Source organism: Nocardia sp. NPDC051787, from assembly GCF_040681325.1.
Taxonomy (GTDB): domain Bacteria; phylum Actinomycetota; class Actinomycetes; order Mycobacteriales; family Mycobacteriaceae; genus Nocardia.
On the sequence record NZ_JBFAYO010000012.1, the window covers coordinates 55,955 to 112,866 of the forward strand.

The 56,912-nt window shown below is 68.1% G+C and carries 53 protein-coding genes and 2 tRNA genes (2 of these 55 running past the window's edge); 29 read left to right on the forward strand and 26 right to left on the reverse strand.

Annotation, left to right across the window (positions count from 1 at the left end):
• Together AB0M45_RS15100 and AB0M45_RS15105 are read right to left on the reverse strand one after the other, a co-directional pair.
• On the reverse strand, positions 1-316 hold the start of the coding sequence (locus AB0M45_RS15100) for a fatty acyl-AMP ligase (protein ID WP_364328154.1). Its footprint begins 1,337 nt before the window's first position; only the first 316 of its 1,653 coding nucleotides appear in the window; it begins with the start codon at positions 314-316; the stop codon falls past the left edge of the window.
• Positions 317-438: 122 nt separating this feature from the next.
• Entirely contained in the window at positions 439-1,623 is a 1,185-nt protein-coding gene (locus AB0M45_RS15105; protein WP_364328157.1) for an aminotransferase class V-fold PLP-dependent enzyme, read from the reverse strand.
• Positions 1,624-1,801: 178 nt separating this feature from the next.
• On the opposite strand from AB0M45_RS15105, the gene egtA reads away from it, so the two are divergent.
• From egtA to egtD, 4 genes are all read left to right on the forward strand, one after another.
• Positions 1,802-3,148: an ergothioneine biosynthesis glutamate--cysteine ligase EgtA gene (gene egtA, locus AB0M45_RS15110; protein WP_364328160.1), complete on the forward strand. Its 1,347-nt coding sequence runs from the start codon at positions 1,802-1,804 to the stop codon at positions 3,146-3,148.
• A 240-nt stretch (positions 3,149-3,388) separates the two neighbouring features.
• Positions 3,389-4,735, forward strand: a complete 1,347-nt coding sequence (gene egtB / locus AB0M45_RS15115) for an ergothioneine biosynthesis protein EgtB (RefSeq protein ID WP_364328163.1) — start codon at positions 3,389-3,391, stop codon at positions 4,733-4,735.
• A gap of 93 nt (positions 4,736-4,828) precedes the next feature.
• Positions 4,829-5,635, forward strand: coding sequence for an ergothioneine biosynthesis protein EgtC (egtC, locus tag AB0M45_RS15120; protein WP_364328166.1), 807 nt, complete (start codon positions 4,829-4,831; stop codon positions 5,633-5,635).
• Positions 5,636-5,652: 17 nt separating this feature from the next.
• On the forward strand, positions 5,653-6,624 hold the full coding sequence (gene egtD / locus AB0M45_RS15125; protein WP_364328169.1) for an L-histidine N(alpha)-methyltransferase: 972 nt from the start codon (positions 5,653-5,655) through the stop codon (positions 6,622-6,624).
• A 50-nt stretch (positions 6,625-6,674) separates the two neighbouring features.
• On the opposite strand, the gene AB0M45_RS15130 is transcribed toward egtD, so the two are convergent.
• The 6 genes from AB0M45_RS15130 to AB0M45_RS15155 all read right to left on the reverse strand — a co-directional run bounded on the left by AB0M45_RS15130 (position 6,675) and on the right by AB0M45_RS15155 (position 11,567).
• On the reverse strand, positions 6,675-7,319 hold the full coding sequence (locus tag AB0M45_RS15130; protein ID WP_364328172.1) for a DUF2461 domain-containing protein: 645 nt from the start codon (positions 7,317-7,319) through the stop codon (positions 6,675-6,677).
• A 78-nt stretch (positions 7,320-7,397) separates the two neighbouring features.
• Complete coding sequence (locus AB0M45_RS15135; protein ID WP_364328175.1) at positions 7,398-8,375, reverse strand: hypothetical protein; 978 nt, start codon at positions 8,373-8,375, stop codon at positions 7,398-7,400.
• A gap of 102 nt (positions 8,376-8,477) precedes the next feature.
• Positions 8,478-8,738, reverse strand: coding sequence for a hypothetical protein (locus AB0M45_RS15140; RefSeq protein WP_364328177.1), 261 nt, complete (start codon positions 8,736-8,738; stop codon positions 8,478-8,480).
• Between the two features lie 199 nt (positions 8,739-8,937).
• Positions 8,938-9,918 (reverse strand): ribose-phosphate diphosphokinase, encoded by a 981-nt coding sequence (locus tag AB0M45_RS15145; RefSeq protein WP_364328180.1) that lies wholly within the window; start codon positions 9,916-9,918, stop codon positions 8,938-8,940.
• Positions 9,919-9,920: 2 nt separating this feature from the next.
• Positions 9,921-11,405, reverse strand: a complete 1,485-nt coding sequence (gene glmU / locus AB0M45_RS15150; protein ID WP_364328183.1) for a bifunctional UDP-N-acetylglucosamine diphosphorylase/glucosamine-1-phosphate N-acetyltransferase GlmU — start codon at positions 11,403-11,405, stop codon at positions 9,921-9,923.
• Positions 11,406-11,496: 91 nt separating this feature from the next.
• Positions 11,497-11,567, reverse strand: a tRNA-Gln gene (locus tag AB0M45_RS15155).
• A gap of 439 nt (positions 11,568-12,006) precedes the next feature.
• Here AB0M45_RS15155 and AB0M45_RS15160 point away from each other — a divergent pair.
• The 8 genes from AB0M45_RS15160 to AB0M45_RS15195 all read left to right on the forward strand — a co-directional run bounded on the left by AB0M45_RS15160 (position 12,007) and on the right by AB0M45_RS15195 (position 21,951).
• Positions 12,007-12,621 (forward strand): TetR/AcrR family transcriptional regulator, encoded by a 615-nt coding sequence (locus AB0M45_RS15160; RefSeq protein ID WP_364328186.1) that lies wholly within the window; start codon positions 12,007-12,009, stop codon positions 12,619-12,621.
• Between the two features lie 181 nt (positions 12,622-12,802).
• Positions 12,803-13,450: a TetR/AcrR family transcriptional regulator gene (locus tag AB0M45_RS15165; protein WP_364328189.1), complete on the forward strand. Its 648-nt coding sequence runs from the start codon at positions 12,803-12,805 to the stop codon at positions 13,448-13,450.
• Positions 13,451-13,723: 273 nt separating this feature from the next.
• A complete protein-coding gene (gene mfd, locus AB0M45_RS15170; RefSeq protein WP_364328192.1) occupies positions 13,724-17,335 on the forward strand; it encodes a transcription-repair coupling factor in 3,612 nt (1,203 codons plus the stop codon).
• Positions 17,336-17,469: 134 nt separating this feature from the next.
• Entirely contained in the window at positions 17,470-18,102 is a 633-nt protein-coding gene (locus tag AB0M45_RS15175) for a MazG family protein (RefSeq protein WP_364328496.1), read from the forward strand.
• Positions 18,103-18,989: 887 nt separating this feature from the next.
• The gene (locus AB0M45_RS15180) at positions 18,990-20,777 is read left to right on the forward strand and encodes a hypothetical protein (RefSeq protein ID WP_364328194.1); all 1,788 of its coding nucleotides are present in this window, start codon (positions 18,990-18,992) and stop codon (positions 20,775-20,777) included.
• 88 nt (positions 20,778-20,865) lie between these two features.
• Entirely contained in the window at positions 20,866-21,090 is a 225-nt protein-coding gene (locus AB0M45_RS15185) for a DUF397 domain-containing protein (RefSeq protein ID WP_364328499.1), read from the forward strand.
• Positions 21,091-21,298: 208 nt separating this feature from the next.
• Positions 21,299-21,547, forward strand: coding sequence for a type II toxin-antitoxin system VapB family antitoxin (locus tag AB0M45_RS15190; protein WP_364328197.1), 249 nt, complete (start codon positions 21,299-21,301; stop codon positions 21,545-21,547).
• A complete protein-coding gene (locus tag AB0M45_RS15195) occupies positions 21,544-21,951 on the forward strand; it encodes a PIN domain-containing protein (protein WP_364328200.1) in 408 nt (135 codons plus the stop codon). The genes AB0M45_RS15190 and AB0M45_RS15195 overlap by 4 nt, the downstream gene beginning before the upstream one ends.
• A gap of 209 nt (positions 21,952-22,160) precedes the next feature.
• On the opposite strand, the gene AB0M45_RS15200 is transcribed toward AB0M45_RS15195, so the two are convergent.
• The 4 genes from AB0M45_RS15200 to AB0M45_RS15215 all read right to left on the reverse strand — a co-directional run bounded on the left by AB0M45_RS15200 (position 22,161) and on the right by AB0M45_RS15215 (position 25,008).
• Positions 22,161-22,736 carry a TerD family protein gene (locus AB0M45_RS15200; RefSeq protein WP_364328203.1) on the reverse strand — a complete coding sequence of 192 codons (576 nt, stop codon included), beginning with the start codon at positions 22,734-22,736 and terminating at the stop codon, positions 22,161-22,163.
• A 72-nt stretch (positions 22,737-22,808) separates the two neighbouring features.
• On the reverse strand, positions 22,809-23,294 hold the full coding sequence (locus AB0M45_RS15205; protein WP_364328502.1) for a hypothetical protein: 486 nt from the start codon (positions 23,292-23,294) through the stop codon (positions 22,809-22,811).
• Between the two features lie 141 nt (positions 23,295-23,435).
• Positions 23,436-24,404: a DUF389 domain-containing protein gene (locus AB0M45_RS15210; RefSeq protein ID WP_364328206.1), complete on the reverse strand. Its 969-nt coding sequence runs from the start codon at positions 24,402-24,404 to the stop codon at positions 23,436-23,438.
• A 148-nt stretch (positions 24,405-24,552) separates the two neighbouring features.
• Positions 24,553-25,008 (reverse strand): flavodoxin domain-containing protein, encoded by a 456-nt coding sequence (locus AB0M45_RS15215; protein WP_364328505.1) that lies wholly within the window; start codon positions 25,006-25,008, stop codon positions 24,553-24,555.
• Positions 25,009-25,589: 581 nt separating this feature from the next.
• Between AB0M45_RS15215 and AB0M45_RS15220 the strand changes: the two genes are divergently transcribed.
• Positions 25,590-26,981 carry a stealth family protein gene (locus tag AB0M45_RS15220; RefSeq protein ID WP_364328508.1) on the forward strand — a complete coding sequence of 464 codons (1,392 nt, stop codon included), beginning with the start codon at positions 25,590-25,592 and terminating at the stop codon, positions 26,979-26,981.
• Here AB0M45_RS15220 and AB0M45_RS15225 read toward each other — a convergent pair.
• From AB0M45_RS15225 to AB0M45_RS15255, 7 genes are all read right to left on the reverse strand, one after another.
• Complete coding sequence (locus tag AB0M45_RS15225; RefSeq protein WP_364328209.1) at positions 26,929-27,882, reverse strand: phosphodiesterase; 954 nt, start codon at positions 27,880-27,882, stop codon at positions 26,929-26,931. The two genes, AB0M45_RS15220 and AB0M45_RS15225, sit on opposite strands and share 53 nt — an antisense overlap.
• A 165-nt stretch (positions 27,883-28,047) precedes the next feature.
• Entirely contained in the window at positions 28,048-29,139 is a 1,092-nt protein-coding gene (locus AB0M45_RS15230; RefSeq protein WP_364328212.1) for a glycerol dehydrogenase, read from the reverse strand.
• A gap of 249 nt (positions 29,140-29,388) precedes the next feature.
• On the reverse strand, positions 29,389-30,780 hold the full coding sequence (locus tag AB0M45_RS15235; protein ID WP_364328215.1) for an MATE family efflux transporter: 1,392 nt from the start codon (positions 30,778-30,780) through the stop codon (positions 29,389-29,391).
• A complete protein-coding gene (locus AB0M45_RS15240) occupies positions 30,777-31,808 on the reverse strand; it encodes a cysteine synthase family protein (RefSeq protein WP_364328218.1) in 1,032 nt (343 codons plus the stop codon). The genes AB0M45_RS15235 and AB0M45_RS15240 overlap by 4 nt, the downstream gene beginning before the upstream one ends.
• Before the next feature lie 34 nt (positions 31,809-31,842).
• Complete coding sequence (locus AB0M45_RS15245) at positions 31,843-33,147, reverse strand: alanine racemase (RefSeq protein ID WP_364328511.1); 1,305 nt, start codon at positions 33,145-33,147, stop codon at positions 31,843-31,845.
• Positions 33,148-33,377: 230 nt separating this feature from the next.
• On the reverse strand, positions 33,378-34,388 hold the full coding sequence (locus tag AB0M45_RS15250; RefSeq protein WP_364328220.1) for an ornithine cyclodeaminase family protein: 1,011 nt from the start codon (positions 34,386-34,388) through the stop codon (positions 33,378-33,380).
• Positions 34,360-35,514, reverse strand: a complete 1,155-nt coding sequence (locus AB0M45_RS15255; RefSeq protein ID WP_364328223.1) for a TauD/TfdA family dioxygenase — start codon at positions 35,512-35,514, stop codon at positions 34,360-34,362. The genes AB0M45_RS15250 and AB0M45_RS15255 overlap by 29 nt, the downstream gene beginning before the upstream one ends.
• A 319-nt stretch (positions 35,515-35,833) precedes the next feature.
• Here AB0M45_RS15255 and AB0M45_RS15260 point away from each other — a divergent pair, with 319 nt between their 5' ends.
• The 9 genes from AB0M45_RS15260 to AB0M45_RS15300 all read left to right on the forward strand — a co-directional run bounded on the left by AB0M45_RS15260 (position 35,834) and on the right by AB0M45_RS15300 (position 45,297).
• On the forward strand, positions 35,834-37,351 hold the full coding sequence (locus AB0M45_RS15260; RefSeq protein ID WP_364328226.1) for an ABC transporter substrate-binding protein: 1,518 nt from the start codon (positions 35,834-35,836) through the stop codon (positions 37,349-37,351).
• Positions 37,348-38,277 (forward strand): ABC transporter permease, encoded by a 930-nt coding sequence (locus AB0M45_RS15265; RefSeq protein ID WP_364328229.1) that lies wholly within the window; start codon positions 37,348-37,350, stop codon positions 38,275-38,277. Before AB0M45_RS15260 ends, AB0M45_RS15265 begins: the two co-directional genes overlap by 4 nt.
• Entirely contained in the window at positions 38,274-39,095 is an 822-nt protein-coding gene (locus AB0M45_RS15270) for an ABC transporter permease subunit (RefSeq protein WP_364328232.1), read from the forward strand. The genes AB0M45_RS15265 and AB0M45_RS15270 overlap by 4 nt, the downstream gene beginning before the upstream one ends.
• Positions 39,096-39,158: 63 nt before the next feature.
• Positions 39,159-40,817 carry an ATP-binding cassette domain-containing protein gene (locus tag AB0M45_RS15275; protein WP_364328235.1) on the forward strand — a complete coding sequence of 553 codons (1,659 nt, stop codon included), beginning with the start codon at positions 39,159-39,161 and terminating at the stop codon, positions 40,815-40,817.
• A 258-nt stretch (positions 40,818-41,075) separates the two neighbouring features.
• Positions 41,076-41,801 (forward strand): lytic murein transglycosylase, encoded by a 726-nt coding sequence (locus AB0M45_RS15280; RefSeq protein ID WP_364328238.1) that lies wholly within the window; start codon positions 41,076-41,078, stop codon positions 41,799-41,801.
• 113 nt (positions 41,802-41,914) lie between these two features.
• Positions 41,915-43,201 (forward strand): phosphopyruvate hydratase, encoded by a 1,287-nt coding sequence (gene eno / locus AB0M45_RS15285; RefSeq protein WP_364328241.1) that lies wholly within the window; start codon positions 41,915-41,917, stop codon positions 43,199-43,201.
• 17 nt (positions 43,202-43,218) lie between these two features.
• Positions 43,219-43,821 carry a septum formation initiator family protein gene (locus AB0M45_RS15290; protein ID WP_364328244.1) on the forward strand — a complete coding sequence of 201 codons (603 nt, stop codon included), beginning with the start codon at positions 43,219-43,221 and terminating at the stop codon, positions 43,819-43,821.
• Positions 43,818-44,357: a DUF501 domain-containing protein gene (locus AB0M45_RS15295; RefSeq protein WP_364328247.1), complete on the forward strand. Its 540-nt coding sequence runs from the start codon at positions 43,818-43,820 to the stop codon at positions 44,355-44,357. Before AB0M45_RS15290 ends, AB0M45_RS15295 begins: the two co-directional genes overlap by 4 nt.
• Entirely contained in the window at positions 44,350-45,297 is a 948-nt protein-coding gene (locus tag AB0M45_RS15300; protein WP_364328250.1) for a Ppx/GppA phosphatase family protein, read from the forward strand. The genes AB0M45_RS15295 and AB0M45_RS15300 overlap by 8 nt, the downstream gene beginning before the upstream one ends.
• An 18-nt stretch (positions 45,298-45,315) precedes the next feature.
• Here the strand turns inward: AB0M45_RS15300 and AB0M45_RS15305 are convergent, their stop codons facing one another.
• Positions 45,316-45,807: an SRPBCC family protein gene (locus AB0M45_RS15305; RefSeq protein ID WP_364328254.1), complete on the reverse strand. Its 492-nt coding sequence runs from the start codon at positions 45,805-45,807 to the stop codon at positions 45,316-45,318.
• Between the two features lie 173 nt (positions 45,808-45,980).
• Between AB0M45_RS15305 and AB0M45_RS15310 the strand changes: the two genes are divergently transcribed.
• From AB0M45_RS15310 to AB0M45_RS15325, 4 genes are all read left to right on the forward strand, one after another.
• Positions 45,981-47,444: an oligopeptide:H+ symporter gene (locus AB0M45_RS15310; protein WP_364328257.1), complete on the forward strand. Its 1,464-nt coding sequence runs from the start codon at positions 45,981-45,983 to the stop codon at positions 47,442-47,444.
• Between the two features lie 53 nt (positions 47,445-47,497).
• A complete protein-coding gene (locus AB0M45_RS15315) occupies positions 47,498-49,000 on the forward strand; it encodes an amino acid permease (protein WP_364328260.1) in 1,503 nt (500 codons plus the stop codon).
• A 44-nt stretch (positions 49,001-49,044) separates the two neighbouring features.
• Positions 49,045-49,962: a ribonuclease Z gene (locus AB0M45_RS15320; protein WP_364328262.1), complete on the forward strand. Its 918-nt coding sequence runs from the start codon at positions 49,045-49,047 to the stop codon at positions 49,960-49,962.
• A 246-nt stretch (positions 49,963-50,208) separates the two neighbouring features.
• Positions 50,209-50,282 (forward strand) — tRNA-Leu (locus AB0M45_RS15325).
• 108 nt (positions 50,283-50,390) lie between these two features.
• Here the strand turns inward: AB0M45_RS15325 and AB0M45_RS15330 are convergent.
• Together AB0M45_RS15330 and AB0M45_RS15335 are read right to left on the reverse strand one after the other, a co-directional pair.
• Entirely contained in the window at positions 50,391-50,594 is a 204-nt protein-coding gene (locus tag AB0M45_RS15330) for a hypothetical protein (protein ID WP_364328265.1), read from the reverse strand.
• A 404-nt stretch (positions 50,595-50,998) separates the two neighbouring features.
• Positions 50,999-51,802 (reverse strand): SDR family oxidoreductase, encoded by an 804-nt coding sequence (locus AB0M45_RS15335; RefSeq protein WP_364328268.1) that lies wholly within the window; start codon positions 51,800-51,802, stop codon positions 50,999-51,001.
• A gap of 194 nt (positions 51,803-51,996) precedes the next feature.
• Here AB0M45_RS15335 and AB0M45_RS15340 point away from each other — a divergent pair, with 194 nt between their 5' ends.
• From AB0M45_RS15340 to AB0M45_RS15350, 3 genes are all read left to right on the forward strand, one after another.
• A complete protein-coding gene (locus AB0M45_RS15340) occupies positions 51,997-52,578 on the forward strand; it encodes a TerD family protein (protein ID WP_330228540.1) in 582 nt (193 codons plus the stop codon).
• A 321-nt stretch (positions 52,579-52,899) separates the two neighbouring features.
• Positions 52,900-54,297, forward strand: a complete 1,398-nt coding sequence (locus tag AB0M45_RS15345; RefSeq protein WP_364328272.1) for a three-helix bundle dimerization domain-containing protein — start codon at positions 52,900-52,902, stop codon at positions 54,295-54,297.
• 81 nt (positions 54,298-54,378) lie between these two features.
• Positions 54,379-54,696, forward strand: a complete 318-nt coding sequence (locus AB0M45_RS15350; protein WP_364328275.1) for a UsfY protein — start codon at positions 54,379-54,381, stop codon at positions 54,694-54,696.
• A gap of 82 nt (positions 54,697-54,778) precedes the next feature.
• Here AB0M45_RS15350 and AB0M45_RS15355 read toward each other — a convergent pair whose 3' ends face one another.
• The 4 genes from AB0M45_RS15355 to AB0M45_RS15370 form a co-directional block, all read right to left on the reverse strand.
• Complete coding sequence (locus AB0M45_RS15355) at positions 54,779-54,907, reverse strand: TetR/AcrR family transcriptional regulator C-terminal domain-containing protein (protein WP_364328514.1); 129 nt, start codon at positions 54,905-54,907, stop codon at positions 54,779-54,781.
• A 208-nt stretch (positions 54,908-55,115) separates the two neighbouring features.
• Positions 55,116-55,667, reverse strand: coding sequence for a hypothetical protein (locus AB0M45_RS15360; RefSeq protein WP_364328278.1), 552 nt, complete (start codon positions 55,665-55,667; stop codon positions 55,116-55,118).
• 140 nt (positions 55,668-55,807) lie between these two features.
• A complete protein-coding gene (locus AB0M45_RS15365; protein WP_364328280.1) occupies positions 55,808-56,449 on the reverse strand; it encodes a DUF305 domain-containing protein in 642 nt (213 codons plus the stop codon).
• Positions 56,450-56,536: 87 nt separating this feature from the next.
• Positions 56,537-56,912 carry the end of a hypothetical protein gene (locus AB0M45_RS15370; protein ID WP_364328283.1) on the reverse strand. It continues 401 nt past the right edge of the window, so only the last 376 of its 777 coding nucleotides appear in the window; its start codon lies off the right edge, out of view; the stop codon is at positions 56,537-56,539.

Genomic DNA, 56,912 nt, shown 5'->3' on the forward strand with positions numbered 1-56,912 from the left:
TGGTCAGTACGGTCTCGGTGTCGCGGGCCCAGATCACGAGATCGGTGCGTGGGGTGGGTTGATGCAGCATCGTGATGGACGCGCCGCGCATCCAGATGGCCTGGCAGGCCGGGGCGATGTCGACCGGCATGCCCGCGAGCACCCCGACGGCGTCGCCGTGCCCGATGCCCGCCTCGGCCAACCCGCCCGCCATACGGCGGGCGATTCGATGGATTTCCGCCCAGGTACGCCGCAGGGGAGCAGCCGGCTCGCCGGTCACCAAACCGCGTTCGGAGGTCTGCGCCGTGGCGTACATCTCGTCGGTGAACCTGCTCAACGTCCAACTCCTCACCGCCAACAATCGGCCGGCAACCGGCCTCCCCCAACTATCCCGCCATGGCGGCGCGACGTTAACCCCCTTTCTGGGCGGCCAGGTCAGGACAGGGTTGCGAGGTCGGGCTACAGCGCAGCCACCGCGGCGACGAATCGGTCGAGTTCGTCGAAGCCGACGAAGCAGTGCGGCGAGGCGCGCACGACCGACGGGAGGCCGCGGCCGGTCATGTCCAGCAGGGTCGAGCCGGCGTGGCTGACCGTGACCGTGATGTCCTGCGCCAGCAGCCGGTCGCGCACCTGCACGGGGTCGACGCCGTCGACGGTGAACGACACGATGCCGCTGTGCCGGATGCCCAGGTCGCGCACCGTCACGCCGGGAATCTCGGGCAGGGCTTTGCGCAGGTGTTCGGCGCGGGCGGCGATCGCGGCGTAGACGTCCTCCGGACCGAGGTCGAGCAGGTACCGCACGGCGGCGCCCAGACCGAGCCGCCCCGCGACGTCGCATTCCCAGAACTCGAAGCGGCTGGCGTCGGGCGCGAGCCGGTAGTCGCTCGGGCCGGTCCATTCGGCGCTGTGCAGGTCGAGCCGCTCGGGTTCCATGGAACGCGCGAGTTCTGGTCGCAGATACAGGAATCCGGTGCCGCGCGGGCCGCGCAGCCACTTGCGGCCGGTGGCCGACAGTGCGTCGACGCCGAGTTCGGCCACATCCAAGGGCAGCTGTCCAGCGGACTGACAGGCGTCCAGCAGCACCAGCGCGCCGACCGAGTGCGCGATCCGGGTGGCCTCGGCGGCCGGGTTCACCAGGCCGCCGTTGGTGGGCACGTGCAGCACCGAGACCAGCTTGACCCGTTCGTCGGCCAGCGCGGCCAGCGCGTCGAGATCGATCTGTCCGCTGCTGTCGCTGGGGATTTTCTCGACGGTTGCCCCGGTGGCACGAGCGCGCTGTAGCGCGGCGATGGCGTTGCTGGCGTAGTCGGCCTCGGAGACCAGGATGCGATCGCCGGGGGAAAGCGGGACCGAGTAGAAGAAATCCGTCCACGAGCGGGTGGCGCTGTCGCTGAGCGCGATGCTCGCGGGATCGGCGTTGATCAGTGCGCCGATCGCCGTCTTGACGTCGGCGAGGTCGTCGAGCCGCTCGTTCGCGGCGCGGTAGCCGCCGACCTCGGCTTCGCGCCGCAGATGCGCGATGACGGTCTCGGTGACGACCCGCGGCGGTAGCGACGACCCGGCGCTGTCGAGGAAAACGGGGCCCGGTCCGGGCCCGGACGGGCATCCGGGAGTGTCGGCTCGTACACGATCGTCATCCAGCATGCAGCCGACCTTAATGGGTGGAATGTTCGGCTTCATGTCGGTTTCTTGTCGGTCGTCGTGGCTACGCTGGATGGATCGTCGCGTGCGAAAGTCGGCCCCGGAGTGGAATAAGCCTTCAGGCGCGCGGCGATAACCGAAGAGCAGCGCAGTACACCCGGGACGCCCAGTGGAGGTTGGCATGGCGGTCACGCTAGAGAGTCCCCAAGCAGCCAGTAGTGCCCCCGAGCAGGGGGAATTGTCCTCGCGCGCGGCGGCCGAGGCGTATATCGGCGGCGTCTGCTTCAAGCTGGGACCACCCACCCTGATCGGCGCCGAACTCGAATGGCTCACGGTGCAGGGTGAGTGTTCGGCGTCCGGCCCTTCGGCCGCTCCGCGTCCGCAGCTGACAGCCCTTGCGGATGCACTCGGACCCTACGCACCACGGTCCATCGCCCCTGATTCACCGGCGCTCGCTCTGCCGGGGGGCAGCCGGGTCACGCTCGAGCCCGGTGGTCAGATCGAACTCTCCAGTGCCCCCTACGGCACCGCCGCGCAGCTGTGCGACCGGCTGCGCGAGGACGCCCGCATGTTGCGGGAACTTCTCCAATCCCGGTCCATCCGCCCCGTTTCGGTCGCCGCCGACGCGGACCGCCGTCCCAAACGCCTGCTCCAGCTGCCGCGCTACCGCGCGATGGAGCGATCCTTCGGCGGCATCGGACCGTTCGGCAAGCTGATGATGTGCAATACCGCCGCCACCCAGGTCAGCGTCGACGCAGGCGCCGACTGCGCGGAGGTCACCGTGCGCTGGACCGCGCTGTACGCGATCGGTCCCGCCCTGCTCGCCGCCTTCGCCTGTTCGCCCGCCCTGCGCGGCGCGCCGCCGGGAGCATGGGCATCCCAGCGCATGCGGGCCTGGCTCCGCCTGGACAATGCCCGAACCCGCCCACCGGTGCTGGACTGGACCGACCCGGTGGCCGCGTACGGCAAATGGGCGCTGGACGTACCGCTGCTGTGTGTGCGCCGGCCCGACGACGCCGACGTGCCCGGTAACGGCGACCAGCGCGGATGGTCCGCGCCGCCCGGCGCGACCTTCGCCGACTGGCTGGCGGGCGCGCTGGACGACGAAGTCGGCCGCCGCCCGCATATCCGCGACCTGGACTATCACCTGACCACGCTGTTCCCGCCGGTGCGCGCTTCGGGCCACCTGGAGGTCCGCTACATCGACGCCCAGCCGGGCGACGGGTGGACCATCCCGGTGCACGTCATCGACGCGCTCCTGTCCATCCCGGTGGTGGTCGCGGAGGCGACAGCGATCGCCGCGCCGCTCGCCGATCGCTGGGTCGACGCCGCCCGCTCCGGATTGGCCGACCCGGACATCCGGACGGCCGCGGTGGCGCTGCTGCGGCTCGCGGCCGAGCACGCCGCGACCGAGCAGGCGGCCCAAGCCATCGAGTCCGCCGCCGAGCGATGTCGTCGCGGTCGCACTCCGACCGAGGAAGACGCCGAGAACGGTGCCGGCGCACAGCCTCCGGAAGGCGCCCCGTGACGACGCACCTCTCGCGCATTGTCGACCGCGGACCGTTCGAGCAGGTCCACATGGGCCGACACGGTCACACCAGGGACGACACCGAGCAGGGTGTGGGCGCGGAACCTCCGGCGGCGGCATGCCCTTCGCCCGTGAGAGCCGTCCCGTGAGGACACACAGCAAGGGCCGAATCACCCGCGGCCGCAGCGAGTCCCGCGGCCGCGACGACGCAATTCAGCACGAATCCCGGAGATGCTTCCCGTGACCACTTCCCACCCAGCCCCGACCGATCATTCCGGCACCGAACAGCTCCGTGACCGGATCGCCGACGTCCTCACGCGCGCACGGCAGCGCACCCTCACCCTCACCGACTGTGTCGACGAAGCCGAACTGGTGGCCCAGCATTCACGCTTGATGAGCCCTCTCGTCTGGGATCTCGCGCACATCGGCAATCAGGAAGAACTCTGGCTCGTTCGCGACGTCGGTGGCCGCGAGCCGGTACGCGCCGACATCGACGAGTTCTACGACGCCTTCAAACACGCCCGCGCCAACCGCCCCGCGTTGCCGCTGCTCGACCCCACGCAGGCTCGCGGCTACGTCGGCACGGTGCGCGACAAGGTGTGGGATGTCCTGGAGCGGAGTGACTTACGGGGCAGGCCACTGGTCGACGGCGGTTTCGCGTTCGGCATGATCGCCCAGCATGAGCAGCAGCACGGCGAAACCATGCTCGCCACCCACCAGTTGCGCGCCGGAGCCGCCGTGCTCTCCGCGGCGGTCGCGCCGACCGCTTCGGCGGCCGTCAGCGGGGACATCGTCATCCCCGCGGGCGAGTTCACCATGGGCACCTCGACAGACGCTTGGGCGCTGGACAACGAGCGCCCGGCCCATCAGGTGTCGGTGCCCGGCTTCGCGATCGATGCCGCGCCGGTGACCAACGAGCAGTACCTCGCCTTCGTCGACGACGGCGGCTACGAGCGCCCCGAACTCTGGTCCGAGCGCGGCTGGGCGCACCGGATCGAGGCGGGGTTGGTCGCGCCGCAGTTCTGGGAGCGCGACCCGTCCGGACGCTGGTGGCGGCGGGTGTTCGGGGTGATGACCCCGCTGCGGCCGCGCCGGCCCGTCGTGCACGTGTGCTGGTTCGAGGCCGAGGCCTATGCGAACTGGGCGGGCAAGCGGCTGCCCACCGAAGCCGAATGGGAGAAGGCGGCCAGGTTCGACCTGGCGACCGGTGCGTCGCGCCGATTCCCTTGGGGCGACGCCGATCCCGACGTCACCACCGCGAACCTGGGGCAGCGTCATCTGGAACCCGCCGAGGTCGGTGCGTATCCGGCCGGTGCGTCTCCCGCGGGCGTGCACCAGCTGATCGGTGACGTGTGGGAATGGACCGCGTCCGGCTTCGAGGCATATCCCGGCTTCCGTGCGTTCCCGTACCGGGAGTACTCCGAGGTGTTCTTCGGCGGCGACTACCGCGTGCTGCGCGGCGGTTCTTTCGGTACCGATCCGGTCGCCTGCCGCGGCACCTTCCGTAATTGGGACCATCCCATTCGTCGCCAGATCTTCGCCGGTTTCCGCTTGGCACGTGATCTGCGACCGGGAGAAGGCGAGTGAACCACCACGCTCGCCCTGGTGCGTTGTGGTCCGGCTGCCCGCGCGAACCGGTGAACGACAGGCACCCCCGATTGATCGCTTCGGCTGGTGCCGATGTGTAGACATCTGGGCTATATCGGCCCGCCGGTGCGCGTCGGCGACATGCTGACGCTCGGATCGCATTCGCTGCGCACCCAGTCGTGGGCTCCGCGGGACATGCGCCGCGGCGGCACCATCAACGCCGACGGCTTCGGCGTCGCCTGGTGGCACACCGTGCAGGACGTGGTCACCGTCAGCCGGTACCGCAACGCCGCACCGATCTGGACCGATCCCGCGGTGGAGGAAGTGCTGCCGCAGCTGGAATCCTCCGCGATGCTCGGCGCGGTGCGGTCGGCGACGGTCGGCATGCCGGTGGAGCGCTCCGCATGCGCGCCGTTCACCCGAGACCGCTGGGCCTTCAGCCACAACGGCGTGGTTCCGGACTGGCGCCGGACCCTGACCGCGGTGGCCGCCGAGTTCGCACTCATCGCGGCCGAACTCGGCGCCGAGGAACTGTTCACCGCGGCGCGGCTGCTGGAGGCGGAGTCCGCCACCGATACCGCGACGCTGTGGGTACTGCTGTGCGATCTGCTGGCCACCAGCTCGCCGGACGGCGAGTGGTCCGCCGCCCCGGCGGCGTTGCGGCTGCTCGTTTCCGCGATTCTCGACCGAGCACCAGAGGCACGCCTGAACTTCCTGCTCTCCGACGGTGCGCAGCTGTGGGCCACCACCTGCCACCACTCGTTGTCGGCGCTGGTCACCGACGACTTCGCGATCCTGTCCTCCGAACCCTTCGACGACGACCCTCGCTGGCAGTCGATCCCGGACCGCAGCCTGGTGACGGCGAGGCCCGGTGCGCTGTCCGTCGACGCCCTCCTCTGACCCGAAAGGCCTCTGCCATGACCGCAGCGACCCTGGACATCCACCTCACCGACGACGACCTGACCGCGGCGTTGCGCGCGGACGCCCGGTTGGGACTGACCGCGGACCCCAAATGGCTGCCGCCCAAATGGTTCTACGACGCCAGGGGCAGCGAGCTGTTCGAGCGGATCACCGAGCTGCCCGAGTACTACCCGACCCGCACCGAGCGCGCGCTACTGGAGCGAGTGGTCGATGAGATCGCCCGTGCCGCGCAGGCCGAGGTGCTCGTCGAGCTCGGCGCGGGTTCGGCGGCTAAGACCCGGTTGCTGCTCACCGCGCTGAGCGCGCAAGGGCCGCTGAAGACGTATGTGCCGCAGGATGTTTCCTCGGCGGCGCTGCGCGCCACGGCGGACGAGGTCGCCGCCGAGTTCCCCGGGCTCGCCGTGCACGGCGTGGTCAGCGATTTCACCGACACGCTGCAGAACCTGCCGCGCGGTGGCCGCCGGATGATCGCCTTCCTCGGCGGCACCATCGGCAATCTGGTCCCCGAGGAACGTGCCGAGTTCCTGGGCAGGATCCACGATGTACTCGACCTCGGCGAACATGTGCTGCTCGGCGCCGGGCTGGTCATCGACCCGGCGGTGCTGGTGCCCGCCTACGACGACGCGGCGGGCGTCACCGCCGAGTTCAACCGGAACGTGTTGCATGTGCTGAACGCCCGCTTGCGCGCCGACTTCGCGCCGGAGAAATTCCGGCACGTCGCGGTATGGGACCCGGAGCGGGAGTGGATCGAGATGCGGCTGGAGGCGAGCGAGGACATGACCGTCACGGTCGCCGACCTCGACCTCACCGTCGGGTTCGCCCGCGGCGAGCAGCTGCGGACCGAGATCTCGGCGAAGTTCCGGGTCGAGCGCCTCGACGGTGAACTCGCCGCCGCCGGCTTCGCCACGCGGAACGTGTGGACCGATCCGGACGAGCGGTTCGCACTGGTGCTGGCCGAACGCCGCTGACCCCTGGGCGGGGCGGCGCGCTCGAACGCCGCGGTGGTCGGCGGCCCGCACTACGACGGCGCGCCGCCGACCACCGCCGCCAGCCACTCGATCAGCGGTCGCATCGTCTCCCAGGCGGAGCGAACCTCCTTCGCCGCACGCGGCGTCTCCAGCCAGGCGGGCGCTCCGAATTCCTTTCCGCAGGTGAGGGATTTGTGCCGGAGCAGATCGATGCGCGGGTGGTCGGCGTCGTAGCCCTTCGGCTTGGTCTTCAGCTGCTCGCCGCCGATGGTGAAGCCCGCCGCGGCCAGTTGCGCGAGAATCGCAACCAGCTCGGGTCCGCGCACGTCGTCATCGATGGTGGCGCGCAACTGCGCGAGCTGGGCGGGCGAACCCTGGTAGAAGCCGCCGCCGACGAACAAGCCACCGGCGTTGATCTGGACGTACCAACCGACACCCGGCGCGGCGCGCACCACGGCGCCCTGCGCGGTCTTGTACGGCGACTTGTCCTTGGCGAACCGCACGTCCCGATAGGGCCGGAAGATCTTGGCCGACCCGAACGCCGGTTCGAGTTCGGCGGCCAGCGCGGTCATCGGCTGCTTCACCGCGCGGTCGTAGATCTCCTTGTTCGCCGTCCAGAAGGCCTTGGAGTTGTCGGCCTCGAGGTCCTCGTAGAAGTCCAATCCGGCCAGCGGGAAGCCCGCGAATCCGGTCATGATCGTGGCTCTACCGCGGCTGGACGGTCTTCGTAGAAACCCAGCGGGTCCACACCGAATCGACGCATACCGGAAAATCTACGTGGTCAGGTCTCCGCCGAACACGACGAACCCGACGATGAAGCCGATCACCATCCCGACGCCCGACGCGATCGCGGCCCATTTACCGAGCGATTCGCCCTTGTTGTGCCCGATCACGCCGAGCACGATCCCGGCCGGGCCGAACAGGATCGGGCAGAACAGCACCGCCGTCACCGCGCAGACGAATCCGATGATCGAGTACACCTGGCTACCAGTCTGCCGGGGCGGGGTGGCATAGGGTTCGTACCCCTGCTGCGGGTAGGACGGATAGCCGTATTGCGGCGGCTGCGGTCCTCCAGGCGGATAGTTGTACGCTCCGCCCGCCGGGTACTGGGATGGACCGCCCGGCGGGTACGGCTGCTGAGCGTCGCTGGACGGCTGCCCCGCCGGAGGGTACGGCGGTTGCTCGTCTGAGGGATATTGTGGCTGCCCGCCCCAGGGGTACGGCGGCTGCTCGCGCGAGGGGTACGGCGGCTGGCCGCCGGGCGGGTACTGCGTTCCACCGCCCGGCCCGTACCGCGCGTGATCATCCGGCGTGAACCGCTTCGTCGATTCGTCGGCCGGGGGTTGCGGCGCGGAGCCGGACAACGGGGTTTCCGGCGGCTGGCCCGGCGAGGCGGGTTCGGCGCCCCACGATTGCCGACCGGTCTCGCCGTCCGCGCCCCATGGCTGCGGTTCGGCCGGCTGACCGCTGGGTTCCGCGCCCCACTGCCCACCCAACGGGCCTGCGGGCGGCGTGCCGGTGGGCTGCCACCATTCTCCAGGCGGCGGAGTTCCGGCCGGCCCCGGCTCGCCTTCAGGGTGCCGCTCGGCGGCCTTCGGCTCTCTTCCTGCGGATTCGTCGCTGGGTGCCGACGAGGTATCGCCGGTCGGCGGCTGCGCGGATTCGCCGCCGGTCGCGTCCCCGGTGGGCTTCGACGACGCCGACGGCCGCGGCGCGTCGTCCGTGGGTTCCGGATCCTTCGGCGTGCTCATCGCACCCTCCTCGTATCGTCCCGGTCACGCCACCTATGCCTACCACGGCGAACTCGTCGTCATACCCGATTGCCCCGGTGTGGCGCGCCGGACCGGCACGGCTCAGAGGTCCTCGTCGCTGACGATCTCGATCGCGGCCACCTCGGCGGATCGGTCGTCGGCCTCGTCCTCCTCGGCGCGGCCGTTGCTTTGCGTCCACTCCTGGTCGAGCTCGTCACCGATGCCGAGCCTGCCGTCGTCGTCGTTCTCGTGGTAGCGGATGGTCAGGTCCTCGGGCGGATCCTCGATGTTGCGCTGATACTCGCGGATCTCGTACTCCTGATCGTCGTCCCCCATCTCGGTTTCCAACGGGTCACGGTCCATACCTTTAGTATCCCCGCCGATCGAAGGAACTAACGGCTGCAGGACACAAACAATCGCAACAGTTCCAACGCAACAGCTGATCTCGTACGAACATGGGTAACTCGCCGGGTACGCCCAGAAGCCGCGCGGCACCCGACGCAGGACCTGAACGCAAATCCCGCGTCACCGACTGGTACGGCCTGAATACGCGGAGAGGCGGTCAAGCGTTGCCGTTGAAAAGGCCAGTGACGGAACCGTTTTCGAAGACCTCGCGAATGGTGCGGGCCAGCAGGGGCGCAATGGACAGCACGGTCAGCTGCGGGAATTTCTTCTCCTCGCTGATCGGCAGCGTGTTCGTCACCACGACCTCCTTGGCGCCGCAGCTGGCGAGGCGCTCGGCGGCGGGCGGGCTCAGCACGCCATGGGTCGCGGCGATCACCACGTCGCCGGCCCCGGCCGCCTTCAGCACGTTGACCGCGCCGGCGATGGTGCCACCGGTGTCGATCATGTCGTCGATCAGGATGCAGGTACGGCCCTCGACCTCGCCGACCACGCGGTTGGACTTCACCTGGTTGGGCACCAGCGGGTCGCGGGTCTTGTGGATGAACGCCAGCGGCGAGCCGCCCAGCGAGTCGGCCCACTTCTCGGCGACGCGCACGCGGCCGGAGTCGGGGGAGACCACGGTGATGTGCTCGAGGCTGTAGTTGTTCCGGATGTACTCCGCCAGCTGCAGCTGGGCGTGCATGTGGTCGACCGGGCCGTCGAAGAAGCCCTGGATCTGGTCGGTGTGCAGGTCGACGGTGATGATCCGGTCCGCGCCCGCGGTCTTCAGCAGATCGGCGACCAGCCGGGCCGAGATCGGCTCCCGGCCGCGGTGCTTCTTGTCCTGGCGGGCGTACGGGTAGAACGGCAGCACCGCGGTGATCCGCTTGGCCGAGCCGCGCTTGAGCGCGTCGATCATGATGAGCTGCTCCATCAGCCACTGGTTCAGCGGCGCGGGGAAGCTCTGCAGGACGAAGGCGTCGGATCCGCGGACCGACTCCTCGAACCGGACGAAGATCTCGCCATTGGCGAAGTCGCGCGCGACCTGCGGCGTGACGTGGACGTCGAGTTCCTTGGCGACCTGCTCGGCCAGCTCAGGATGAGCGCGTCCCGAGAAGAGCATCAGGTTCTTCTGGTTGTCGATCCATGACGCGGTCACTGCTACTTGCCATCCTTTTGCTCGATTGCCTGACCCGACATCTCTTTGGCCGCGATGGCTTCCGCCGCCGCGCGCGCCGCGTCCGTCCCTGGACGGTGTCGCTGCACCCAGCCCTCGATGTTCTTCTGCGGTCCACCGGACACCGCGAGAGCCCCGGGCGGAACGTTTCTGCGCAGTACAGTACCCGCCGCCGTATAGGCGCCGTCACCCACGGTCACGGGCGCGACGAACATCGTGTCGCTGCCGGTCCGCACGTGCGAGCCGACCACGGTGTGGTGCTTGCTCACCCCGTCGTAATTGACGAAAACGCTCGACGCGCCGATGTTGCTGTGCTCGCCGATGGTGGCGTCGCCGACGTAGGTCAGATGCGGCACCTTGGAGTGCGCGCCGATCGAGGCGTTCTTCGTCTCCACGAAGGCGCCCAGCTTGCCCGTGTCGCCGACCACCGTGCCGGGACGCAAGTAGCTGAACGGGCCGATCGTCGCGTCCGGCCCGATGGTCGCGCCGTCACCGTGCGTGCGGACGACCTTGGCGCCGTCGCCGACCACGACGTCGGTGAGCGTGCTGTCCGGGCCGACCTCGGCGTCCTCGCCGATGACCGTGTTGCCGAGCAGCTGCACGCCCGGGCGCAGCACCGCGTCCCTGCCGATCCGCACCCCGGCGTCCACCCAAGTGGAGGCGGGGTCCATGATCGTGACACCGGCACGCATGTGGCGCTCCAGGATGTACCGGTTGAGTGTGCGCGCCGCCGCGGCCAGCTGCACCCGGTCGTTCACCCCGGTGACCTTGGCCGCGTCCACCAGGCGAGCGCCGTGCACCGGATGACCGGCCTCGCGGGCCAGGCGCAGCACGTCGGTCAGATACAGCTCGTGCTGGGCGTTGGCGGTGGACAGCCTGCTGATCATGGTGCGCAGCACCGCGGCGTCGAACGCGTAGACGCCCGAGTTGACCTCGGTGATCGCGGTCTGCTCCGGGGTGGCGTCGGCGTGCTCGACGATCTCGGCCAGCTGGCCGTCGGCGTCGCGCACGATCCGGCCGTAACCGTTCGGGTCCTCGGGCACGAAGGTCAGCACCGTGACCGCGGGACGCTCGGCGTAGCTGCGGTGCTCGTCGAGCAGCGCGGCGAGCGTGTGCCCGTCCAGCAACGGCACGTCGGCGGAGGTGACCAGGACGTCGCCGGTGAAGCCGACCGGCAGGGCGGCCAGTGCGCACTGCACCGCGTGCCCGGTGCCGAGTTGCTGCTCCTGCACGGCGGGGGTGATCTCCCGGCCCAGATCGTCGGCCACCGCGGCCACCGCCGCGCCGACTTGTTCACGGTCGTGGCCCACCACGGTGATGAGGTATGCGGGGTCGATCTCGTTCGCCGCATGCAGCGCGTGCGCGAGCATGCTCCGACCGGCCAGCGGATGCAGTACCTTGGGGGTCTTCGACCGCATTCGCGTTCCGGCACCGGCTGCGAGAACGACGACGGCGGTCTGCTGTGGCATGGATCTCCCTCGGCTGCCTGTCCTCGTGCTGGGCTGTCGTCGTACTTGGTCAGCGATATGCGGGCCAACGATAGTCGTTCGTGCTCTCGAGCTCCGCCGCCAGGACTCGAACCTGAACTCTCTGAACCAAAATCAGATGTGCTGCCATTACACCACGGCGGATTGCCACACCGGCGGTTCGGTAAACCCCCGCCGCTGTGCCACGGCACGGGATGAATCCTCGCATACTCTCCCGCCTCCCCGCGAATTGTTCGCGCTGGCTCCCCCGCCTCTCCGGTCTTCAGGCCGTACAAGTCGGGTGGCGCAGGAGGTTCGCTCAGGTCCTGTCGGATGCTCGACGATCTGGGCGCACGCGGCGAGTCACTCGTGTCCGGGTGGGTCGAATGATGTGGGAGCCCTGATCGAGGGTCGATCGGGGGCGTTGCCGAGCGGTCTGGAAAAGTTGCATACGAACATCGGCTCGTTCGTCGGAGCTTCCCGACACCCGACGCAGGACCTGAACGAAACTCCTGCGCCACCCAACTTGTACGGCCTGAAGGCCCGGAGAGGCGGAACCGTGTCAGTGTCTTCGGGTGAACCGCATCGGGTACCCCGGCCGCGCATGACCGGCACCCAGCGGCGCCAGCAGTTGATCGAGATCGGTCGCGCGCTGTTCGCCGAACGCGGGTATGACGCGACCTCGATCGAGGAGATCGCGCAACGTGCCCAGGTCTCCAAACCCGTGGTGTACGAACACTTCGGCGGCAAAGAGGGTTTGTACGCGGTCGTCGTCGATCGCGAGATGTCGATGCTGCTGGACATGATCACGTCCTCGCTCACCCAGAACCGATCCCGGATCCGGCTGGAAAAGGTCGCGCTGGCGCTGCTGACCTACATCGAAGAACGGACCGACGGGTTTCGAATTCTGGTGCGCGATCAGCCTGCCGCCGCAGCGGAAGGCCGGTACTCCAGTTTGCTCAACGAGGCGACCAATCAGGTGGCGCACATCCTGGCGAACGATTTCGAGCGTCGCGGGCTCGACGCCAGCCTGTCCACCCTGTACGCGCAGGCGCTCGTCGGCCAGGTCGCCACCGCCGCGACCTGGTGGCTGGATGAACGCCAACCGTCGAAAGAGGTGGTGGCGGCGCATCTGGTGAACCTGTGCTGGAACGGGCTGAGCCATCTGGAGGCGGATCCGCGACTGAGCTCGGAATGGCGTGCGGAGGCCGGGGAGTGACCCGGATTGTTAACCAGCGAATTGCGCGGTAGGTCTGGCCGTATGCGCGAATTGGCTGCTGGGCGCGCTCCTGGTGGTACGGTTCACCCATCCTTTGGGTGCTGTTCGGGCGGTAAGTCGGTCAACTTCGGGATGTCGGTCTACTTCAGGATGGCTGGTTTTGGGATGACAGGCGGATCTGATGGCTAGGCAAGCGCGCGCGGAGATCACCCGCGATTCCGTCCTGGCAGGCGCTGCCGATGTCTTTCTGCGCTTGGGATATGCGAATGCGAGCCTGAGCGAGATCATCGCGCAGTCCAATGTGACCAAGGGCGCCTTGTACTTTCACTTCGGCTCGAAGGAAGAGCTGGCCCGCGCCGTGGTCGACCAGGGCAACGAGAGACTCATCAGCTCGTGTCAGGGCTTCTTCGATCCCCGGGTGCCCGCGCTGGAAGCGTGCATCGGGATCACCTACGTCGTCGCCGATCTATCGATGAACGATCCGATGGTCGGCGCCATGCTCAAGCTAACCCACCAGATCGGCGACTACCGGGGCGCTCAGGGCGACAACATCGCCAAGACCTGGGGCGACACCTACCGGCTGCTCGCCGAACGGGCGATCGCCCAGGGCGACCTGGTCCCCGATCTGGATGCCGAGGTCATCGGCCTGCTCTTGCAGGAGATGGCCGCCGGGGTGCACATCATCGCCGTCGGCACCGAATCGATCGATCAGATGGCGGTGCGGATGGAGCGGGCTTGGTACTTCCTGCTGCCCGCCCTCGTGCCACCCGAAAAGCTTTCGTATTTCAGGGAATTCGCGGCCAGGCGGTTGCGGCGCTACGTGCCGTGACTTCGGCGGCGGCGGCGCGGCTGCGGGTTCGCGGCCCCCTTGTGGCTCGCATTCGAGCGACCGCCGCTGGCGACTTCGTCGCGGACGCGACGGCCACTCGGATGATCTTCGCCGACGGCGTCCGAGGGTAGGTCCGCCGAGTCCGCGGCGCGCCTATGGCTCGAGCGGGAGTGGTCGCGAACGCCTAGCGCCGTAGGCGCTGCAAGTCGGACATAGACGCTTACTAGACTCGGTTGGCTGCTCGAACCGCCCGTCTGCGCTCAGGAGTCGACGATGTCCACCCACCGCCCGCCGTTGGCGGGACTGGCCGCCGCGGCCGGTGCCGATACCTCGCTACGGACCGTCGCGGAGCTGATCGGCACCTCGTCGGTCGAGTTGGTGGCGCCGTCGGCGGTGCGGCCGTTCGTCGCCGCGACCATCGCGGCGAGCAAACCGCTGGTAGTGGTCACCGCGACGGGGCGCGAGGCCGATGATCTGACCGTCGAGCTGGAGGAGATGCTCGGGCCGGCGGTCGCACAGTTCCCGTCCTGGGAGACGCTGCCGCACGAGCGGCTCTCGCCCGGCGCCGACACCGTGGGGCGCAGACTGGAGGTCTTGCGCCGGATCGCGCACCCGGACGATCCGCATTTCCCCGCGCCGCTGCGGGTGGTGGTGACCACCGTGCGGTCGTTGATGCAGCCCATGGCGGGCGGGCTCGGCGATATCGAGCCGATCGTGCTGGGCATCGGCGTGGAGCTGGACTTCGACGAATTGCTCACGCGGCTGGTGGAATTCGCCTACACGCGGGTCGACATGGTGGGCAAGCGCGGTGAGTTCGCGGTGCGCGGTGGCATCCTGGACGTCTTCCCGCCCACCGCGGACCACCCGGTGCGCGTCGAGTTCTGGGGCGACGAGATCACCGAACTGCGGTCGTTCGCCGTCGCCGACCAGCGCTCCCTGCCGGACGTCACGGTGGACGTGGTCGTCGCGCCGCCGTGCCGCGAACTGCTGCTCACCGACGCCGTGCGCGAGCGCGCCGCCGAGGTGGCCGTCGCCAACGCGGCCGACGCGGCGCTGGTCGAGATGCTGGAGAAACTGGCGCAGGGCATCCCGGTGGACGGCATGGAGGCGCTGTTGCCGGTGCTGCAACCCGGCGACCTTCGCCTGCTCACCGAAGTGCTGCCCGAGGGCACGCACGTGCTGCTGTGCGACCCGGAGAAGATCCGCACCCGCGCGGCCGACCTGGTGCGCACCGGCGAGGAATTCCTGGAGGCATCCTGGACGGCCGCCTCGTTCGGCGGTGCGGCCCCGCTCGGCGGGCACGGTCTCGACCTGGCGGCCTCGGCCTACCGCCCGCTGCCCGAGATCCATGCCAGCGCCGACCGGGAGGGCCTGTCCTGGTGGACGCTGAGCCCGCTCGCGTCCGGCGACTCGTCCGAGGTCGTGCTCCCGGTGCTGCCCGGCCCGGCCGCGCGCGGGTCCGACGAGCTGGTGGCTACCCTCTTCGCCTCGTTGCGCGCACACGTGTCCACCGGCGGCAAGGCGGTTGTGGTCGTCGCGGGTCACGGTACGGCGCAGCGCATTCTCGAACGGCTGGCCGACGCCGATGTCCCCGCCGCCGCGCTGGAGACGGGCGCCGAGCCGAACGAAGGCGTGGTCGGCGTGCTGTGCGGTTCGCTGCACGACGGCTTGGTGTTCGAGAACGCCGGGTTGGTGGTCGTCGCGGAGTCCGACCTCACCGGCAACCGGGTTACCGCGCCAACCGAGGGCAAGCGGATGCCCGCCAAGCGCCGCAACCAGGTCGACCCGCTCGCGCTGAGCGCGGGCGACATGGTGGTGCACGACCAGCACGGCATCGGCAAGTTCGTCGAGATGATCGAGCGCACGGTCGGCGGCGCCCGCCGCGAGTACCTGGTGATCGAGTACGCGCCGAGCAAGCGCGGCCAGCCCGGTGACCGGTTGTTCGTGCCGATGGAATCACTCGACCAGCTCTCCCGCTACGTCGGCGGCGAGATGCCGAGCCTGTCCAAGCTCGGCGGCTCGGACTGGGCCAACACCAAACGAAAGGCGCGCAAGGCCGTTCGCGAGATCGCGGGCGAGCTCGTGCAGCTGTACGCCGCCAGGCAGGCCGCGCCCGGTCACGCGTTCGGGCCGGACACGCCGTGGCAGCAGGAGATGGAGGACGCGTTCGCGTTCACCGAGACCGTCGACCAGATGACCGCCATCGCCGAGGTGAAGGCGGACATGGAGAAGGCGGTCCCGATGGACCGGGTGGTCTGCGGCGACGTCGGCTACGGCAAGACCGAGATCGCCGTGCGCGCGGCGTTCAAGGCCGTGCAGGACGGTAAGCAGGTCGTCGTGCTGGTGCCGACCACGCTGCTCGCGCAGCAGCATTTGCAGACCTTCTCCGAGCGGGTGGCGGGCTTCCCGATCACCGTGAAGGGCCTGTCCCGATTCACCGATCCCGCCGAGGCCCGCGCCGTGCTGGAGGGTATGGCCGACGGCAGTGTCGACATCGTGGTGGGCACGCACCGGCTGTTGCAGACCGGTGTGCGCTGGAAGGATCTCGGCCTCGTCGTGGTCGACGAGGAGCAGCGGTTCGGCGTTGAGCACAAGGAGCACATCAAGGCGTTGCGCACCCACGTCGACGTGCTCACCATGTCGGCGACTCCGATTCCGCGCACGCTGGAGATGAGCCTGGCCGGTATCCGCGAGATGTCGACCATCCTCACGCCGCCGGAGGAGCGCCACCCGGTGCTGACGTACGTCGGCGGCTACAACGACAAGCAGGTCACCGCGGCCATCCGCCGCGAGCTGCTGCGCGACGGCCAGGTGTTCTACGTGCACAACCGGGTGTCGTCGATCGACAAGGCGGCCAAGCGGATCCGCGATCTGGTGCCCGAGGCACGAGTGGTCGTCGCGCACGGCCAGATGAACGAGGACGCGCTGGAGTCCACCGTGCAGGGCTTCTGGCAGCGCGAATACGACGTGCTGGTGTGCACCACGATCATCGAGACCGGCCTGGACATCTCCAACGCCAACACGTTGATCGTGGAACGCGCCGATGCGCTGGGACTTTCGCAGCTGCACCAGCTGCGCGGCCGGGTCGGACGCAGCCGGGAGCGCGGGTACGCGTACTTCCTGTACCCGCCGGAGAAGCCGCTCACCGAGACCGCCTACGACCGCCTGGCCACCATCTCGCAGAACTCCGACTTGGGCGCCGGCATGGCGGTCGCGATGAAGGACCTGGAGATCCGCGGCGCGGGCAACGTGCTCGGCGCCGAACAGTCCGGCCATGTCGCCGGCGTCGGCTTCGATCTGTACGTCCGTCTGGTTGGCGAGGCGGTCGAGGCATACCGCGCCGCCGCCGACGGCAAGCCGATCACCACCGAGGAAGTCAAGGAGGTGCGTATCGACCTGCCCGTCGACGCGCACATCCCGCCCGACTACATCGCCAGCGATCGGCTTCGCCTGGAGGCGTACCGCAAACTGGCTTCGGCTCAGGACGATCCGGCCTTGGCACTGGTCGTGGAGGAGCTCGTCGACCGCTACGGCCCGCTGCCGGTGGAGGTCGGGCGCCTGGTCTCGGTGGCCAAGCTGCGGCTGCTGGCCCGCGAATACGAGGTCACCGAAATCGCGGTCACCGGGACGACGTTGAAGATCTCGCCGCTGCACCTGCCCGATTCCAAGCAGCTGCGTCTCAAGCGGCTCTACCCGAGCGCCGGGTACCGCGCCGCGTCCGGGGTGGTGCAGCTGCCGCTGCCGCGCGTGCAGGACAGCGTCGGCGCCGAACGGGTTCGCGACGTCGTGCTGCTCCAGCTCGTCGCGGACCTGCTCCTGGCCTTGGACGGAAAGGCGCAGGGCGCGGTCGACCTCACTGTGGCCGCCGAGCTGGCACCCCGATGAGCTCGGCGGATCGCGGCGAATCCGGGCACGGGGCGCCATCCAACGGTGTGGATCGTCCCGCGCCTGGAGGCGAGCTGACTTCGCGCACCGACACGGCGGTGGTCGCGGCAGGGCTGGCCGGTGCCGTCGAAGTCATGGATCGCCTCTGGCATTTCGGCGGCTGGGAGGTCACCCAGACCCACGACTCCCTGCGCCCGTACCTGCTCGAGGAGACCTACGAACTGCTCGACGCCATCCAGCACGACGACGCCGAGACGATCAAGGAAGAACTCGGCGACCTCCTGCTCCAGGTCCTCTTCCATTCCCGGATCGCCCAGGCCGCAGGCGAATTCACCGTCGACGACGTCGCCGCCGCCCTGGTCGCCAAACTGGTCAACCGCAGCCCGCACCTCGCCGACTCCGCGATCGATCCCGCCGCTTCGGTAGCGGAGAAGATCGCCGCCCAGGAACGCGCCTGGGAAGAACGCAAATCCGCCGAAAAATCCCGCCGCTCGTGCCTGGACGGCATAGCCATGGCCCAACCCGCCCTGGCGCTGGCCGAAAAGATCATCTCCCGCGCCACCAAGGCGGGTCTTCCCGCCGACCTCATACCCGAAGCCCTCCGCGTGGTCCGTCTCGGTGGCCCCGGCAGCGCCGAGGAACGCCTCCGCAAAGCAACGCTCACCTTCGCCGCCGCCATCCGCGCGGCCGAGGATGCCGCGGAGAAGACTCGGGGCCAACGCCTTTCGCTCGCGACCGAGGATTGGCGCAGACACTGGCCTGCCTGATCCGAACGCATAACATCAGACGGTCGTAAAAACGTGGCACGTTCGTTGCCAGGGTGGGCACGCGGCCCAATAATTCATTGGAACATGGAATATCGTATGGTCTCCAGCGGGGTTTGCGACGTGTGTGAGAATTCGCCGCAGCTCGGCTTCCTTGTGGCTCGGCGAGAGGACTTCATGAACTGATGAGGGGCAGACCGGTCGCGCTCACCGTGCTGCTCGTACTGCTATTGGCGGGGTGGACCTGCGGGTTGAATTATTGACCCACACACGGAATGGCTCATGTCAGACCCTCGGGATTCGGTGATCGGCGAGTGGCGTGATGAGGTGCCCCTATCGAATATCTGCCTCGGCTCAACGAGCGGCGAGTTGCGTGATATCCCGGATATCGGGATGTTTTCGCGGCGCAACTCGGCTTGTTTTATGTCGATGCGAATGCAGACCAGGTTCTTCCTGTTGCGGACGTTACGAAGGGCGCTGCAGAATGTTGGGCAGTATCGGCGACATCTTCGGCAAGGAGAATCTTGCCACGGCCGTCCTTTTCGTTGGCGCAGCAGGTCGCTGCGGTGACCCTGCGGGTGCACGACCTACTCGCCGACACTTCGCCAAACGGGCGGTGCGCTGGTCCCAGCGGCGGCTCGGCCGCGCGGATGCTCGCGGTCGGCGCATCCTCATCGGCAGGAGTAACGGTGATGGTCGATGCCGGAGTCTCAGTCAGCGACCAAGCGGGCCCACGGTGCGTTCGCCGCGGTTGGGGACCGAGGTTCGGTGGTCCTGGTGGGATTCGTTGTCGGCGGATCCTGGGTGGTGGCGGCCGAGTGTGCTCGCGCGACGGTTCCCGGGCTGGGTGGCGGCCTCGCGTGGGCGGGCCAGGGTGGTGTGGTTTCTGGTTGCTCGGTGAGGTCTTGTCCTCGCACGGGTTGTTGGCTCAGGGGCGTGATCTGGGTATCGCGGTGGCGGCGGGGTTGAACGGCGATAACAGCCCGGAACCTGGGCGGTTGGTGGTGACGATGCAGGGGGATCTGGCTGATAACTTCGCCCGCCGCCCGTTGCAGGTGTGGAACTTCGGGCACGTGATCGATCAGTCACCGCGCTGTGCGGCCGCGTGGTCGGCGGGTGTGCGATCCGGTGATTCGCAGGTGATCGACGGTATGCGTGCTTGTGGTGACATCGCCGCCCATGACGAGGCCGACAATCCGAGCATGGCGCAGATCGGATCCGGGTTGGTGCTGCTGTTGTGCGGGACGATTCTGCTGCTGTTCGGGGCGTATCTGGCGATCAAGATCATCTGGGCGGCGTTGGATTCGATCTATCACGGGTTCATGGCCATCCTCGGTTTCGCCGCGGGCGGATTCGTCTACGGGCCCACGCAAACCTTCCTGGTCCGCAACGTGGTCGACAGTGTTGTTGCGGCCGGGCGCATGGCGGCTTACACCATCTTCGTCGGTGTCTACGTGCTATTTCTGGGTAACCTGTTCGCCCAGGCCCAAGGCCAGGTCATGGTGGTGCTGGTGCTCGGCGCGGTGGTGGAGATCATCGCCATCCTGCAACTACGGCGGCTCAGTGCCGGGCTGTCCCGAGGCGACAACTGGATCGCCAACCGGTTCGCCCTCGCCATACAGAACGGCGGGTCGGGTTCGGGTTCGGGTGCCGGCGGTGGGCAGGCCCTGGGGATGGGGAACGCGGGCGCGAGCAACTCGATGTCCATGCTCGGAGTACTCGCCGCGGCCAGTACCATCAACGGTTCGCCGATCACGGCATGGGCCGCTGGGGGCCGTCTCAACCCGCTCAGCCCCTTCTCGTGGATGGAATACGTCGACAAGAAGACCAAGGCGAAAGGCCTGGCGACCAAGGACCTGAGAGATGCTTCGCACGGCGGCCTGTACGACCGCGTTGCCGCGGCCGAGTTCGCCAGGAGGGGAGTCCACGACTCTGGGTTCCGGCACAATAGCGTAGACGCTGCGGCTTTCGCCGCGGAGAATGTCGCGCATGAGTCGGGTTTGGTGGGTGCTGCCATGCCGCACGCCCTCAAGATGGCCAAGATCCCCTGGAAACGCGCGACCAAGGCCACCAAGGTAGAAGCGGACATCGTGCGGCACGCGGATCGTGAGTCGCTGGCATCGGGACACCTCGCACGCGTCGTTGCTGCTCACAAACATTTCGAGCGGTATCACCTGAATTCGGAATGGGTGAGCGAGAGTTTGGCCGGGTTGAAGGCCCATGTCGCGCGCTACCGGGGTGATTATGGCGGCGGCGTCAGGATTTCCCCTGAGCTGCAGGCGCTCGGCGCAGAATACCTGAACAACCCCACCAAGCAATGGATCGACGAGCTGCAGCAAATTGCGAACGGCGATACCAGCAATATCCGATCCGCGCTCGCCGGGCATAACTGGACCATGAACGAGACGGACCCGGATCGGTTGAGGGACTGGATCGCGAACGAGCACGCGCTCCGGGTCCAGGCGGCTACCGCGTGGGTCGCCGAAAATCCAACCGACTTCGAACGGATTCGGGTGCTTCGTTCGGAGATCGACAGGGCCGCACAGACGGACCAATGGCAATCAGGCCGGAATGTGACGGGTGCTAACTCGCTCGCGCAGCCGGACTACGTTGCGCGGCCACTCTCGCCCATTCCGGACAGGTTGCTGCGCCATTACAGAAACCCGGGCAAGCCTTGACCGGCAGCAAGATTCAGAGCGTCGGACAACGGGCCGGATTTCACACATCTTGCGGCAGCCAGCGAAGGAGTTTGCGGCGTGAGCATCGATCTATCCGCCGCCAAGTGGTTCAAGAGCACTAAACAGCGCAGGAGGTTCGGAATGCGTCGAGGTTGTATTCCTCGACAGCGGCGTTGTCGGCGTTCGCGACTCGAAGAACCCGGCCGGCCCGGCGCTGATCTTTGCTCCTGCCGAGTGGGATGCTTTACCGGCGGGGTGCTCGGGGCAAGTTCGATCGCTCATGATCGCGGTATCAGCTGGTGGTGCAGGTTAGGTTCGGCCTGCACTGAGCAGGCACCATGCGGCCCTTCCGGAACTCCATGCTCGAACCGACCGGAAGACCCGCGCGGTGTTGGGAAACTCGATCACGTCGGCGTCGTGGATGGAGACGGGAAGTGCGGTCGCCGCAGCACGTACAGCGGCTGCTATGATGGTCGCATACATGTCTGATGTATATGGCCAACATAGACAGGTGGCGAGTGATGGCGATCACGCAGATCGACTTGGACGATGAGGCGCTCGCGGAGGCGATGCGCCTAATGGGGACATCCACCAAAAAGGAAACCGTCAACGTCGCACTTCGGGAGTATGCGAAGCAGCTCAAACGGCTGGAAGCATTCGACAAACTGCTGGAAATGGGCCGACGGGGCGATTTTGATCAGGCCGCGGCGGCGCATGCCGCGGCGCGGGCAGCCCGCAAACAGGCGTGGTCGGAGGAGCCCGCCGAGTGATCGGGTACCTGCTGGACACTACGGCCATCTGGTATCTGCTCCGAAACCCCGACGCGGCGGATCACTGGCGCGAGCCGGCACGAGCCGGCGCTTTGCGCATCTGCGAGCCCACCCGTGCCGAATTCCTGTTCTCGGCCGCCGGGCCCGCGAACCGAGACGAGATGACCGACGCACTGGATGAGCTGTGTGGCCTGGCGGCAGTTCCGAAGTCGGTATGGCGCTGGGTCGACGCTGCCCAGTACAAACTGACTCAGCGCGGTCAGCACCGCTCAGCGGGAGTGATCGACCTGGTCGTGTGTGCAACGGCGGTGCACCATGGGCTGACCGTGTTGCACACCGACAACGACTTCACCGCGGTGGCCGGTGTTATCGCCGAGTTGAGTGAACATGACATTCGAAGGTGAATACCCGCTCGCCAGGTGAACATTTACCCCCGCAAGGGCCGCAATCTCCACACGAAGTTCGGGGAGCTTGCGGAGTACACGGCTACGGCCCGAGTTGGATTGCCGCTTGTACAGGCGGCAACAGTCATTTCGGCCGGTACTGAACCGACACCGCCCGGGTCTTCCGGAACTCGATCAAGTGGAAGACCCGCGCGGCGTTGGGAATTCGATCAGACATTGACGCCGTAATCGCGGGCGATTCCCGCGAGACCCGACGCGTACCCCTGCCCGATGGCCCGGAACTTCCATTCATTGTTGTGGCGGTACAGCTCGCCGAAGATCATGGCCGTTTCGGTGGAGGCGTCTTCGGTGAGGTCGTAGCGGGCTAGTTCCACGCCCGTGCTGGCGTCGACTACACGGATGAAGGCGTTGCGGATCTGGCCGAAGGACTGGCCGCGGGCGTCGGCGTCGTGGATGGAGACCGGGAAGAAGATATTCGTGATGGTGGGTGGGGTGGCGGTGAGGTCGACGTTGATCACCTCGTCGTCGCCCTCGCCGGCGCCGGTCAAGTTGTCGCCGGTGTGCTCGATGGATCCTTCGGGCGAACGCAGGTTGTTGTAGAAGATGAAGTGCTGGTCGGACAGCACTTTCAGATTCGGCCCGCACGCGAGCACACTGGCATCGAGGTCGTAGTCGGCGCCGGTGGTGGTGCGGACGTCCCAGCCGAGACCCACTGATACTTTCGTGAGATTCGCGGCCTGCTTGGACAGCGAAACATTGCCGCCTTTGGCCAAAGTGACGCTCATGATCCCCTTCCGCGCGGCACGGCCGGTGCCGCGTCCTTCCTTCTTTTTGCTAACGGAAAATGTTGAGGTGGTTCAGTTCTGGTCGTCCACCCAGGATTGCAATGTGCTCACCCGGCCTTTCAGCGCGCGCAGCTCGCTCTCGTCGTCGAGCACCGTGCGCTGGATGCCCTGCACGATCGCGAAGGCCGACTGGCGGTGGTCGTCGATCACGTCGACGTCGATGCGTACGGCCACATAATCTTCGGCGTCGGGCATACTCTCCGCGACCACGTGTGCGATGCCGCGCGCGCACATCGCCACGTTGTCGCCGCCGAGGATCAGCAGCGCCACCTCGGGCCGCTCGCGCAGCCGGGCCAGCGAGCCGCGGTCGAATTTCAGGCTGATGAGTATTTGCCGATCGCCCGCACGCACCGGCCAGGACACCGGAATCGCGTGCGGCGCCGGATCGGTCGTCACCAGCACGCCGATCGTTTCCAGGGGCCATTCCGGTAGCACGTCCAGCTCGGGATGATCTGTCGAGTTGTGTAGACGTTGGGCGGGGCTCGCTCCGGCTGCCATCTTCGTCACCTCATGCATCGTCACGCACGGTGGGCTGTACCGCGCTTGCTAGCAGTCTAAAGCGCTGGGCCCGTGGTCCGCTGGCGCTGCGCCCTTTGTCCGGACTGCTGCCCAAGTCACGGCATGACGACAGCCGGGCGGCTACAGCATCCGGCGTGGATTGTTCATCGCCTTGGCGCGGCGCACCGACACCCGCGACCACACTGCCTGCTGTACCGCCAAGGTGACCCAGCCCGCCAGCGCCATTCCGGACAGGTTCACCACGAGTTGCAGAGTGCTGCCCCAGATCGCCGACCCGACACCGAAGGCGGCGCCGAGTGCGATATTGCCCGCGGCGGGCACGGTGGTCACCGAGATGAAAACGCCGGCCATCCCCCCGGCCTTGGCTGAGGTCAGCGCGAGCACTCCGGCGGCGGCCGCGATGACGGCGACGATGAACGACCACTTGTCGGGGGTGTAGATGAAGGCCGTTCCCGGACGCGGACCGGTGACGTCATCGAGAGTGATCCAGCCCAGTGCGCGCCCGATCAAGGCGAGGACGAAGGTGACGACGATGGCGGCGGCGAATCCGAGCAGCAGCGTGCGCACGGCGAGGCCGAGCAAAACGAATCGGCGGCGCACCAAGGCGACACCCAGCGCGGCGACGGCCCCGAATTCCGGACCGAGGACCATCGCCCCGATGACCAGAATCTGCGAATCCAGCACGATCGCGATCGCGGCGATCACCGTGGCGAAGGTCATGAAGCTGAGGTAGGTCCAGTTCAGCTCGGTTTCCTCATACGAGCGCTGCGCGACATCGGCCCAGATCACGGAGTCCGCGCTGCTGCCCGGCGTGCGGACCTCGGCATCGAATCCACTGCGAGACAGCCAAGTACGCACCGGCTCGATCTCGATGCTGCCCGCACGGTGCAGGCCGATCGCGCGCAACCGCTGAATGACGTCGTTCGCCGCCTCCCGCGCCACGTCGGCCAGCACCACGTCACCGCTGGGCCGAAGGGAGGCGCCGCGCATCACCGCGAGACCACTGACGGCATCCTCCTGTTCCAGGATTCGGATCACGTCATCGGTCATCTCGGCCGGAGCCAGCATCCGCAGGTGCAACACCCCCATAGTGTGCCGCGCTCCGCCGCATATCTCGCCGCGACCCGGTCACAACACTCTCCGGGCCGCGGCCGAGCGATTTGGGGTGCTATGACGTAACGTGCTGCGCCACTGATTCGCTGGCGCACCCTTCGACCGGACTGCTCTCAGGTGCCGATCAGGCCGCGACCAACGCGGGGATGTCCAGCGTGGCGGCCCACTGCTGCGCCATGTCCGCGACCCGGATCTCCGTCGACGCGTCGTGCCGGGCGTGCTCGCCGACCTGGGTGGCGCCGCATGCGATGAGCTTCTCGGCCATGATCTCGCCGCCACGGTTGAAGGTGTCGCCGTACACCGTGTCGCCGAGCCCGAACACGGCGAACCGCAGGCCGGTCAGTTCCGGCGCGTGACGGTCGAGCGCGTCGGCGAAGGGTTCGGCGCCGGTCGGCAGGTCGCCATCACCGTAGGTCGAGCACACGATGACGTGGAAGTCCCGCACGTCCAAGTCGTCGATGTCGAAGTCCGTCATGTCGTGCACCGAGACGTCGTGCCCTCCGGAGAGCTCCGCGGCGATGCTGTCCGCGGCGGACTCCGCGGTCCCCATCTCGGTTCCGAACAAAATGACGACGTGCACCAGCACTGCCCCTTCCTTCCATCGATATAGTGAGGCTATCCTAACTATCTAGCTCGGGATGTGCTACGGCCTGGCGCGTGGCACTGCTCAGGGGCAGCAACGGACGGGCAAGGGAAGGCGAGCTGCACCGATTGACGGAATGTCCTCCGCGATGCATCATTCGTAACGGTGCCCGTTGTTTTCTGGGCAGACCACTTTCTTGCCGGCCAATGTCCGTCCGGCTCGGCGACTGCCACGCGTGCCCTTCGACCTCGCCGCGCACGAGTGCAGCGCTTCCAACCATGACGCTTCGGCGTCCGGCCGTGAGTGAGGTGAAACGAAATGATCTACCAGTCGTCTGTATACCGGGTGATCAATTCGTACCCACGCCTCGGCACCCTCCCGCATTTCTGAATTCACCGCGCCGAGCGCGGTCATCTCGCGCCGATGCCACGGCATCGGCGGATTCACTGCTCGGCGCGGCGCCCCGGATGCAATCGGAAACCGGTGGATGGACGGATGCGGAGAGAGTCATGGTGGACAGGGGAGTGAATGCGGGGGCGGTAGAAGTGGTGACGCGACCGACGGCAGGCAATCTCGCCATGTCGGCCGCGGTGATCGAGGATCTGGGCTACCTGCGCGAGGAATTGGCGGCGGCGGAGGTGCCGTTTCTGCTCGTGCGCGACAGCGGCCACCGGTTGGTGCTCGCGGCCGACGCGGCGCATCGCATGATGGTGCGCCGGGTGACGGCCGCGGCGGTCGCGGCCGGATTCTCCTGTGTGGAATTGCGGCAGAACGTGTTCCGGCTCGGGCGTGACCGCGACGCGGCCCATCATGTCGACCTGGAACTGTGGGAGTACCACGGGGACACGGTGACCTGCCCGCGCCCGAACGCGCTCACCCGGACGGTCTTCGACCTCGCCGACGTCGAGCGCACGCAGGTGCGGCTGTTCGACCGGATCTGGCCGACCCTGGCGGACATGTTCGCGCCGCAGTCCACCGACGTCGATTTCGACATCGATCTGGTGTTCTCCTGGGTGGACGGCTCCGATCCGGAATTCCGCGCGCGTCGCGCCGGGATGCTCGCCCAGGTCGTGGTCGGCGAGGGCGACGACGCGGACGCCCGGATCCGGCAGATCGACGAGCTGAAGTACGCGCTGCGATCGGTGCAGAAGAACGCACCGTGGATCCGCAGAGTCTTCATCGCCACCGACTCCGCGACGCCGGAGTGGCTGTCCGCGCACCCGAAGGTGACGGTGGTGCGGGCGGTGGACCATTTCCGCGACACCAGCGGCTTGCCGGTCTTCAACTCGCACGCGGTGGAATGTCAGTTGCAGCACATCGAAGGGCTCAGCGAGCACTTCCTGTACTCCAACGACGACATGTTCTTCGCGCGGCCGGTGCACCCGTCGATGTTCTTCACCCCCGCCGGGGTGAGCCGGTTCATCGAGGCGGACACCAGAATCGGTCCGGGGCGCAACAACGAGCGCCGCAGCGGTTTCGAGAATGCTGCGCGGGTGAACCGAGCGTTGCTCGCCGACCGCTTCGGCCATGTCATCACGCGGCACTTGGAGCACACGCCGGTGCCGCTGCGGCGCAGTGTGCTGCTGGAGATGGAAGAGGAATTCGCCGCCGAATTCACGCGCACGAGCGCGAGCCGTTTCCGGGCGCCTACCGACATCTCGGTCACCAATTCGCTGTATCACTACTACGCGCTGCTGACCGGTCGGGCTGTCCCGCAGGAATCGGCGAAGATGTGCTACGTCGACACGACGAGCTACCGCGGCCTGGCCTTGCTGGGCGGGTTGGCGCGATGCCGCGACGTCGACTTCTTCTGCCTCAACGACGGCAGTTTCCCCGAGGTCGCCGAGGCCGAGCGGGTGCGGATCGTGTCGGAGTTCCTCGCCGACTACTTCCCCGAGCCGGCGCCGTGGGAGCGGCTCAGCGCACCGCCTCGTCATCCGATTCCGGAGTCGACGCCTGGCGCCGCATGACGTGCGGGATGCGCGCGGCGGGCGGGATCACGATGCCCTCCTCCGCCAGCCGCTGCTGCGCCTCCTCGGGCGTCGCCGCAGCGCCGACGGTGGTTCCGCGCTCGATGGGAACCACTGAATGCACCACGGTGTCCGGGTAGATGTGCACGTAGTTGAAGGCCTGCGCGCCGTCCCGTCCGCGCAGGCCGCCCTGCGCGACGCCGAGATCCTGGCTGTAGCAGGTCGCCGACGCCACCGAGACCGGGATGCCCGCGAAGGTCGCGCTGGTGGAGAAGTGCAGGTGGCCCGCGAGTATGGCGCGCACATCGCTGCCGTCGAGCACGTCGGCCAGCCTGCGCTGATCGCGCAACTCCACGGTGACGGCCAGATCGATCACGCACGGCACGGGCGGGTGGTGCATGGCCAGGATGGTGCCGAAGGGAGCGGGTTCGGCCAGCACACCGCGCAGCCACTCCAGCTGATCGTCGGAGATCTCGCCGTAGTGGTGACCGGGCACCGAGGTGTCCAGGGCGATGATGCGCAAGCCGTCGATCAGGTGGACGCGGTCCAGCGGGGAGGTGGTGGCGCGCTCGCCGAGTAGCCGGGCCCGCAGCGCGGCGCGGTCGTCGTGGTTGCCCGTGACCCAAACGATAGGCGCCTGCAAATCTCGGGCAAACGGCTCGACAATCGACTCGAGCTTGCTATATGCCGCGGGTTCCCCGCGATCGGTGAGGTCTCCGGTGAACACGATCGCGGTCGGACGGATCCGGCTGGCCGCGGCCTGGTCGAGTAGTTGCCGCAGCCGCAGGTCGGGGTCGACATCGCCGTACAGGGGGTCGTCGCCCGCGATGAGGTGGGTGTCGCTGAAATGGAACAACACGTGATCCGGACGCGGGTGCTCCGCGACTCTTGTGATGGGCACCGGACCGAAAATCCCTCCTGGCGGTTTGCCCGCCATTGGCTTGGCTCCGCCGCCAGAATAGCGTCGGTTACGAACAGGTTTCCCGACGGCTGGTGACGACATGCTTGCGGGAAGGTGAGGGTTCGGTGTCGAACGCAGGGGAAATGGCCGGTGTAGTGGCGTTGGTCACGCCTTGCCGATGGCGTCCGCGGTGCGCAGCGCGTCGACCACCATCGCGGCGTCGACGGTGAACGGCTCGTTGTGGATCGTTTCGCCCGGGGCGGTGGCCCGAGCCGCGATGGACGCCAGCGTCTCGTGATCGGCGTCGGGCAGACCCAGCGCGGCGAGGGTGGTCGGCAGCCCCACCTCGGTGCAGAAATCCAGGACCGTGTCGATCTCGGACGTGGGCGCGCCTTCGAGCACCAGCTGGGTGAGCGTGCCGAAGGCGACCTTCTCGCCGTGCAGGAACGGGTGCGTCCCCGCGGCGGCGGTGAGGCCGTTGTGCACCGCGTGGGCGGCGGCCAGCCCCGACGATTCGAAACCGAGTCCGGACAGCAGCGTGTTCGCCTCGACAACGCGCTCCAGCGCGGGTGTGACGCTGTGCTCGCGGACCGCGGCCAGCGCCTGCGCCCCGTCTGCGAGAAGGGTGCGATAGCAGAGTTCCGCGAGCGCGGTGGCGCTGCGCGTGGACGCTCCGCCACGCATATTGCGCACCTGCGCCGCACTGCACGTGCGCGCCTCGAACCAGGTGGCCAAAGCGTCACCCATGCCGGCGGCGAGCAATCGGGCGGGGGCCTGCGCGATGACCGAGGTATCCACGAGCACCAGCGCCGGATTGCGCCGGACCAGCTGATAGGCCTCGAATTCGCCGGACTCGGTGTAGATCACCGATAGGGCGCTGCACGGCGCGTCGCTGGAAGCGGCGGTGGGGCAGCTGATCATCGGCAGCTCCAGATCGTCGGCGACCGCGCGCGCCGCGTCCAGCACCTTACCGCCGCCCGCGCCCAAAACGACTGTGCTGCCGGACTCTTCGACGGCGTGGGCGATCTCGGCGATCTCCGCCCTGCTGCATTCACCGCCGGACAGGCGGATCGAATAGGCGATCTTCGCGTCGGTGAGCGACCGTTCCCACGTCGCGGCGAGCAGCCGGAAAGCGCTGCCGCCCGATACTATCAGCACCGGACCGCCGATCCCGAGACGGGTCATCTCCGCGCCGAGCGCGGCCGTGGCGTCCCGTCCCTGCACATAGTGCCCCGGCGAGGAGAACACGCTCAGCATCCGACACCTCCCGATCCCGGACCGCGAACCATGCCGAACGTGCACACCCCAGCCCGACCGACGACTTTCTCAAACGCTACGCGACCCACGCCTGCCACCGGCCGTGGTTGACGAACTCGGCCGCGTCCGAACCAGCGCGGGGAAGCGCTGCACCGTTATCCGGAGGCCTCGGGCGCGCTGATGCCCGCGACCGCGCCGCCCGGGCCCCGGTCATGAACCGAGCTTGCGGACGACGCGGTCAGCCGGGGATCAGCTCGGTGTGCTGAGGGTTTCCGGGACCAGACGGGGGCGGTCGCGTTCCTGCTCGTCGAGCAAGGCGAAGTAGCGGCGGAGCATGAGGATCGCGGTAGTGGCCAGGCCCGCCGTGAGACCCCACCAGACCCCTGCGGCCCCGAGCCCGAGCGGGAACGCGAGCAAAAGGGCGACAGGCAGGCCGACGCCCCAGTAGCCGATCAGGGAGAGGCGGAAGCCCGCGTTGGTCGCTTTGAGGCCGCGCAGCAGGCCGGTGCCGATGTTCTGGGCGGCGTCGAAGAACTGCAGCACGATGCCGATCAGCAGCAGCGTGTGCGCGATTCGGATGGTGTCGGCGTCGGAGGAGTCCAGGAAGGGGAGCAGCACCAGATCCGGAGCGAGTACGTACACCGCGCCCGTCACGGCCGCGACCACCGCCGCATGCCGGAGCGCGAGCCAGGCCAGCGCACGGGCGTGGCTGTGCTCGTCGCGGGCGACGGCGTGGCTGACCAGGATCGACGCACCGTGCGACAGGCCGATCGCGACCTGGAACACGATGTAGATGATCTGGTAGACGACGTTGTGCGCGGCCAGCGCCGCTGGCCCGATGCTGCCCATGACCAGGGCCAGCACCGAGAACATGCCTGCCTCCGAGCCGTAGGTGAGCGCGATCGGCGTGCCCAGCTTCAGCTCCGCCTTGACCGTCGCCAGGCGCACCGGCAGCGGGCTCATCGGCAGGGTGCGGCCGAGCCGGTCGTCGCGCCACACCATCGCCCAGAACACACCGAAGGTGATCAGGAAGACCAGCGATGTGGCCACGCCGATGCCGGTGAGTCCCAGCGCGGGCAGCCCGGCCTTGCCGTGGATGAAGCCCAGGGCCAGCAGCAGGTTCAGCACCACCGATCCGAGCGTCACCAGCAGCAGTGCCTGCGGGCGCTGCATGCCGACGGTGTACTGGCGCAGTACCTGGAACCACAGGCACGGCAGCAAGCCCGGCGCCAGTGCGACCATCAGCGGACGGGCGTCGGCGAGCACCCCCGGGTCCTGCCCGAGCCAGGGCAGCACCCAGCCGAGCCCGATCAGCACCGCGCCGCCGACGAGTCCGGCGACCGTGGCGATCAGGAAGCTCGACCGCAGCAGGTCCCGGATCTCCGGATCCGGCGAGTCGCCGCGCTTGCCCGCGGCACTCACCGCCGTGGCGATCTGGTTGCCGCTGGCGGTGATCAACCCGACGCACATGGTGCGGATCTGGTTGAACAGCACGATCGCCAGGCCGCCCGCGGCCACCTGCCGGACGCCGAGCGTGCCCATCAGCGCGATATTGGTGGTCGACACCGCGATCTGCGCCAGCTGGGTCAGCGCGATGGGCGTCGCCAGTGCGGTCAACCGCCGACCGTCGCCGTACCTCACCGCGCCTCCACGAGGGTGCCGCGGGCGGCGGGCGTGTAGCGCCGCAGCATGTCCCGCACCTCGCGTTCGGTGTCGGGGCTCAGCAGGTCTCGTTCGTTCATCCACTCGTCGTCGAAGACGGTGTCCAGGTACTTTTCCCCGCCGTCGCACACGATGGTGACCACGGTGGAGCCGGGCGGGAACTCCTCCAGACGGGCGAGCGCGGCGTGCACCGAGCCGCCCGCGGAGCCGCCGATCATCAAGCCGAGTTCGGCCGCCACCGCGCGGGCGGTCGCGAACGCGGCCACATCGGAGACCTTCACGCCCTCGTCGAGCAGCGAATAGTCCACGGCGGTGCCGATGGTGGCGCCCGGCGGGGTGCCGGTGCCCGACTGCCAGTACGGACCGCCCGGCCCGCCGAAGGCGATCGAACCGACCGGCTCGACGCCGATCACGTACGGGACGCAGCCGAGCTGGCGCAGGCGGGTCGCGGTGCCGAACAGCGAACCTCCGGTGCCCACCGCCGACAGCAGGATGTCGACCCGCTCGATGTCTTCGAGCAGCTCCTCGGCCACCGCGTAGTAGCCGACCGCGTTGGCGTCGCTGTTGTGCTGCTCGGTGAAGTACGCGTCGTCGCGTTCGGCCGCCATCGCCTCGGCGAGATCCTCCCGCGCCGAGGTGGCCAGGTTGTCGTCGCCGTCGTCGGCGACGTACACCAGTTCCGCGCCCATCGCTCGCATCGCCCGCAGTTTGTCCTTACATGCGTGGTGGTCGACCACCGCGGTGAAGCGATACCCACGTTCGGCAGCCACTACCGCGAGGCCGAGCCCGGTGTTCCCGGACGTGGATTCGATGATATGCCCGCCACTGCTCAGCAAACCCCGTCGCTCGGCGTCGAGCACCATTTCACGCGCCATCCTGATCTTGGCTGCGCCCGTCGGGTTGAACTGCTCGAGTTTCAGCAGTAAGCGGGTGCCTGTCGCGGTGGCCGCGAGCTCGAACAGCGGCGTGCGGCCGATCAGATCCGTCACACGCGTGACGAGCGGCATTGATTTCTCCTCGTTCGTATCGGCGGAAGTGGGGTCAGCTACCGTCGCGGGTCCAGCGGAAGCGGCTGTCCGGTGCGTCGTGCAACACGACTTTCGGTGGGATGGGTAGTTCATGAAAGGCGGACTCGTTCGAATCCATCTGGTAGCCAGCCGTATTCGGATAGACCAGCAGATCGCCGACCTCCGCGGGACGGGGCAGCGGCACCCGGCGCCAGCTGAGCATGTCGGAATCCAGGCAGGTGGCCGCACCGACGCTGGTGGGCGTCGATGTGCCGGGGCGCGCGGGCCACAGCAGCGGATCTGGCAGATACTCGCTGTCGAACCACTGCTCGGAAAGGCTCAGGCTGGTGCCGTCGACGGTGAGCAGCCGGTAGGGGTGACCGTGCGCGTGCCTGGTCTTGCCGCCCTGCACGCGGAAGACGGTGCATCCCGCGTGCGCCAGCAGGGCGCGTCCTGGTTCGATCGCGAGCCGGATGGCGTTGTCCCGCAACCGCCGGGCGAGATCGTCGTGGTCGAAGATCTGTGCGAGCATGGCCGCGCCCGGCACCGCGAAGTGGTAGGGGTAGTAGGAGTCGAAGAACTTCCCCGAGTGGAACCAGTGCCTGCCGACGTGCTCGCCGAACGCCGTCGCATCCTCCGCCGGGACGTAGTCGACGCCGAACCCACCGCCGATCGACACGGTTGACGCCGGATGCCCGAGCGTGCGCGCGTGCAGACAGCGCGCGATCAGCTCGCCCGCCTGTTCCGCGCGTGCCACCGCGTCGTAGCCGGACAGGTGAAAGCTGAAGCCTTCCAGTCGGATCGACTTACGGACGCCGAACAATCGCAGCGCTGCGGCGATTTCGTCGCTGGTCATCCCGAACCGGCTCGCCGAGGCGGCGGGCAGGACGCGTAGCAGCACGCGCGCGGGCGTGGCGGGCGAGGTCAGAGCCGCGAGCCGGTCGAGTTCCCCGAGGTCGTCCACCGCGAGCAGCGCGCCATGCCGGGCCGCCAACCAGAGCAATTCGTCCGACTTGGCCGGGCCGGTCACCATGAGTTCGTCGCCGCGGACGCCCTGCGCAAGCGCGGCGGTCAGCTCACCGACGCTGGCCACGTCCACGCCCGCACCGTTTTCGGCGCAGGCACGCGTGACACACGCGGCCTTGTTCGCCTTCTTGCCGTAGTAGATCGTGCCCTGCACCCCGGCCTGCTCGAACGCGGACCGGAACTCGCGGATGTTGTGCGCCACGCGCGCCGGATACATGACGTGGAACGGCCCGCCCGTCGCAAAGGCGATGTCGCCCAGCAGGGTCGGGTCATCGAGGAGGCGACGCTCCCACGGATCGAGATGCGCGGGCATCGGCGTCGCGTTGATCGAGTCGTACGTGTCGCGTGCCACGGTGATCGAGTCGTGCGTGTCGCGCGTCGTGCTGATCGAGTCGTCTGTTCCACGCACCGTTTCGGCGCCGTCGTATTTCCGGCATCCGACGCCGATCGGCTTGTGCGCGCTCGAGTGCACTGCGTCATCGCCTGTCGCCGCGACGACCACGGGTCCGTCCGGTGCGGAGGAAACGCTGCCGACATCCGCCTCTAGTCCCATAGTGGCACCTCCGTCCCGCGGCCCTCGGCGATCGCCCGCTCGGCCAGGGCGTGGGCGACCGCGATATCGGTGAGCACCAGTCCGCTGTTGTAGACGAAGATGCGCTCGTCGTCCGAGCGTCGCGCCACCGCGCGCCGGCTCAGGATCTGCGGTAGCTCGGCGTCCACCGCGCGCAGTTTTCCGTCCGGACCCACCATGTCGGTACCGGTGAGCGCCATCTGCTCGGCGCTGGTCGCGATCACCCGATCGGCGTCGGCCAGCGTCGAGGGCGCGAGCCCGTAACCGACCAGCACCGCCACTGAACCCGGTGCCAGATCGGTGGATTCGAGCGCGACCTCGGTGCCGGGTCCCGCGGTGGCCAGCACGACGTCGGCGGTCGCCGCCGCGGCGCGTGGATCCGGCACGGTCTCGAGCAGCGCGTGCGGATAGTGCTCGGCGAGCCCGCGGTGCACGGCCGCCAGTCCCTCGGGGTGCGTCCCGTACACCATCAGCTTGCGCAGCTGCGGGTTCGCGGCGAGCAGATGCGGAAGGGCGTTGCGGCCCTGGGTTCCGGTGCCGATCAGCAGCACGCTTTCCGCGCCGCGGCGGACGGTCTCGCGCACCAGCAGCGCCGACACCGCCGGTGTGCGCAGCGCGCCGACCCTGGCGCAGTCCATCATCGCGATCGGCGCGCCGGTGGTGTCGTCGTAGAGGGTGATGGTCGTGTAGTACCGCTTCGTGCTGCGGTCGTGGCCGGGGTCGAACTTGTAGGAGGTCTTCATCGCGACCACGCGCCTGCGGCCGTCCCGGCCGAGCATGGCGTAGGCGACCGACCAGCCGTCCGGGTTCGCGACGCTGAGCTTGCGCGGGTTGTCCGAATCACCCGCCGCGAAGGCCAGATACGCCTCTTCCACCGCACGCACGACCGCGGACGGCGTGATCGGCACGTCGGCCAAGTCGCTGCGGCTCAGCACCCGCAGGGGTGTGCTGCGGTCACGGATGTTCAACGGGTCCTCGATCATTCGGTACTGCTCGCTCTCGAGTGCCGCTCTCGACCGGCAGGGTGCCCGCCGCTCGGAACGGGGCAGCAATTTGTTGCCCGTAGCCATTCTCGTCGGCTTCCTCGGCCCGTCGCCGTCGTTCCGGAAGCCGGACGTTCACTCGCTTGAGCCATCGGTCGGTGCCGTCGTACCGCGCGGTGAACGGCACCCGGCCGTGCACGGCGACGTCGTTGTCCACCAGCAGCAGTTCGCCGGGCGCGAGCACGGCGGTCACGCAGACGCGTTCGAGTTCCGCGGTGAGTTGTTCGTAGGCCGCGCGGAATTCGGGGTCGGCGTCCTCTAGCGGGGTATATGCCGGGTCGTAGCGCATGGTCTGCTCGGCTGGGCCCGCGGCGCTCCATAGCGTGGGAATCGGTGTGGCGGAGTGCCTTTCGTGTCCGCAGCCGTAAGAGACGTCCGGCAGGATCGGCAGTGTGGGCGTGCTGAGCAGTTCTTGCTGTTCACTGGAGAGTTCGGCGCGGCGCACCGACGAGACCGTGGTGCCGACCAGGTCCGGGTTGCGCAGGCAGGCGAGCATCAGCAGGTTGGCGCGCCGTGGGTGGAACGCGTCCTCGGTGTGCGGGCTCAGCAGTGTCGTGCTGCTGGCGCCGGACTGTTCGTGCTCGTGACCGGCCGCCGGAACGATGTTGTTGACCAGCCGCCCGTCCTGTTGGCCTTGCCAGCCGAACGGCTCACCGGCGCTGCGGGCGAGCAGCAGCATGACGAGGTCGAATTCGAACGAGTGTGCGCGCGTCGCGGGATCGCCACTCCATCGCGCGGCTTCCCGCCAGCTCGGCGGCGTCGGCCCGAATTCGTTGTCGGACAGCGGAACACGGCTGACAATCGCGGCTCCCGCCGCGCTTGTGGGCGGGCGCATGGCATGGCGCACCTCGGCGGGGAGTTCCTCGACGCGGGCATCGATCTGCTCGATCAGCGCCGGATCCGTGAGCGTGCGAGCGGCGGCGGCCGGATCGGCGAGCCTGACGTCGAGTGTGGCGGAAATCTCTCTGGCGAGTGCACGCACCGCCGAGCCCGCGTCGGCGGGCAGCTCGCGTCGTTCGAGATCTTGTGGGTGAAGCGTCTTACGTTCGGAGAGAACGCTTTTCACCGGGATTCCCTTCTTCGCATCGGTTCGAAAAGCAGGGGTGAGGATCGAACTGCGAAGGTAACCGTTTCGGCCGGGTGAAGCAAGGCTTACCTAAGCGCGTCGGCTGAAAAATAGCCGAAATGCATAACTCGGATCCGACGAGGGTAGGTCGTGGACGGGCGTTTTGGTGCTGGTTCGCCGGTTTGCCGGTAGTGCGCCATTGTGCCGCCGTTTTGCTGCCGGTATCGGCGAGTCGTTCGATGGATTAGGCTAGCCTGTCCTGAACTGTAGTGATTCTGCGGTACAGCGGTTGCGTGCGTCCAGGAATGAGGGCAGGACAATGGCTTTGAATCGGCGGCAACTATTGCGGTCGAGTCTCGGAGTGGGGGCGGTGCTGCTGGTCGCCGCCTGCTCCGATGGCGCGGACTCGTCCGGACCGGTCCGGCGCGGCGGCACACTGCGGGTCGGCGCGCTCGGCACCTCGGCTCGGCTGGAACGCGATCCGCACGCCAACCTCAGCAACGACAGCGACTTCCTGATCACCTCGCTGGTCTACGACGCCCTGACCGTGCCGGGTGCCGACCCGAACGTCGCGCCACGCCTGGCCACCCGGTGGGAGCCGGACGCCGACCGGCGTCGCTGGAGCTTCGCCCTCGCCGAGAACGCGACCTTCCACGACGGATCGCCGGTGACCTCCGAGGACGTCGTGTGGTCGCTGCGCAGGCTGCGCACCGTCGGCGGCGCGTCGAAAATGCCGGTGGCCGTCGAGGACATCACGGCCGACGGGCCGAACCGGGTGGTGCTCGCGGTGCCGGAGCCGAATACCCAGCTGCCGCTGCTGGTCCGGTTGATGACCTTCACGGTCAAGAAGGACACCACGGATTTCGCCAAGGCCATCGGCAGCGGACCGTTCCGCCTGGAGTCCTACCAAGGCGGCAACGTCCGGCTGGTGCGCAACGAGCAGTGGCACGGCACGCCGCCGCTGCTGGACGCCATCGAGGTCACCATGTTCGAGAGCGTGACCGCTCTGGGCAACGCGGTACTCGCCGGGCAGATCGACCTCGCCTCCAACGCCGGCGCCATCGCCGGCCGCACCGCCGAAGGCCGCGGTGATCTGACGGTGGTGCGCCGCCCGAACGACACGGTGGTCGGCGTCGCCATGCGCACCTCCGACGGTCCGTTCGCCGACGCGCGGGTGCGCACTGCCCTCCGGCTCGGCGTCGACCGCAACGCCCTGGTCGATCAAGTGCATTCGGGTTACGGGAAGATCGCCAACGACATCCTCGGCACCGGCGATCCGGCCTACGACACCTCCATCGCGCAGCGCACTCGTGACCTGGACCGCGCGAAGGCGCTGCTGCGCGAGGCGACCTTCGACACGGGACGGACCTATCCGTTCGTCACCAAGGCCGAGGCGCCAGGCGAAGTGGAATCGGCGAAGGTCATCGCCACCCAGCTGGCCCAGATCGGCGTCCGGCTCGAGGTGATCACCCAGGAGCCGAACGCCTTCTACGACCAGACCTGGCTGAAGGCGCCGATCTACACGATCTCCTGGGGCACCAACGATTCCACACTGTTCTTCGCGAGCAAGCTGCTGTCGAGCGGCTCCAACCGCAACGAGACCGCCTTCAAGGACGCGGCGTTCGATGCGGCGACCGCTAAGGCACTCGCGGCACGGAGTGACTCGGAATACCAGCAGGCCGCGCAGGAGCTGCAGCGTATTCAGTACGACCGCGGCGGGTACCTGGTCTGGGGCATGGCCGACGGCATCGATATCGCGTCCTCCCGAGTGCGTGAGCTACCCACGCTCGGCGGGTTCGCCCGGGTCCAGCTGGAAAGGGCTTGGCTGGCCGGGTGATCTCCTTCGCACGACTTCTGCTCCGGCGCGTCGCCCTGTTGGTGGCGCTGCTGGCCACCGTGTTCGTCGCTGTGGATCTGCTGCCGGGAAACACCGCCCGCGCCGTCCTCGGCCGCGAGGCCACTCCGGAGCAGATCGCGGCCAAGGAACACCAGCTCGGTCTGGATCGTCCCCTGCCGGTGCGGTTCTCGGACTGGATATCGGGCGTCGCCACCGGCGATTTCGGCCATACCGCGCGGGGGCGTTCGGTGAACGAGTTGCTGGTCGACAAGTTCCCGCCGACGCTGCTGCTGGGCGGGCTCGCCTTGGCGTTGACCGTGTTCGCTTCGCTCGCACTCGGCGCGTGGTGGGCGACGCGGCCCGGCAGTGCGGCGACGCGCGTGCTTCAGCCCGCGACGACCACGGCGGTGGCGATCCCCGAGTTCGTGATCTCGACGGTGCTGATCCTGGTGTTCGCGCTGGCCCTGGGCTGGCTGCCCGCGGTAACCATCACCGACCGGTCCGGCTTTCCGGCCGGACCCGACATGCTGGTGTTGCCGGTGCTGGCACTGGCGCTGCCGCAGATCGGCTGGAACACCAGGGTGGTGCGGGCCGCGCTGGCCGACGCCGCCGAAGCTCCACACGTGGAAAGCGCGGTGCTGGACGGGCTTTCCACCCGCGTCGTCCTGGCGCGCCACGTGCTGCCGTTCGCGCTGCCGACCATCGTCGCCAGCTTCGCCACCACGGTCGGGATGCTGCTCGGCGGCTCCCTGGTGGTCGAGACCATCTTCAACTATCCCGGTGTCGGCGCGGTGCTGGCCGGTTCGGTCGCCGACCGCGACACCTCGGTGGTCGCCGCGGTCGTCGCACTGTCCGGGGTGGTCATCATGGGCATGCTGGCCGCCGCCGACGGTATCCGGGCTTGGTCGCTGCGGGGGCGGCGATGAACGGTTCGACCTCCGTCGCGCGTCCGGCGGGGCGATGGCTCGGCTGGTCGACCGTCGCGCCCGCCCTGGTCGTGACCGCGCTTGCGCTGCTGGGGCCGACGCTCGCGCCGCATCCGGCCGAGGAGGCGATCGGGATACCGTTCGGCGATCCCGGTGACGGCGCGGTGCTCGGCACCGACCGGCTGGGCCGCGACGTGTTCAGCCAGTTGCTCTATGGCGGTTGGGGATTGCTGTTGCTGTCGGCGGTCATCGCGGTGGTGGTGACCGGGACTGCGTGTGTGCTCGGCGTCGTTGCGGTGCTGCGCCCGCGGATCGGCGCGGTGATCGAACTCGGCACCGACTTCGTCATCCTGCTGCCCGCGGTGCTGGGCATCCTGCTCGTGCTGACCTCGTGGCCGGAGGCGGGCAGCATCGGACTGATCGTGTTGGCGCTGCTGTTCGGCGCTCCCTATTGCGCACGGATCTTCACGGCCGCCGCTGCCGGTGTCGCCGCGTCCGGATACGTGGAAAGCGCGCAGGCCGCGGGTGAGTCGTTGCCGTATCTGGTCTTCCGGGAAGTGATCCCCAATTTGCGACGAGTACTGACGACACAGCTAGGTCTGCGTTTCGTGGTGGGGATCTATCTGGTCAGCACCGCATCGTTCCTGCATCTGCCCACCACGCTCGGCGCGAGCAACTGGGCGGTCATGGTGCGCGAGAACGCGTCCGGCATGCTGCTCAATCCCTTGGCGGTGCTGGCGCCGAGCCTGGCGATCGCGATCGTCGCGGTCAGCGTGAACCTCGCCGTCTCGGCATTCGGACAAGGGGAGCGGGAATGAGTGCCGTCACGACGGAATCCGGGAGTGCCGGAGAAGCGCGCGAACCAAGGCGGAGGTACGGCGATGGGTGAGCTCGTGCTGGTCGACAGCTTGACCGTCCTCGGCTCGAACGGGCAGGAATTGGCCGGTCCCACGACCTTCCGGATACCGACGGGCACGGTCACCGCGCTGACCGGTCCGTCCGGATCAGGCAAGACCACGGTGATGCGTGCGCTGCTCGGGCATCTGCCGTCCGGCGCCGCACAGACCACCGGCTCGGCGTCCGTCGCCGGACATGACGTGCTCGCGCTGAACCAGGATGCGCTGCGGCAATTTCGGCGCCAGCACATCGCCTACGTCGGGCAGGACCCGGGTTCGGCGCTGAATCCGTTGATGCGCGTCCGTGCACTGCTGCGCGAGGTGGCGCCGGGCGCGTCCAAGGCCGCGCTGACCGACACGCTGGCGCTGGTCGGCCTGTCGCCGGACTACCTGCACCGCCGCCCCGGCGAACTCTCCGGCGGCCAGCAACGCCGCGTCGCCCTCGCCCGAGCGCTGATCCGCCGCACCGGTGTGCTGGTGCTCGACGAACCGCTCGCCGGACTGCACGGCGCGTTACGCACCGATATCGCCGCTCGGCTCGCCGAACTCGCCCGCGAACGGTCCGCGGCGATCCTGCTCTCCGGCCACGACACCGCCCTCGTGCACTCGATCGCCGACGACGTCGTCGAACTCGGCGCCATCCATCCGGCATCCGCGCCAGGACAACCGGCCGAGGCGCCACGGAACGGAAAAACCGCGCCGACAAGGACTTCCGGCACGGTCGCCGGGACCGCGCACCGAGCGTCGAGCGCCACTCCCGCGGTACCGATCACCGCTGATCCGAATGGTGGTGGCCGAACCGATGATCAGTCTCGGGCGGTGTCGGTGCTCGATGGCGACCGCGCTCCGTTCGGCCACGTGACCGGCGTGGCACCACCCGATTCCGCGCCGGATGACCGACCAGTGGACCAGCTGGTTTTGCGTGCACAGGGAATCTGCGTATCTGTCGGCGGTCAGCAAGTACTCGCGGGTATCGATCTCGTGCTGGGTGCGGGTGCGGCGCTCGCGGTGGTCGGCGCTTCCGGCGCGGGCAAGACTACCCTGGCGCGTGTCATCGCGGGGTTGCATCCGTGCGCGACCGGTTCGCTCGAACTGCGCGGGAAGCCGATCACGGTAGGGGCGGGTAGGCGAACCCGCTACGGCGCGGGCGGTATTCAGCTGGTCACCCAGAATCCCAGATCGGCGCTCAACCCGCGGCGCACCGTCGCGCAAACGCTCGGTCGTCCACTGCGCCGTATCGGGCGGGTCCCGAGACGGGACATCCCGCGACGCGTCGCCGACCTCCTCGCGTCGGTCGAGTTGCCCGCCGACTCGGCCGCCCGCTATCCGCACGAGCTGTCCGGTGGCCAACGCCAACGCGTCGCGCTGGCCAGAGCCCTCGCCGCCGAACCCGCCGTGCTGCTGTGCGACGAGATCACCTCCGCGCTCGACCACGCCACCGCCGCCTCGATCATGGCCCTCCTGGACCGCATTCGCGCCGAGCGCGACACCGCCCTGCTGATCATCACCCACGACATGTCGCTGGTCGCCGAATACTGCCCGCGGTTGCTGGTCATCGATCACGGGCGCATCGTCGAATCCGGCCACACCAGAACGATTCTCGCCGCGCCGACGCACACGGCGACCAGTGAGCTGCTCGTCTGAGCTCAGGGGATCGGCCCGGCGTAGTGAACCGAAGACGTGCCCGCCGCTGGCCGTGGCGCGACGCCGCGTGGACGATCACTCGACCGCCGAGGCGCGAGGCGCGGCGGTTCGTTCCCGGCACGCGGGGGCCCCGCCGAGCGGCCCGGACGTTGACGGAGCGATGTGCGATTGCGGCACACTCCATCCGGGTATGTGCCGGACACGCGCGAAGTGGCCTCGAGCACTTGTTATCCGCGAGCACCCATCCCCATCTGGATCATGGGAGAGGTGGTGAAGAAGACCGGCGCCTTGGCCGCCGCCGTGGTGTTGCTCGGACTCGCCGGTTGCGGGGTCGACCGCACACCGATCCCAGAGGGCATTCCGCCCGGCCCCGGCACCCCGGTGCCCGTCATCGATCTGGACGCCCCCGGCCGCACCGCTGTCCAGTTGCGCGGCTGGGCCGACGAGCAATCGGATCGGCTCGGCATCCCGTCGATCGCGCTGGAGGCCTACGGCTACGCGGCGGCCGTGATGACCAGGGCCCGCCCCGGCTGCGGCGTCGCGTGGACGACGCTCGCGGGCATCGCCAGCGTGGAGAGCAAGCACGGCACCCACCGCGGGTCGGCGGTCGGCGACGACGGCGCGGTCCGCCCGCCCATCGTCGGCATCGCGCTGGACGGCTCGCCCGGCGTGGCCCTGATCAAGGACACCGACGGTGGCGCCCTCGACGGCGACCCCGTCCACGACCGTGCCATCGGCCCGCTGCAGTTCATTCCGGAAACCTGGAAGCGCTGGGGCGTCGACGCCAATGGCGACAACGTCGCCGACCCACAGAGCATCGACGACGCCGCCCTCACGGCAGCGCGCTACCTGTGCGCCAGCGGCGGCGATCTCACCTCCGAGCACGGCTGGCAGCGGGCGTTGCTCACCTACAACCAGTCGCGCGGCTACCTGCTCACGGTGCGCGACCGGGCCGCCAGCTACAGCGTCGGGCGCCGCGTGTGATGGGTTGCTCCCCGGAGTGCCGGTTACCCGCCGAGCCGCGGGGACGATAGGCTCGCAGCGCACGGCCAACCCGTAAGACCTACCGTGTCAGCAGCCGAAGGAGTGTCGTTTTCGTGGCCATCATCGAACAGGTCGGAGCTCGCGAGATCCTGGATTCGCGCGGTAACCCCACCGTCGAGGTCGAGATCGCTCTCGACGACGGCACCCTGACCCGGGCCGCCGTGCCTTCCGGCGCGTCCACCGGCGAGCACGAAGCCGTCGAGCTGCGTGACGGCGGCGAGCGCTACGGCGGCAAGGGGGTGCGCAAGGCCGTCGAGGGTGTGCTCGACGAGATCGCGCCCGCTGTCATCGGCTTGGACGCCGTCGAGCAGCGCACCGTCGACCAGGTGCTGCTGGACTTGGACGGCACCCAGGACAAGTCCCGCCTCGGCGCCAACGCCCTGCTCGGCGTTTCGCTGGCGGTGGCGCGCGCGGCCGCCGAGTCCTCCGGTCTCGAGCTGTTCCGCTACCTCGGTGGCCCGAACGCGCACGTGCTGCCCGTCCCGATGATGAACATCCTCAACGGCGGTGCGCACGCCGACACGGGCGTGGACGTCCAGGAGTTCATGGTCGCCCCGATCGGCGCGCCGACCTTCAAGGAGTCGCTGCGCTGGGGCGCGGAGGTCTACCACGCGCTCAAGTCGGTGCTGAAGTCCAAAGGCCTGGCCACCGGCCTCGGTGACGAGGGCGGTTTCGCGCCCGACGTGGCCGGCACCAAGGCGGCGCTGGACCTGATCAGCGAGGCCATCGGCAAGACCGGTCTGCAGCTGGGCAGCGATGTGGCGCTCGCGCTGGACGTCGCGGCGACCGAGTTCTACACCTCGGGCAGCGGCTACAAGTTCGAGGGCGTCGTGCGGTCGGCCGAGGAGATGGCGCAGTTCTACGCCGAACTGCTGACCGGTTACCCGCTGGTGTCCATCGAGGACCCGCTGTCGGAGGACGACTGGGACGGCTGGGTGGCGCTGACCGACCTGATCGGCGACAAGATCCAGCTCGTCGGCGACGACCTGTTCGTCACCAATCCGGAGCGCCTGGAAGAGGGCATCGCCAAGGGCGCCGCCAACGCGCTGCTGGTGAAGGTGAACCAGATCGGCACGCTTACCGAGACGTTGGACGCGGTCGAGCTGGCGCACCGCAACGGATACAAGACGATGATGTCGCACCGGTCCGGCGAGACCGAGGACACCACCATCGCCGACCTGGCCGTGGCGGTCGGCAGCGGCCAGATCAAGACCGGTGCCCCCGCGCGCAGCGAGCGCGTCGCCAAGTACAACCAGCTGCTGCGCATCGAGGACGCGCTCGGTGACTCGGCGCGCTACGCCGGGGACGTCGCGTTCCCGCGGTTCGTGTTCGAAGGCTGAAATTTCCAAGGCATGACATGACGGAGCGACGTGCGCGTGGGACCAGTCCGGCCGGACGAGGGGACCGCCGCACGTCGCGTGCCGCCGGATCACGCCCGGCCGATGCCGCGGCCAAGCGTGGTCGCAGACGGTCGGATTCCGCGGAGAAGAAGCCGGGGCCGCGCAAGCGCGAACCGAATTCCCGCGGCGACCAGCACGACCACACCATTCTCGGGCTGTCCACCGGCAAAGCGGTGATCCTCGCGATGGTGGTGTGCGGGCTCGCGCTCACCCTCGCCGTGCCGATGCGCACGTATTTCACCCAGCGCGCCGAGGCGGCGCAGCTGGCGAATCAGCGTGCGGAGCTGGAGGCGGATCTGGCCCGGTTGCGCGATCGCCGTGCGCAGCAACAAGATCCGGCTTACATCCGGACCGAGGCGCGGGATCGGCTGCGTCTGGTGATGCCCGGGGAGACACCCTATATCGTGCAGATCCCCGGCATCGAGGCGCCCGCACCGCCGCCGGCGCCCACCAAAGCCAGAGAACCGGACCCGTGGTACACCGAATTGTGGCGCAGCATCTCCGAGCCGCAGCCGACGTCGGCGGCCCCGCCACCGCAAGCACCGGAAGGACCTAGGTGACCGCACCCACCGACCAGGATCTCGCGATCATCGCCGAGCAGCTGGGCCGCGCGCCGCGCGGCGTGCTCGCCATCGCCTACCGCACCCCGGACGGGATCCCGGCCGTTGTGAAGACCACGCCGCGGCTGCCGGACGGCACCCCCTTCCCGACCCTCTACTACCTGACCGATCCGCGGCTCACGGCCGAGGCGAGCCGGCAGGAATCCGCGGGCGTGATGCGTGAGATGACCGAACGGCTCGGCGCCGACCCGGAACTGGCCGCCGCCTACCGCGCGGCCCATGAGAGCTATTTGGCCGAGCGCGACGAGATCGAATCCCTCGGTACCGATTTCACCGGTGGCGGCATGCCCGAGCGGGTCAAGTGCCTGCACGTGCTGATCGCGCACGCGCTGGCCAAGGGGCCGGGAGTGAACCCGCTCGGCGACGAGGCGGTGGCGCTGGCCGCCGAGCACGGCCTGCGCGGCACCGCGATTCCGGCCGACTGGCCGAGGTATCAGCCGACCGGCCCGGGAAAGACTGGAGGCAGCAATGAGTGACCGGGTAGCCGCCGTGGACTGCGGCACGAACTCCATCCGCCTGCTGATCGCCGACGTGCTCGGCGACGGACACCTGGCCGACGTGCACCGGGAGATGCGTATCGTCCGGCTCGGCCAGGGCGTCGACGCGACCGGTTCACTCGCCCCGGAGGCAATCGACCGCACCCGCGCCGCGCTGGCCGACTATGTGGCCCTGATGCGCGAAGCGGGGGTCGGCCGGGTCCGCATGGTGGCCACCTCCGCAACCAGGGACGCCGCCAACCGGGAGGATTTCTTCGCCATGGCGCGCGCCGAACTCGCCACCGTGGTGTCGGGCGCCGAAGCCGAGGTGATCACCGGCGACGAGGAGGCGCGTCTGTCATTCGCCGGTGCGATCGGCGAATTGTCCAGTGCGGCAGGGCCTTTCGTGGTCGTTGACCTCGGTGGCGGATCGACCGAGCTGGTATTCGGGGACAGCTCGGGCGTGCGGGCCGCGTTCTCCGCCGATATCGGTTGCGTCCGGATCACCGAGCGCTGCCTTGCGGGCAATCCGCCGACCGCCGAACAGATCGCGGCCGCCCGCGCCTTCGCCACCGAACGGCTCAGGGAGGCGTTCACCCACGTCCCCGTGGAAGGGGCGCACACCTGGGTCGGTGTGGCCGGAACGATGACCACCATCGCCGCGGTAGCGCTCGACCTTCCGGAATACGACTCGGAGAAGGTGCACCTCACCCGGCTCAGCCTGGAACAGGTACACAACGTCTGCGGCAGGCTGATCGCCATGGACCATGACCAGCGCGCCGCGCTGGGCCCGATGCACCCGGGCCGGGTCGACGTGATCGGCGGCGGCGCGGTCATCACCGAGGTGCTGGCGGAAGAACTGTCGCGCCGCGCGGGCATTTCCGAGCTGGTCGTCAGCGAGCACGACATTCTCGACGGCATCGCCCTGTCCATCGCCTGACCCGCCCCGCGGACGCCGTCAGGTAACCGGGAGTCCCTGTCCGGAACCTACTTCGGCACGAGTTGCCGCGCGGCGTGCCTTGCCGACGGCGATATCGGCGAGCCTGGACAGCGATTCCTTGTTGCGCGGTACCAGAAGCAGTTCCTGGACGACGGTGGGTATCAGGGCGCCGAGCCCATGTTTCGAGTGCTCGTACATGCGGACCTCGGTTTCGCCCGTCGGCGTCGCGACGAGTTCCAGGCGAATCCAGGCCGAGCCGAGCGGCCGGAGCTTGGCCTCCAGCTCGAGCATCCGCGGCGGGGCCGACGCGACCACCTCGGTGGTGTCGTCCACGGTGAGTGGCCACACGCCGGCGCTGTAATGCAGCCGGGAGCCGACCGCGGGCCAGTCGTCGTCGACGTCACGAATGTGCGTCGCGCCGACCACCCAGGCCGAGAACAGCCACCCGTCGGCCAGGACGTCGAAGATCTGCTCGGGTGTCGTCGGCACGGTCATTTCCACGTGAACCATCAGCACGATGCTTTCTGGGTGCGGGTCGGGGTCGATCACGCTGGTTAGCCTGCTGCTAGCCGGGTGCCCGACCGCGTGGAAAACAAACCACCTCCGGGCGCCGAACCACATTTGTTCCTGAACAGAACAAACGAATCTCTCCGGATCGCTCGCCCACATGTGATCGTCGGAAGATGGTTGAAGCGGCAACATCGCACGAATCAGCGACACGGACCTTGTTCGGCCACCCGATCGGGCTGGCCAACCTGTTCGGCGTCGAACTCTGGGAGCGTTTCTCGTTCTACGGGATGGTCACCATCCTGGGGTACTACCTGTACTACTCGGCCACCGACGGCGGCCTGGGACTGGCCAAGGACACCGCCGTCGGCATCGTCGGCGCCTACGGCGGCTTGGTCTACCTGTCCACCGTGCTCGGCGGGTGGATCGCCGACCGGCTACTCGGCATGGAGCGAACCCTGTTCTACGGCGGCGTCGTGGTCATGGCCGGGCACATCGCGCTGGCCGTGCTGCCGGGACTGTCCGGCGTGGGGGTCGGCCTGATGCTGGTCGCGCTCGGCAGCGGTGGGCTGAAGGCCAACGCCTCTTCGCTGCTCGGCACGCTCTATCCGAAGGGCGACGCGCGCGCAGCGGGCGGTTTCACGCTGTTCTACCTGGGCATCAATCTCGGCGCGTTCAGCGGCCCGCTGCTCACCGGCCTGCTGCAGACCCACCTCGGCTTCCATTACGGCTTCGGAGCGGCGGCGATCGGCATGGCATTCGGTCTCGCCCAGTACATGGTGTTCCGCCGCAATCTCGGCACGCACGGCCGCGACGTACCGAATCCGCTCCCGCGCACCGCTGTCCGGCCGCTGGTCGCCGCGCTTACCGGTGGCGTGCTGCTGGTCGTGGTGGTGTGGGTGACCGGCCTGGTCACACTGGACAACCTGCCCGCGGTGACGACCGGCGTCATCGTCGTCGCGTCGGTCGCGTACTTCGCCGTGCTGCTCACCAGCGCCAAAGTCACCCCATTCGAGCGCAGCCGGGTGCGCGCGTTCCTTCCGTTGTTCATCGCCAACGCCGTCTTCTTTTCGCTGTTCAAGCAGATCTTCACGGTGCTGGCGGTCTACTCCGACGAACGGATGAACTGGAATATCTTCGGCTGGACCGCGCCGTCCAGCTGGATCGGCTCGGTCCAGCCGGTCTGGGTCATCCTGCTCTCGCCGGTGTTCGTGCTCCTGTGGACCAAGCTGGGACAGCGCGCCCCGAGCACGCCGCGGAAATTCGCGCTCGGCGTGATCGGCATGGGCGCCGCGTTCTGGTTGTTCGTGCCCATGTCCGGCACCACCGGGCGCGCCGTGCCCGCCCTGCTCGTGCTGGCGATCATGGCCGTGTTCGCGATCTCCGAACTGTTGCTGTCACCGGTGGGACTTGCGGTCACCACCCAGTTGGCACCGGAAGCTTTCCGGGCGCAGATGATGGCACTGTACTTTTTCTCCATTGGCATCGGCACCTCGATGTCGGGTACCTTGGCTCGGTTCTATGACCCGGGCCACGAATTCGCCTACTTCGGTATCACCGGGACGGTCGTGGTGTGCGCGGGACTGATCGTCGCCGCCGTCGCACCGTGGATCAGCAAGTTCATGGCGGGCGTGCATTGATGCGCCGCCGGGGTACAGAACAGATGCACATCAGCGCTGATGAAGGAGAACCAGTGACGAACCCCAGGCCACAAGCCGAGACGGGTGATGTCTCGTCCCGATGGGGCGGCCTATTCCGCACCAAGTCCGTCGAGCAGTCGATTCGCGACACCGACGAGCCCGACTCGAAACTCCGCAAGGACCTCACCGCCTGGGACCTCACCATCTTCGGCGTGGCCGTGGTGGTCGGCGCGGGCATCTTCACGCTCACCGCCCGCACCGCGGGCAATGTCGCGGGTCCCTCCGTCTCGCTCGCCTTCGTCTTCGCCGCGATCGCCTGCGGGTTGACCGCGCTGTGCTACGCCGAGTTCGCCTCGACCGTTCCCGTGGCGGGCAGCGCGTACACCTACTCCTACGCCACCTTCGGGGAACTCGTCGCCTGGATCATCGGCTGGGACCTGATCCTGGAGTTCGCGCTCGCCGTGGCGGTGGTGGCCAAAGGCTGGTCGCAGTACCTCGGCGAGGTGCTCGGCACCACCTCGCCGATCGCGCACTTCGGCTCGGTGAGTTTCGACTGGGGCGCGGTGCTGCTGATCGCGGTGCTGGGAGTGCTGCTCGCGACCGGCACCAAGTTGTCCTCCCGGGTGTCGGCGCTGGCGGTGGCCATCAAGCTGGGCGTGATCGCGCTCGTGCTGATCGTCGGCATCACCTACTTCAAGTCCTCGAATCTCTCGCCGTACATCCCGCCGTCCCAGCCCGGTGAGCGAGGCGAAGGTCTGCGGCAATCGCTGTTCTCCTATCTGACCGGCGCCGGGCACAGCAACTTCGGCTGGTACGGCCTGCTCGCGGCGGCCAGCCTGGTGTTCTTCGCGTTCATCGGCTTCGACGTCGTCGCCACGACGGCCGAGGAGACCAGGAATCCCCAGCGCGCGGTGCCGCGCGGCATTCTCGGGTCGCTGCTCATCGTCACCGTCCTGTATGTGGCGGTGTCGATCGTGCTCACCGGCATGGTGTCCTACACCGAGCTGTCCGGTACCGACGCCACGTTGGCGACGGCCTTCGCGATCCATGGCGCGACCTGGGCGAAGAACATCATCTCGATCGGCGCGCTCGCCGGGCTCACCACGGTGGTCATGGTCATGTACCTCGGCCAGACCCGGGTGCTGTTCGCGATGGCGCGCGACGGCCTGGTGCCGCGCAAACTCGCGCACACCGGTAAGCACGGCACGCCGGTCCGCGTCACCGTGCTCGTCGGTGTGGCCTGCGCGCTGCTGGCCGGGTTCGTGGACTTCGGCACGCTGGAGGAGATGGTCAACATCGGGACGCTGTTCGCGTTCGTGCTGGTCTCGGTAGGTGTGCTCATCCTGCGCCGCACCCGTCCCGACCTGCCGCGCGGATTCCGCGTCCCGCTGGTTCCGCTGATTCCCGTGCTCGCGATGTTGTCCTGCCTGTGGCTGATGCTCAACCTCTCGGTGGAGACGTGGTTGCGGTTCCTGGTGTGGATGGTGATCGGCTTCGTCATCTACTTCAGCTACTCCCGGCGTAACTCCCTGCTCGGGAAGACTCCGGTGACGTAGCGGCCGCGTTCGGCTTATCGGCGATCGGCGGATAGCCTGGCGCGGTGTCGCAGCGTGAGTTGGTTGTTCTCGGGACCGCTAGCCAGGTGCCGACGAAACAGCGGAACCACAACGGGTATCTCCTGCGGTGGGATGACGAGGCGATCCTGTTCGACCCGGGCGAGGGGACACAGCGGCAGATGACGTATGCCGGTGTCTCGGTCACGGGGCTGACGCGGATCGCCATCACCCATTTCCACGGCGACCACAGTCTCGGGTTGGCCGGGGTGGTGCAGCGGATCAATCTCGATCGGGTGCCGCATCCGGTCGACGTGTGGTTTCCGGCGTCGGGTGCCGTGTACTACGACCGGCTGGTCAACGCGACGTCCTACTATCACCGCGCCGAGCTGCGGCCGCGTCCCATCGTCGGACCGGGCGTCGTGGATCTGCCCGAGGCGCCGTTCACGGTGACCGCGGTCCGGCTCTCGCATCCGGTCGACACCTTCGGCTACCGGCTCAGCGAGCCGCCCGGCCGGCGCATCCTGCCCGATCGGCTGCACGCCCTCGGGCTGCGCGGTCCGGTCATCTCCGAACTCCAACGGCGCGGCAGCGTCGAGTCGGCGGGTCGGACAATCACTCTGGACGAGATCAGCGAGCCGCGGCCCGGGCAGAGCTTCGCTTTCGTCATGGACACCCGGTTGTGTTCAGGCGTCCAGGAACTCGCCGCCGATGTCGACATGCTCGTCATCGAGGCCACCTTCCTGGACGCCGACGAACACCTGGCCACCGAATACGGCCACCTCACCGCGGGCCAGGCCGCCCGAGCCGCGGCCGACGCCGGTGTCCGCACCCTGGTGCTCACCCATTTCTCCCAGCGCTACCGCGATCTGGACGAGCACTTGGCCGAAGCGTCGAAGTACTTCACCGGCGAGATCCACATCGCCGCCGACCTCGCCCGAATCCCGCTGCCGCCCCGTCGCTGACACGCCGAGGGCCGACACGCCGAGGGCCGAAATTCTCCGCACCCAGTCCGGTCGCAGACGCTAACACCAGCCCTCCGCCGCCGATCTAGTTCTCTGGGACGCCTGTCACCCCCGGGCCGAAACACCTGCGGCCACCCCTGGTCGCACCACCGCACCACCCACCGTCCGGCCACGGCAGACGCCCCGCACCCCGGCGAATTGTCGGAATTCCGGTACAGCCGTACGACTCGGTACGCTGTCCCGGACGCCCCTATAGCCCAATTGGCAGAGGCAGCGGACTTAAAATCCGCCCAGTGTCGGTTCGAGTCCGACTGGGGGCACTAGGGAGCGGCGGGTATGTGACTCGCGGACGCTCCGGCGGTCGTCGTACACAACCACCGCCACGGTGCGCGGTCACGCCGCGCACCGCACTTCTCGGCACCATTCATCTAGATGGCCGTGACCAACGCCTTGATCTGCTCGACAGTGGCACGCAACGAGTCCAGTTCTTCGGTCTGATTTGCCGCGGCATCCTTTGCTGCCACCTCTTTGATCGCCTTGAAGAGGTCCTTGTGCGAGTGCTCGGTTCCTCCGTGGGCGGCATCGATGATTCGCCCAACCGGTGAAGAGGTGCGGTAGATCTCGCAGCTCACCCATGTCCGTCGCCAGGGCACCCCCAGCCGCATCGACCCTCTCGGCGAGGCCGGAAAAGTTCTCCTGAATTTCTTTAGCCGACATAAGTTTTCCCTTTTGTGAACAAGCTTCTGGAACGAAGATCTACGTGATCCAATGTGCGTACGCGGTTTTCTCGTCGTACAAACTGAGCTCTCTGTTACGCAGGTGTCGAGCCACGATCGGTAGACCAGCAGTGGCTGATTTCGGCGGCGCCAAGTGTTCGTTGGACCGACTCGTCGGATGTTTCGCAGCGCGGGCGTTTCAAGCGGAAGGTGCGGATCACCCACGAGTGGCACATCACGGAGAGGTCTTTTCGCCGCAGCCATGTGCCACTCACGAAGGGGTGCGCAGGTGCGTCGATTCCGGCGGGTGATCGCTCCGTTCAGCGGGAAAGCCCGTGGGCTCGGGCGATGATGCGTTCCATGACCGTGCGGGGGAGCAGGCGGCGAACAGTGAACAAGACGGGGGCGTTGCTGCCTACGGCGTAGAGGGGGCGAGGGCGGTCGGCTTCGATTGCCTTGACGATGGCGGTGGCGACCTTTTCCGGCGTAATGCCTTTCGCTTGCTTTTCGTCGAGTTTCGCCATGAAAGTGGTGAAGTCGGCGGTGTGGGCGGAGCCTTCGGTGAGGTATTTCGTGCGGCGCTCGCGCAGGCCGGTGTCGATCTGGCCGGGTTCGACGGCGGTGATCCAGACGCCGAAGGGAGATTCCTCGAAGCGGGCGGCGACCGCGAAGCCGCGCAGTGCTGCCTTGGTGGCGACGTAGGAGGAGCGGTAGGGCATCGGGAAGCTCGCGAGCATCGATCCGACCATCACCACGCGGCCGTACTTGCGTTCGCGCATGCCGGGCAGGAGCGCCTTGGTCAGGGCGACCGGGCCGAGGACGTTCAGCTGGAACAGTCGCTCGACCGCGTCGGTGGGTAGCTCGGCGAGTGGCCCGGCCTGGCTTTCGCCCGCGTTGTTGACCAGGACGTCGACCTGGTCGAGACCAGCGGCGAATGCTTCGATCGATTCCTTGTCGGTCAGATCGAGCGCCCGATATTCGACGCCCTCCACCAGGGCGTCCGCGCCGATAGTGTCGGGATTGCGGCTGGTTCCGATCACCTGATAGCCCCTCCCGGCCAGCGCGGCGGCCGTAGCCTTTCCGATTCCGGACGAAGCACCGGTGACCACGGCGACACGGGACATGAGGACAGCTCCTTTCGACACCAACGCGCTGACGATATCGTCAACTTCCAATGCGCGCTACAGCGGCGGGGTGATGTGCCGAAAGGGACGGTACGGAAATCACCGGAAGAGCACGGTATTCGCGCGATTCGCGCGCGTGACCCCGTGCCCGCTACGCCGCTCGGCGGCATGGAATCGCCGGTAACCTGGCAGCCATGATTACGCTCAAGAAAGAAGATGGCGCCGCGGATCTGGCGGGTATCACCAAGCTCAGTGTGGGGGTGAGCTGGGATCCGTCGAGCGGCACCAGCGGCGGTGCACTCGGCTGGGCGCGTCGCAAGCGCGGGGTGGACCTGGACCTGATCGCGATTCTCATGCAGGGCAGTGAGCCGGTGCGTTTCGCCGGACTGGACTCATTGGATCCGTTGGGCAACGGCTCGGTTGTGCACACCGGCGATGAGCAGACCGGTGCGGCTTCCGGTGATGACGAAACGGTGCACGTCACCTTCGCGGATGTGCCCGGCGCGATCGACGCGATCATCTTCGTCGCGGCGGCGTTCAAGAAGGGCAGTTCGTTCGAGAAGGCGAACAACATTTCGTTCAAGGTCTACGACTCGACCGGTGGCAGCAGCCAGCAGGTCGCCGACATCTGGCCGTCGCTGCTCGGCAACGACAACGCCAACGCGGTGGCCCGTGCGTTCCGTTCCGGCGATGCGTGGCAGCTGGAGGTGCTGAACCGCAAGGGCAAGATCAAGCAGGGCGACAAGCAGGCACTGCTGCGCTTCGCTATGCAGTAGCGCACCGGTGCGCGTGGGAAACACGAGTACAACGAGGGGTGGCGGATTGGCGATGTGGTATTGAATTCTCCATGGCGGGTTCAGGGGGCCGGACACCCTGTTCGGGCGGTGCCGGGTCCCCTGCACACCGGTGCTTCCTGGCGCTCGAGCTGGGCGGGAGCGCCTCACCGGGTGCGTGAGAAGTACACCGGCGCAGTGCAAATCATTCACTGGCGGGAAGTTCGGCCGGATGTCGGCGCCCTGCGGATGCGGCTAGGGTTGGCCGGCGCGGTGCAGCCCGAGACGCTGCCGCGCTAGCGTCGGGACGCCGAGGAGATTGTGGTGGTTATCGCTACCGTCCGTGAGGAACAGGCGATTCGTCAGATGACGGAGCGACTGGTCGAAAACTACACCGAGACATACTCTGCGGAGCATATCGAGAGCACCGTCGGTGCGGCGAGACGCAAGTTCGAAGGTCGCCCGGTGCGGCAGTTCATTCCGATCCTGGTCGAGCGGCGCGTGCGACGCGAGTTGGAGAAGGCCGCTGAGGCGGAAGCCGAAGCCGCGACCGTGGCGGTGGAAAAAGCGGCCGAGCCGAATACCACGTTCACGCTGCCGGATCTCCGTCAATTGTGGTCGGCGAACAAGCGTTACGTGCCGCTCGCCGCCGCGGCGGCAGTCGTCGTGGTCGTGCTGGCGGTCGTGTTCGCTGTGCGCCAGCCGGTCTCGCAGCCGCCTGCCGCCGCACCTGCCCCCGCTGCTGCGGCCACCGTGGTGCGCGGCGTCGTCGGTTCGGAGAAGATGGCGTTCTTCCAGGACCCGAAGGTGATCGAAGCGCTGGCGCGCAACGGCGTCCGCGCCGAGGTCGAGGCGGCTGGATCGCGGCAGATCGCCACGTCCATCGACCTCGCGAAATACGATTTCGCGTTCCCGTCCAGCGAACAGGCCGCGGAGCGAATTCAGCGGCAGCGCAACGTAACCGTCAAATACACGCCGTTCTCTTCGCCGATGGCGATCGCGACGTTCAAGCCGATCGCGGATCTGCTGGGCGGGACGGGTGTGGTGCGCCAGGGGCCGGTGTCAACCCTCGACTTGCGCCGTTATCTCGATCTGGTCCGCAACGGCACGCGCTGGGACGAGCTGCCCGGCAACACCGCCTACCCGGTGCGCAAGAACATCCTGATCTCGACCACCGACCCCCGCAGCTCGAATTCGGCCGCGATGTATGTGGCCGCGGCGAGCTACGTCGCCAACGGCAACACGGTCGTGCAGGGCCAGACCGCCGAGCAGGCCGTTTCACCCGCGCTGGCACGGCTTTTCGTCGGCCAGGGCTACACCGAGAACACCACCGAAGGACCGTTCAACAACTATCTCGCCACCGGCGTGGGCCCCACGCCGATTGTCTGGATCTACGAGGCGCAGTACGTCGAGGCCACCGTGCGCGGACAGATCAAGCCCGACATGACGCTGCTGTATCCGTCTCCGACGGTGCTGTCCCGGCACACGCTGGTGCCGTTCGGGGCGACCGGTGACCGGCTGGGTCGCCTGCTGTCCACCGATCCCGAGCTGCAGCGGCTGGCCGCCGAGCACGGCTTCCGCACCAATGGCGCCGCCCAGTTCGCGAAGGTCGCCGCCGAGCGCAATGTTCCAGTGGCCGCGGACCTGATCGACGTGGTCGCCACACCGACCTACGACACCCTGGAGCATCTGCTCGACGGAGTCACCAAGTCCTACAACTGAGTTCCGCGTCCACGTTTCGGCGCGGAGGCGTCGGGCATCCTCTTCGTACAGGTATCCGACCGTAGGTATGAGGAAGCAGCAATGACAGCGGATGACGAGCCGTGGGAGATTCCCCCGCTCGATGATGCTCCGGACATCGCGCGCGACCCTGCACCGCAACCGGGGGCGGCGCTGGCCGACACCAAGAATTGGCCGGGATACGGGTTGTTGCTGGTCGCGGCGTTGCTCGCGATCGGCGCCGCGCTGCTCGCCGGGTGGGGTCTCGATCGTGCCGCGCTCGCGGCAGCGGTCATCGCCGCTGTGTTCCTGGTGGTCGGCGTGATCCTGGTCGTGCTCGAACGACTGCGCGGACACGCACAGGCTCGGCAGAACGCGGATCGGAACACCGTGCGGAGTTGACGAACCCGGCCGGTTCCGCGCTGTGCCGATGGCCTAGGCCCAAAGGACCTGCGAGATCGGCGAAACCAAACCCGCGGCGCCGCTAACCGGCCGCGTGCACCGCGATGCCGTCCAGCACGCAAGCGAGCCCGAAAGCGAAGCGCTGGTCCGCGTCCTGGTCTGCGGCGTCGCGAACGCGGCGTCCGAATTCGGGGTACTGGCCGCTCGCGATGAACTACCGGATAAGGCGCGACCGCTTGCCGCCATTCGTCCTCGGTGAGACCCGTTCGGCGCTGGGCTCTCTCGTCGGCCGGCTTCTGGGCGACGGCGCCGACGACACACGCCTGCACCGTCTCGACATCCGCGGCGGCAAGGGTGATGTCGGCGGTGAGAACTCCGGCGGCCATCAGTGCGGGGGCTACTGTACCGTGACCAGCGCGCTACCGGGTGCCATGGCTTTGGCATGCCGTCAGCGCCGTGTTCTTGGTGGCGTTGAACCGGTCGATCGCGGCGTTCAGTGTGTCGGTGTCCGCGCGACGGTCCAGCGTGTCGGCCAGGGCCGTGGTGTCGTCACGGTATGCGCGTAGCGGGTCGGCGACCGTGGACGGCACGTCTCTGGTGACCTTCTGACCTACCGAGCGCGCGTTGTCGCGCAGGGTCGCGACGGCGTGGTCGGCTTTGCCGTTCGTGTCGGGGTCGTTGCGGCCTTTGCTGTTGCTGGCGTCGATGTAGTCGTTGAACGCCCGCACTGAACTGCCGTTAGCGGCGAGGAATGCGTCGCAGGCCGAGTCGGTCGCGCGTTCCACGGCCGCGGCCCGCGACGACGAGGCCGCGGCCGCCGAAGAAGTGACTTCCGAGGCGTACGCGGCCAGGTCCGTCTCGTTGACCTCCGCGGTGCCCGAAACCTGTTGTGCGCAGGCACCGATGATCAACACACCCGCCGCGGTGGTCATCGCGGCGGCCACCAGGCCCGTACGTTCCAGTCGTCGCATGGTCGGTCCCGCTTTCCCCTCGTACGTCCGGCTGGGACAGATGCAACAGTGCCGGACAGCCCGACGGTACTTGCCGCGCACGAGCGTCGCGCGGCCGCGCCGATATCGATGGTCAACCGATATCGGCGCGGCGCGCTGGTTCAGCTCTGGCCGAGCATGGTGCGCATTTGGTCGATCTCCGCCTGCTGGGCCGTGATGATCGCGCGGGCGAGCGCTTGCGCGTCCGGGTTCGTGCCGTCGGCGAGTTCGGTCTCGGCCATGGCGATGGCGCCCGTGTGGTGCTCGATCATCATGGTCAGCCACTGGCGGTCGAAATCCGGGCCGGATGCCGCTCGCAGGGCCGCCATCTGTTCGGCGGACATCATGCCGGGCATCGGCGTCCCGGGCATGGGTGTACTCGGCATGTCGTGGCCTTGGTGTTCCTGGCCGACGCTGGGTGCGGGCTGGCCGAAGCTCTGCAGCAGAGTGGTGATCTGCTGCATCTCTGGTGCCTGCGCCTGCTCGATGGACGCGGCCAGCGCGCGCACTTGCGGATTGTCGGTGTGGCTCGGCACCAACTCGGCCATTTCGACGGCCTGCGCGTGATGCGGGTACATCATCCGCAGAAACGTCACGTCGGCGTCGTTGTGCTCGGCGCGCGCCGGTGCGCTCGTGGTCGCTGTCGCGCTCACCGAGGTGCCGTGCTCGGTGGTGTGGCCGGTGTCGGCGTCGCCGCATCCGGCGAGGCTCAGCACGGCGACCGCGGCGATGGCGGTGGTCACGCGGATTCGGGTGACGAACATAGGTGTGCTCCTTGCGAAATGGAAAGTCTGATGAGGGAATGGGCAACGCCGCGACCGTCGTTAGGAGACAGGGACGCGGCGGAGCTGTCAGATCCGCAGAATCGCCAGTTCGGCCAAAGTGAGCACGGTCCACGGCGGTGGCCGTTCCCGCCGCGGTCGCCAATGCCGAGGCAGCGCCAGACCGTGGCCGGGGCGATCGGCCGCCATGCGGTAGAGCAGCACCAACGCGATCAGTGCCGTGAGCACGACAAGGATGAACACGCAGCCGTGCATCCCGCTGTGCGCGCGGTCGCACCCATCCCCGGCACAATCCGGACCGGGTATGGCACTCGCCGCGAACACCGCTGCGACCGGCCGCAGGGTATGGGCCCACGGCGTCGCGCTCGCGGCGTCCGCGATGGGTTGTCCGAGACCTCCTGCAACCGTTGTTACCGAGCCGATACCGCCCGCGTTTCGGAAGGAT

Excerpts from the sequence above, each read along its gene's own strand:
- AB0M45_RS15105 (WP_364328157.1), bottom strand. The coding sequence starts at position 1,623 with ATGCTGGATGACGATCGTGTACGAGCCGACACTCCCGGATGCCCGTCC.
- egtA (WP_364328160.1), top strand. The coding sequence starts at position 1,802 with ATGGCGGTCACGCTAGAGAGTCCCCAAGCAGCCAGTAGTGCCCCCGAG.
- egtC (WP_364328166.1), top strand. The coding sequence starts at position 4,829 with ATGTGTAGACATCTGGGCTATATCGGCCCGCCGGTGCGCGTCGGCGAC.
- egtD (WP_364328169.1), top strand. The coding sequence starts at position 5,653 with ATGACCGCAGCGACCCTGGACATCCACCTCACCGACGACGACCTGACC.
- AB0M45_RS15130 (WP_364328172.1), bottom strand. The coding sequence starts at position 7,319 with ATGACCGGATTCGCGGGCTTCCCGCTGGCCGGATTGGACTTCTACGAG.
- AB0M45_RS15135 (WP_364328175.1), bottom strand. The coding sequence starts at position 8,375 with ATGAGCACGCCGAAGGATCCGGAACCCACGGACGACGCGCCGCGGCCG.
- AB0M45_RS15140 (WP_364328177.1), bottom strand. The coding sequence starts at position 8,738 with ATGGACCGTGACCCGTTGGAAACCGAGATGGGGGACGACGATCAGGAG.
- glmU (WP_364328183.1), bottom strand. The coding sequence starts at position 11,405 with ATGCCACAGCAGACCGCCGTCGTCGTTCTCGCAGCCGGTGCCGGAACG.
- AB0M45_RS15160 (WP_364328186.1), top strand. The coding sequence starts at position 12,007 with ATGACCGGCACCCAGCGGCGCCAGCAGTTGATCGAGATCGGTCGCGCG.
- AB0M45_RS15165 (WP_364328189.1), top strand. The coding sequence starts at position 12,803 with ATGGCTAGGCAAGCGCGCGCGGAGATCACCCGCGATTCCGTCCTGGCA.
- mfd (WP_364328192.1), top strand. The coding sequence starts at position 13,724 with ATGTCCACCCACCGCCCGCCGTTGGCGGGACTGGCCGCCGCGGCCGGT.
- AB0M45_RS15175 (WP_364328496.1), top strand. The coding sequence starts at position 17,470 with ATGGATCGCCTCTGGCATTTCGGCGGCTGGGAGGTCACCCAGACCCAC.
- AB0M45_RS15190 (WP_364328197.1), top strand. The coding sequence starts at position 21,299 with ATGGCGATCACGCAGATCGACTTGGACGATGAGGCGCTCGCGGAGGCG.
- AB0M45_RS15200 (WP_364328203.1), bottom strand. The coding sequence starts at position 22,736 with ATGAGCGTCACTTTGGCCAAAGGCGGCAATGTTTCGCTGTCCAAGCAG.
- AB0M45_RS15205 (WP_364328502.1), bottom strand. The coding sequence starts at position 23,294 with ATGGCAGCCGGAGCGAGCCCCGCCCAACGTCTACACAACTCGACAGAT.
- AB0M45_RS15210 (WP_364328206.1), bottom strand. The coding sequence starts at position 24,404 with ATGGGGGTGTTGCACCTGCGGATGCTGGCTCCGGCCGAGATGACCGAT.
- AB0M45_RS15220 (WP_364328508.1), top strand. The coding sequence starts at position 25,590 with ATGTCGGCCGCGGTGATCGAGGATCTGGGCTACCTGCGCGAGGAATTG.
- AB0M45_RS15230 (WP_364328212.1), bottom strand. The coding sequence starts at position 29,139 with ATGCTGAGCGTGTTCTCCTCGCCGGGGCACTATGTGCAGGGACGGGAC.
- AB0M45_RS15240 (WP_364328218.1), bottom strand. The coding sequence starts at position 31,808 with ATGCCGCTCGTCACGCGTGTGACGGATCTGATCGGCCGCACGCCGCTG.
- AB0M45_RS15245 (WP_364328511.1), bottom strand. The coding sequence starts at position 33,147 with ATGCCCGCGCATCTCGATCCGTGGGAGCGTCGCCTCCTCGATGACCCG.
- AB0M45_RS15250 (WP_364328220.1), bottom strand. The coding sequence starts at position 34,388 with ATGATCGAGGACCCGTTGAACATCCGTGACCGCAGCACACCCCTGCGG.
- AB0M45_RS15260 (WP_364328226.1), top strand. The coding sequence starts at position 35,834 with ATGGCTTTGAATCGGCGGCAACTATTGCGGTCGAGTCTCGGAGTGGGG.
- AB0M45_RS15270 (WP_364328232.1), top strand. The coding sequence starts at position 38,274 with ATGAACGGTTCGACCTCCGTCGCGCGTCCGGCGGGGCGATGGCTCGGC.
- AB0M45_RS15275 (WP_364328235.1), top strand. The coding sequence starts at position 39,159 with ATGGGTGAGCTCGTGCTGGTCGACAGCTTGACCGTCCTCGGCTCGAAC.
- AB0M45_RS15280 (WP_364328238.1), top strand. The coding sequence starts at position 41,076 with ATGGGAGAGGTGGTGAAGAAGACCGGCGCCTTGGCCGCCGCCGTGGTG.
- AB0M45_RS15290 (WP_364328244.1), top strand. The coding sequence starts at position 43,219 with ATGACGGAGCGACGTGCGCGTGGGACCAGTCCGGCCGGACGAGGGGAC.
- AB0M45_RS15300 (WP_364328250.1), top strand. The coding sequence starts at position 44,350 with ATGAGTGACCGGGTAGCCGCCGTGGACTGCGGCACGAACTCCATCCGC.
- AB0M45_RS15305 (WP_364328254.1), bottom strand. The coding sequence starts at position 45,807 with ATGGTTCACGTGGAAATGACCGTGCCGACGACACCCGAGCAGATCTTC.
- AB0M45_RS15310 (WP_364328257.1), top strand. The coding sequence starts at position 45,981 with ATGGTTGAAGCGGCAACATCGCACGAATCAGCGACACGGACCTTGTTC.
- AB0M45_RS15335 (WP_364328268.1), bottom strand. The coding sequence starts at position 51,802 with ATGTCCCGTGTCGCCGTGGTCACCGGTGCTTCGTCCGGAATCGGAAAG.
- AB0M45_RS15340 (WP_330228540.1), top strand. The coding sequence starts at position 51,997 with ATGATTACGCTCAAGAAAGAAGATGGCGCCGCGGATCTGGCGGGTATC.
- AB0M45_RS15350 (WP_364328275.1), top strand. The coding sequence starts at position 54,379 with ATGACAGCGGATGACGAGCCGTGGGAGATTCCCCCGCTCGATGATGCT.
- AB0M45_RS15360 (WP_364328278.1), bottom strand. The coding sequence starts at position 55,667 with ATGCGACGACTGGAACGTACGGGCCTGGTGGCCGCCGCGATGACCACC.
- AB0M45_RS15365 (WP_364328280.1), bottom strand. The coding sequence starts at position 56,449 with ATGTTCGTCACCCGAATCCGCGTGACCACCGCCATCGCCGCGGTCGCC.